The organism is Bradyrhizobium sp. USDA 3315, assembly GCF_054056795.1.
In genome coordinates this window covers 3,862,483-3,917,087 of record NZ_JBSRYP010000001.1, presented here as the reverse complement: position 1 = coordinate 3,917,087, position 54,605 = coordinate 3,862,483, and the positions used below count along the sequence as shown (strand labels likewise).

Here is a 54,605-nt window from a genome sequence, read left to right as displayed (position 1 = left end):
AGAAAGTGTATCCGGTCGATGTGAAGCTCATTTGGCCGATTACCAAAGTCCGCGGAAAACCACGAAAGCACCACGTGCCCGATATCTTATCGATTGCCGCAGAACAAATGCTCGCCAGCGCCAAATGGAAAACCGTGAGTTGGCGTAGCGGGACGAAAGGTCGGCTGAAAGCCCAATTTGCTGCTCTCCGTGTCCGGACCGCCGACGGCCCTCCGCAGCGGATATGGGATAAAGGTCAGCAGCATCTCCCAGGCGACGAAGCCTGGCTCATTGGCGAGCAACGTGCGTCCGGGGAGAAGAAATACTATCTGGCCAACCTTCCGGCGGCGACGGATCTGCGCACGCTGGCCGCCACCATCAAGGCACGGTGGATTTGTGAGCAGGCGCATCAGCAGTTGAAGGAGGAACTTGGACTTGATCACTTCGAAGGGCGATCATGGCAAGGTCTTCATCGCCACGCCTTGATGACAATGATTGCCTACGCCTTCCTGCAACATCGTCGCCTCGCATACGCGGGGCGGAAAAAAAAGAATCAACGGGCCTCCGCCTCAGCCAACCATGCCAGCCGTACGTCACGCCATCGTCGATCTCATCCTTCGGCCGCCGTCTCAGCAGTGCCCATATTGCCGAAAGCAGATCCGTGAAAAACAGCGGCGAAAACACAATCTGCCAAAGTAGTGCTAGAGGGTATGCCCATTAAAGCCGCGCCCGCCTTCCCCTCGAATATGCGACCAGGAGAATCCCCACGGGGATGAAAGATCCTGCCCTTCCGGGTCTCGGCTCGGTGGCACGGATACGCTGCGGCCGCGCGGTGGCTCTTCCACACCGACCGCGAACGCCATTTAGGATTCCTTTACCCATTTTGGCGTACCAAGAATGTGCGTTTTGTGTGTTTCGCAGGCTTTGTGCCCTAACGGAGGTTCCGATGAGTCCCAACGAACCATCTTGGAAGATGCTGACAGCTCTCTTGGCGGTAATCACCTTATCCACCGCCCTGTTCTACGCGGGTCTGCCACCTGCAATCGCCGCCATGCCCTGCTTTCTCCTCGACATGCTGATGCGGGGACGACTGCAGTGGTGAGCCTGGCTGAGCTGAACCTCCGGCACACCGCAAAAAGGGCTCGTCGACGCTTCCGGCCGGCGGAGATCATGCGCGCCCCCCGGATCCTCATCGTCGACGACAAGGAAGAGGACGCGGAGCGCGTCGCGACCGCTTTGAAGGATCCGGATTCGAGCATCGGGGAGCTCGGGTGCGAAATCATCGAGGTCAGGGACGTGGCGAGCGCCCGCGAACATCTTGAGCGGGACGACGTCGACCTCTACGTCTTAGATCTCGGCGTCGCCGAACGATACGGGGAGCTCGCGCGCAAGGAAATCGGGAAAGCGTTCGTCGAGTCGGTGGTCGACAACACGAACGCGGGCATCATCGTCTGCTCGGGACTCGCGATCGACGAGGAGGCTCCTCCGCTGATCGAATACGGCGCCGACGACTACGTCGAGAAGTCCCACGGCTTCTCGACGATCGCACCGCGCGCGATGTCGGTCTGGCGAAGAGTGCACACCGAACGACGGTCGAAGCAATCTCACTCGGGCAGGAAGTTCCTGATCGGAGATTGGATGTTCACGATCGGCGATCGCACGATCACGAATTTTTCCGGCGCGAAGAAAAGACTTTCGATCACGGAGCACATCCTCTTGCGCCATCTGTGCGTCGTGGAGGACCACGCGATCGACGGCGAAGCCTTCAACATCGAAGTTCTTCGTCGGGAAAGAGGCGACAAGCAGGTCCGAATGGACGTCTTCATTCCACGGCTGAGGGAGAAACTGGACAATAGCGTAGATCTGTCTCCGCAGGGACGAACCGGAGTCTATAGGCTTTTGGGTGTCCAGGAAGTAAGCGCTTTCTAGGCGCAGGGGCGTGATCGGCTCGGCTACGGGATATCGACATCCCTATTCCACGGTCTGCGATTTCCCGATTTGATCCGCGGATGCAAGACGACGTCGAAGACCTCCGTTCGCCCGCGCTACAGGGACTCGTTCGCGCCGAGGGCGGGAGCGAGATCGACGAGCTCCCGAAGGAGACCGTCATTGTCGTTCACGGCACCTGGGCCGCGCTCCGGCCGCGAACGACGAATTGGTGGTTTCGGACGGTCGAAGCCGGTGGAAACGCCCCTTCCTTCACCGCCAAACTCGACGAAGCACTAGAGAAGCGGGGATCCCGCGCGCGTTGCTGAGCCCACAGCGACCGGAACGATCAAGTTTTCCATTGGTTCCCGGGCGCGAACAGCTGGATCGAACGCACGCGCGCCGCGGCCGCTCTGGCGGACTACATGGCCGAGCTTCAGAACCACGACTGGATCTGCCATATCATCGGTCACAGTCCATGGAGGCAACGTCGCGATCGAGGCGGCCGTGGTGAATGCGCCGCTCGGCAATCTGGTGACGTTGGGAACTCCATTCCTCGACACCATGTCTCCGATAAGAAAGCGCTCCGAGAATCTGACGAAAGTCCTGAGCCGTCTGGTCGAGGCAGGCATGATTTCGATCGGCCTGCTATCCTTCTACCTGTCTCTCTTCGAAGGGCTGAATTGGCTCGCAACGTCAAGAGATTGCGCAAGAGCAGAGGTTGGACCCAAGTCCAGTTAGCGGACAAACTTGAGGTCGAGCAAACGGCCGTAAGCCGCATTGAGAACTGTCGGGCAAATCCAACTCTCGAAACCCTCGAGGCCATAGCGGTTTGCTTTGGCGTGAGGTTCATTGAGCTATTCTCGGGCAACGAAGTAGCTAATCGACGATCTCGGCTTACGCGGAGCGGCTCCCTAATTAGAACCGGCCCCGGCCGCGGATTGCTTTGCCGCAGGAGCCCCCGCCGGCGATGACATCTTCGGCTGGGGTCGACGCCGCGGCGACGCAACCGGTGAAGTAGGGGGTATTGGTGCAACCGCTTCATGAGGGACCGATTTCCGCAGCCGAATCTCGATGCGGCGCCGTTGCGCAACGTCACCTCTAGAGGTCCCCGACAGTGCAAGCGTTTCATCCGTATTGATCAGCTGAGCGCCCGAAAGCGGGATCATCTTGTAATCTGCTAGCTTCGGTGACTGACGTAAGACACTCACTACCGATACAGCCCGGGCCAGACCCAACCCTGCGTTATCGACGGGCGTCAGCCTCGCAATATCGCCGCCACTCCTGAGGATCGCCGCAAGATCGCGATCGAGATTTGACTGTCGAACGGGCGGCGGAGGCGCGGCTGGATCAAGCGTTACCGGAGCCTGCCGCACTCCGAATGCTTGTTCATCGGTGTGACCGACGACTTCGATTACATCTACGTCGTACTGCTGAATATACCGAAGGATCTCATCAGGTGTTGTTGTCACCAATGCTTCGCGGAACGGAGCGGACAATTCCGCGCTACCGGTCTTGAAATAATATCCCCCTGCTTCACTGAGCGTGATAATGGGCGGCCATTGATGCCTGGCTGCCCCAGAAGCTGGTCCGGCGAGCCCCCGAACAATGAGTTCGGCGACCGATTGTGGCGATGGAGGCGCTTTCTCCGCACCTGGCATAACACGCTCGATCGCAGCGACCATATCAGCATCGCGAAGCACCTTTTCTAAATCGATGCCCTTGCTCTGCAAAGCAGCCATAGCCGCCGCCCGCTCTCGCAACTCCTTCAAGGAACCGTTGCTTTTCACGAGTTCAGCAAGCGCAGCCTTGCTCTGGACCAGGTCACGCCAGAATTCGTCTGCCGCGGCTGCGCCTTGCCCCGCGGCGCTTGAGAGCTTCTCGAGAAGTGCCGGATTCTGGCGCAGAGCTGCCGCGAGCGCCCGGTCACCTTCGTTCTGTGCTTGCCTATCCTGGAGCTCCTTCTTGGCCTCCGCGAGCTTCGATTGCTCGGTTCTCAAGTAAGTAGCCATTGCGATGAGCAGACAGAAAACGAGCAGCACCATGATCTCAGCCATGGTCAATCCGAGTACGAGCCCCTGCCGATAGGAAGCCCCCTGCTGATTGATCTGCCCGTCCATTAGTCGCCAGTCCTCCCGCGGCGGTCATTTTGGCCGCGATAGCCATTTATTCCGCTACTTGGCCATCCCGCCCGGCGGGCTACCACTCCATGGTCCAGCCGTAACAGTCTCCTGCCGGCGCAAAGCTTCGGCCGCCCGGATTTCCTCTATCAATTTTGAAGCTGCCGCAGTGACGTCCTGCGTACGTTTCAGATTCGTCTCGACGGCCTTCGCATGCGTCTCCGCGCTCTTACTAAACGTATTGACGGCTCTGGAGAGGCCCTGGATCATAGGTGACAGCTTGATCTCGATGATCTGTTCAGGCGTCTGCATCGATTCGAGCTTTGAAGCTACGCCCTCGATCGCACGCACGATAGATCGCGTACTCTCCGAGAGCTTGACGGTCTCATCGGCCAAACGCTTGGACACTGCATCAAGCGTCTGAGTGATACGCACGTTGAGGCCATCTATCGTGTCGCCTGATTTCTTTGACGCTTCCTCAAGAGGCTTACTTGCATCGCTCGCAAACTGTCGAAGTTCGCTAGTTACGCTCTCACGGGTCTCGCCAAGCAAGTCCTTCACCTCGTCTAACGCATCCGTAATCGATTGTTGCGTGGCGCGCCTGAAGTAACCAAACTCTAGAACCGTATTCTCGAGCTCTCGCTTCACGCGCCGCGAAGCTTCCGCGAGTTCCACGCGCGCCGTCGCCTCTACCTCGATCGGATCACGCCGCATCTGGTTGAAAAAGATACGAAGAGCAATGCCCGCGATTGTAGATGCGATTGCAATGCCAAAGTTTTGAACGATTTCCTCTGCCGAGCCTTCTACAGAGAATTGGAAAAGCGAAACGCCAAGGCTCGTGAGCGTGAACAGGAATCCCATGTAGTAAAGATTGTCGCCCGACTGATCGTCGCGTAAGCGGAGGAACCGCGCCACGCCCAACGCAATGGCGTACCCGATCATAATCACGACCGGGACGGCCGTTACGAATAGCGGATCAAAGGCCCGGAACTTCGAGAAGACGATGTAGGCGCAGCCCACCGAGACGATCAAGAAGAAGAACAAGCCGCTCAATAGGCCGGGCGGCATACGTTGCGAGGATACGGGGGCTGTCACGACCTAAGTTCCTTGCAAGCGATGAATGGCGACGAGAGCGCCGGAATTATCTTTGACCCAGGAGCCCCAGAATTCCGCATGTCGGACCGTGTCCGGCATCACGGATGGACGCGTAACGTAATCAATGGTCACGGACGCACCGTGGAGATCCGTGCGATACTTCAGGTACGCGCCAGACTGCTTGAACCGCTGATAGGAGAGATCGCCTCCGCGCGTGTACTGGCTGTAATCTCGCGTGTGCTCGATCATATCGGAGATGATCACCAGGTTCTTCTTGATTGCTTTGCTGTGTTCGCTTGAGAACTGATCTATCGCAATGTCTTGAATCGCGGCCATGATTGGAGAACTGTTGGCCTTGGCCGATGCTAAGCTACTCTTCACCGCCTCGCTTGCCGGCTTCCGGAAGCTCTCTATCCAACGCATCCGTGCGATACGGGGATTGTTGGTCCACTCGCTCAACCCTACCCCATCACCAGGATTACATTTGGCGAATAACGATCGGCTTCGTCCCGTTGGGATATCGAGAACCCGGACGTCAAGGCGATAGTATGGGGGCAGCCCCGTAATGAGGTCGTCGAGCAAACTCAAGACCTCCCGCCCCGTCGCGGGCGGCAAATCATCGGAAGTGTCGACAAGAGCCACGGTGATGCCTTGAGGCCCGGTTGTCGGACATAAGGTCTGCGCATCGAGCGTGGGCTTACCCGGCGTAGAAAAATACAAATACCCAAGCGCCGCGGTGGCTGCCGTGGCGCCCAGCAACAGTAGAACACCTCCGATGGCAGATGCACTAAAACGACTAGAGCTCTGTTTTCTAGGACGCCGCTTTGCCACGTTCAGTCTCTGGGAAGAATTCGTCGATTGCCCTGTACGATCGCGCCGCTTCGTCGAAGGCCGCGTTGATAGCCTTTATTTGTTCCTTCAAGAGCTCCTGAGTTTCGATGATCGTTTGGCGAAGATGATCCCGGGCTGTCGTATCGGGCTCCGAGGATTGATGGATTATCCTTTCCATAACATACGTTCGATCGAAGTGAGATGGCGCTGGCGTCGTTCGCACCTTGCGATTTGCCTCGCGGTAGATCTCGAGTAGCGCACCACAGGCGCGCTCGATTTGTGCTTGATGCTCAATGAAGCGCTGCGCAAGCCGGCTCCGCGCCTGCAACAATGCGTCAAATTCCGATCGTCGAACTGAAAGATCGTGAGCGGCAGCATTCATCGTTTCTGCCGCATCGTCCCGGATCTCTCGCAACTGATCGATGAGTCCCGCCTTGGTATCCTTGAACTTCCTGCTTGCGTCAGCCCAACGACGCTCCAATCCAGCGTAGCCAATATGAGGATCGAAGAACAGAAGGCCATCCACCATCGCGATTACCGAAAAGACAAACCCCACTCCAAATAACAGCCAGGACATGAAGTCTGTCAGCGCGAATGGCGCGGTAGTGATGCGCCTCAGGACCTCCTGGCCAACGTCCATATTGATGTCGGGTGGAATTTCACGGAGCTGCGCAAGCGAGAGATTTAATGCGGTCGTGAATACCAGGTAGGCAACCAACGAGAGGAAGCCGACGGTCTTGAAAAAAGAACTCCGCTGATTGACCAGGCGTATGGGCACAAGCCCACATAGGAAGCTGACAAGGATATTGAAAGCAGCGAACACCATCGCAAGAATGGCGCCGCCGAGATACCCATATTCATTGGCCTTCGCTAGGAACGTGCCGTTGATTATGAGTTCGATCACAAACAAGACGGCAAGCACACCTACTTTGAGGAGTACCTTTCCGGCAGTTAGAAGGCGCGCGGGACGCACGAGCCCATACTGCTTACGGAACTGTTCACGTTCCAATTCGGACTCGTTAAGTCGACGTCGAAGCTCGAATAGCTCGTCACGGCCAAGAGAAGCCTCAGCGCTAAAGTCACCAACAGCCTGCGGTGCAGCCTGTTGAATGATCGCGAACCGCTCCTCAAAATTCAGACCGGCCAAACGCTCGTCGTAGGTGTGCAGGTGCTCAAGGTATAGTGCGTGGGCATCCTGCTTGTGGGACTCGACACGCTCGATGATCTGGTGCTCGACATCGTCAAGCGTCTGCGTGCTCTCGGCTGGTCGATTTTCTGCCCCACGCTCGCTTCCGCGCTGCTCCAGGTTTAGCTCCCGAGCAACCAGCTGAACATTCAGATCCAGGAAGATTTGGGTTGCAGGCCTATATGGATGCTGCGGTTGCCGGAGCAGTTCCCAAAGACGTGTGATGGGTGACAAGCGCTTCGTTGTCGTCGTCATTTTATCGACAACCGCTACAGCTTCGAACGGCGGCAACCAGCCGCCTGCGCATCAGCCTCAGAACAGAACCACCTCCGCGACGCGGTATCGTTCATGCCAAGGCGGTCATAGAAGCGGCCACCCGGCATGTGATAGATACACGTCGGGATGCTCCGGAAATTGGCCTTAATGGCACAGGTCGGCAACGGCGCTTCAGTCAGCCGCGGCCCAGTAAGGACCCGCTGCGCGTCGATGGGCACCGCTTTCGCGCCGAGAATGGTCGTGTTGGAGCTGCGATGCCTCCAGTCCCAAGGCGCAACAAAAGCTCCACTCCAAAGTCCAAGTTGCTTTCGCTTCGCAAACTCCACGTACGCAACTGGGTACCGACGGAAGGCCAGAGCCCACCCGTTGCGCACCAACCAACTGGAAATGTCCTCCCCATCGACGCTGCACGTCCCGAGCTCGCGGTGATAACGATCCGTGCCGGAAAGTCGGCAAACCCAAGTTTTGCTACCGGCATACCTTTTGAGCGTTTCCCGAGCTTCAACCCCGCAATCCCGAGTTTTGCCGCCCGCGTCCGTGCAAATCTGGTCTATTTCGGGGGCGTCAATGCCTTGCAGCTGGACCTTGATCGTGCCGAGGCGGACTGTATCGGCGTCAACTATTTGGGGAATCGCTCTCAGCTCGAAAGCATAGGACGGCAGGCTAACCGCCAGCCACAACAAGGCAAAAGCCCAACGCATTCCTACGTCTTCCCCCGAGACAACCTAAAGGCGCCTTTATCTTACACCGCCAGCTGAACCGCAAGCGACCCTGGATTGACAGTTTCCGTCGATCGGACGCTCATACCTAGGTAGGGTGCCTTGGGTATTCGTCGCCTTCATCGCTATTACTCCACTCCAAAAGCTGTCCGCTTACTGTGGAGCGCGGAACGCAATCCTCGTACAGGTCCGCCTCAAATTAGATCGCGCGTTCGTCAAAGGCCGAATCCCCATCTCGGCCCCGCTGCGATCCGCTCGATGCCAACCGAAAGAGCGCCTACACACCTCCGACAGAATAGCCGCCAGCAGGCTCTCGAAGTCACCTAGGTCGCTGATGCGGAGGAACACGCGGCCTGGCTTTTGACCACTGGATGGTAAGCCACTTAAACTGACCGTCATTTCACCGGCGAAGAACACCGCCCGCCTCAATTGCGAGACACGAGATCGCCGAGGTCGCGCAGCAACGCAAGCAACTTGTTTAATCCCTCCGGCGAACCATCCCAAACGCGCTCAACTGCTTCCGAGAGCTGATCTTTCGCCCGATCGCCTAGTCTTTTCGCGTCTGCACCAATCCTTTTTTCTGCATAATTGCATAACGCAATTAGAGTTGGCGTTAACCGTGGCGGCTTTCTGTTCAGGGCTCTGTGTACGCTCGACTGATCAACGCCGACCAGTACAGCCAAAGCAGTATCGGTCAGATCTCGCTGGCGTTGAAGCTCACGGACGCAAGCGACTGCCTCAACAGCCCCCTCGATCGGACTTGTCGGCCGCCCCTTCACCCTGCGAGCTTGATCTTTTCTGCGAGCCATGATTATGTAATAATGCATAAATTGAAGAGGCTTCACAAGAGGGCAGCGATGAAGGAAATCCGCTTCTATCGTGCAAGCGAAAAGCCATACGGCGTGTTCAGCAATCTCTATAGGCGACCGATCACATTCGAAGGGTGCGTCTATCCGACCTCGGAACATGCCTACCAGGCAGGGAAGCCTCGCAAGGACGAAGTCCGGAAGTGGCTGATGGCGGCGCCGTCACCCGCGTTGCTCGCTATGGCGGCACATGGCCTCTATCAGTGGGACATTGCACCGGACTGGTCGAGGATAAAGTTCGACCGCATGAGAGGCGTACTTCTCGCGAAGTTTACCCAACACGCAGATCTGGCCGCCATCCTGTTGAACACCAAAGACGCCGTGCTGATCGAGACTGCTACGGTAGACAACGCTGTGAATAGGCTATGGGGGGAGGTGCCCGGCAAGGGCGGCAAGAATATGCTCGGGATTATGCTGATGGAGGTGCGAGAGCATCTCTCACAGAATGGAAAGCGTCGCCGTAAGGTAGCTATGCAGGCGGCCGAATGACCTCACTGCGCGTGGTGACTTCCAAGCATCGCCACGTAAGAGGTCGACGCTTCGTCCACGCCGCGATCAAGCATCTCACGCACGTGAAGAGCGCCGGCCGCCAAGAATAGCCCGCGGGCACCTGTGAAACCGCAATTGAGCGCCGCAAGACGCTGGCCAACTTCGACGCCGTCGAAGATGTCCTCCACCTTCCAGCTTCCATCTCGAAACCACCGCTTCAGGACGAGATCGAGCAGACCCGTCGTCACCATATCACCTGATCCGCAGGTATCGACGACGCGCGGAGCGGAGCTAGACGGAAAGTGACGACGGACACTTCCTACTGAAACAGTCAACCCTTGAACGCCATGCGTTCTTATGACGATCGTTTCTGGCCCCAGATTATGTTCGTGGACGCTTTTGCCGGCCGTCTCGTCAGATAGCTTGACCACCGTCGCGCAACGGACCGCCCTACCGAAAAGATCATGGTCTGCAGAGGCCGGTTCAAAGAAGACCAGCGCGCCGGAGCGCTTGGCCTCCTCCATCGCAAGGACAATCGATTCCGAAACGCGGTCGGCGTAGAAGACTGAAACAGACTTCAGCGTTTCCGCGGCCAGGCATACGTGCTTGTAATCGATCGAGCGCCACTTCGGAAAACGTTCGGACGTCTGCGGACAAGTCGATGTGAAGTGGTGGGTTGCATTCACCGTATCGACTATTTGAACGATGACGGGAGAGCTTCCTGTCTCCGCTCTCGATACATAACGCGTTTCACATCCGGCCTTTGCGAATTCGTCGAACAGAAACCGGCCATGGTCGTCGTCGCCGAGATTAAGCACCGGAAAGACCGGATGGCCAAGCATCGCTAGCGAGAGAAGGACATTCCCACACGATCCACCGAGCGCTTCCGTCGGAATGCCGTATCCGTCGGAATAAATGCGATCGACCGCCGTCAACCCCGTCCCTGCGACGGCCGGGCGCGGCACACGTAGCTCCGGATTTCGCGAGAAAGAATGGATCATAACATGAACATTCTATCAGAGTCGGCGGAGCACGGATACATCCAATCTCGCGCGGCCTGCGCCCGTTATGCGCATGCCCCTGAATATCCTTAACAGACCATCAGGACCTGAAACGCCACCCGGAAGGAGATTCCAACAGGAAATCTCGCGCTCGCACACACGGTCGACGCTCAATCCGAAGTCCTGACCAAGCAGATCGTAGTCGTTGCCATGACGGTCTCCGCTGTCGCCAACCGCAAGCATCTGGAGATCGCGGTCGACCATCTTGGCACGTACTGCTTCGAAGACCCGCGGCTTGCCTGCCCAGGCGGGACAGATGTCGATGGAATGGCCGGAACGGACCATTCTCAAATCGGACTGGGACTCCACGATCTCACGCAGCCAGCGTATCCCGTCTGCCGGCGACGCTAACTTGTCGACCGCGATCGTGATCTGGAAGGGGCTTTCCTTGGGAAGCCAACCGTTCAGAAACATCTTTCCTTCCGAGTGAATGAGACCCAAGGCGGCCGAGATGGCAGCGTCCGAAGCGAGAGGACTTTGTTTGATGTCCTCAGACAATCGAACGATGTGCGCACCGTTGTAGTAGCCGACCAAGACCTGCTCGCAATGCGTCTGCGAAAGGCAATCGCGCAGCTCCTCCCCAACGGATCCCCCGCGGCCAGTCGCGAGCGCGATCGCAACCTGACCATCCAGAAGCCTACGGACTTCATCCAGGACGGCCTCCGATGGCGGCTTTCCTCTTTTGTCCGTGGCCACCATCGTCCCATCGTAGTCAAGAATGACGGCCCCAAACTCAGCGTCGGCGAGCCGGCTGATAAACTCGTCGCGGCGCGAACTCCAGGGAGCGGCCACTCTGCTAGGCTCATCCGACCATTGTTCGGACCGGCGCTTTCGGCGCGTTGCCGCATCCTCGTCCTTTACGGCGATGAGCAGATCTTGACTGTCGAAGATCGCCCGACCGAAATCGGCGACGTTAGCCTTCCCCGGATCGACGCCTGTTACGCCCCCCAATCCTTCGACGATGCCAAACGAACTCAATATGGCATCGAACAGAGCGTGCCTTCCAGCCGCGCCGAAGTCGAAATGCATCCGCGCTATCGCCGACGGAATGCTGGCTTCGATCGAGTTCCAGAATGCTCGACTACGATCGCACGTAAGGGAAAGCACCGTGGTCCGCGCCGCATGAAGTTTAAGCCAGACATGCCGGCCATGTGCAAAATTGCGAAAATCAGTTCGTTGGACACTGCAGAGCCCGGCCTCCCAGCAGCTCGTTTCGATCATGACGGCCGCGGCCGTCAGAGCCGGATCGTGAAGAATCAAGAGTGTATCGCGCCCCTTATCCCACGAATTCTTGATTGTCTCGATCGTGCGACTTCGGACCGAGGCCGATAAAAGACCTTCAGATCGTGATTCCACGAGGTCGCTTCTCTCAGCGACCGAGTGACCGGCAACTTGATCGCTCGCAAGAAGAAGCGATGTCGCCGTCGAAGCCAGCGAATGCGTCGCGAGAAACCCGTCCTTCTCAAGCGCCGGGACAAGGTGAAGTCTCGCTATGTCAGGGCCAACATCCTCGACAAGGCTCTTCCCGCGTGCAGTGACGACATCGATGCGCCTAGCATGCTCATTGATGGCGGTTTGGAACGCAGCCCGAATGTCCGCATTCTCGCCGCCGGCGGTGAAGAGCCAGACTCCCCACTTCGGCAAAACCGGGTCGAGCGCGAACGCCATTGGCGTTGTAACAGCTGTTGCCGAATGAAATAGCCACGTCCGACAGGACGAGAAGAATTCGGCAGCGACCACAGATCCTCCGCTGCCGACTGCCACCACGGGGTATCCGGCGGAGCGCTCAAGAGCCTCCGCCAAAGCGCCCACGTCGCTCCTGCATGCCGCCGCTATAGTCGCTTGCAACGCGTCCAGTTTCGATGTGAAGATCGCCGTCATGGGTTTGCCGCAGCTTCCTGGTCGGAAACCGTAGGCGCAGCTTCCTCAGTTTCATGGAACTGGTAGGGATCGCCCTGAAGCCAGACATGAACGAACCGACTCGGCTGGGTTTGCTCCGACTTCAGCTTATCCCAATCGACTTCATATCCTACGGATTCGACGTAGCGAACGGCAATATCATGTTCCAGAGCGGCCATCAGCGCACCAATGGCAAGCACCTTATTGCCCGACGGAGAAAGCACCAAATGAGTTCGCACGACGTCTTTGAAGACACTCTGAGTCCGCTGGTAAATAGCGGAAATGGTTCGGTATAGATCCAACGGGTCGTCATCCAGGGCGTATATCAGATCACGAGGATCTATCTTCCACTCTCGCATCAACTCCGGCTCATACTCCGCGAGCAGCCGGTCACCAGCCTTCGGCTCGGTCTGCGATAGTGGCACGACCGGACAGACCTTCACCGGCCCCTTCAAGCTATCGAGGATTCGCTGGAGAGACGGCGTGCGGTTTCGAGCCAGATGCGGCAGCCATATCTTGGGTTCCTCCACCGCATTCTCATAGTCAATCTGACCGCTGAACCCTCTCACTGGATCCACGACATCGCTCGGAATGCTCTTGATCGCATCGTCCAACCCGGAGCTCGACGCCGCGAACACGTGAAGATTTGTGTTGGACTGCGCGCACACCGCGGACAAGTAGCGTGCGAGCGGGAACGAGATACCGAGTGAAAGCGCGCTGACGTCGAGCATTACGTCGGTAATCCCATCAAGTAGATCCCGGTGCGATGCGATCGCGGAAATCACACGCTGTCCTCCGACCACCGCCCGGTCGCTCTCCGCCAGAACCACGATTTCGATGACGGTGCTACCCGGTATCATCGATTGGAGATCCATCGTGTGTTTATCGCCCAGCTGCATCAGCCGTTGTCCCGGCGTCGGTCTTTGCTCGCGAATGAAAAAGGCCTCGAGGCTGCTCGACGTCGCTGCGATCGCATCAGACAAGAGGCGCGCGACTGCCGACGTCCGCGGATCGAATCCGGCGCCCGCAACAAGCAGACACGCTCTGTCACCGCTGCGCACGTATTCGTGGACGAAGCGCTCCAAGTCAGAACCCGCGTGGGTAACGCAATGCTGCCAGCGAGGCGCGTTCACGACTGCACTCCAGCATACCTTACCAGATCAGCGACCCTCCGCTGAAGGAATCCGCCCCGATTGAGCGTTAGTGAATTCGCGAGGATGACGGGTCCGCCCAGCTCGAGTAAGCACCACAGGCGACCACCCTGCTGATAGTTCTGGCGGAGCAGGAAGACATTGTACGCTACGGCGTAGTGGAGTATTTGCGTCAACTCCGAGTCCTTCGACGCGATCGTTTCCGTAAACTCCTCCTGTGGCACGCCGATTGCGTTGGCGCCGCCACCGGGTAGCCAGGCATTCGGAGCTACACTTTCCTTTACGCACTCCGCAGCCATCGCAGACACCATCTTCCTGATCGTTGCGGCGAAGGGAAATTTCCAGTCATCGACGATCTGTTTGGCTTTTTTGGTAAGTATGTCATCCTGCGAATCCGGCGAGAGAACGGGCTGGTCGCCGTTGATGATCCTGGCCTCCATCCGATCGACCAAAGATCCTGCGAGATGCAGAAATAGTTCCGCATTTTCGGAGCTCGCGTCGCTAATGGCCGTCAGGCCGTAATGCAGAGCCCTGGAATGATTGTGACGGAGCCAAACGCGCGCGCCATTGGCCACGTCAGAGTCCACCGTCATCGAACGCTTCGGCTCGGGATTAGCCCCCTCCTCGGCTTCGAAAAGCGATTGCTGGGGCACTTGATTGACGTAACGGTGCATCATGATGCGGAGCATGACCGCGCGAACCTCCGGACCGAGGTCCTGATTTTTGGCTCCGACGGCATAACGGTCGATCTCCGCCACCAATGCATCTCGCCGCTTGGCTGCGATGCGCAGTGTGGCCCTAGATTTCTCTACCTCCTCCTGGATACGACGCACCGTCTGAGTCGGCAGCCGCGGCGCTTCCGTCGACAGTAGACTTGCGAAGGTGTTGTTCCTGCGCTCGAAGACAGGATGGCGTCGGAGATATCGGTCAGCCATGCTGCGCGCCATTCGCCTGAAAGCCGACCGCGCACCCTGAAGATTATCCGTCTTATTTAGGAAGATATCGATGTAATCCCGCCGAGGCGAGACTTCCGGCTCGAATGACACTTCTGTGTCACCGAGCGCAATCTCAGGCTTTAACCGATCAATGCGCATCATAATCCATCGCGCAATTCTGATCTCGCGCCGCGCCAAGTCGCGGAAGACTAGCTCAAATTGCTCGGGTGCCAGATTGTGCGCATCATCCAGGATAACAAGAATGCGTCGCGTTTCTGACGATCCGTCCAGCGCCTCTACACGGACCGCCTCGATGACATCGAATGGCCGGAACGGCCTCACAGCGTCTGGATGCAGCGCTTCTTCCCTTGGAGGCACGAGGCTGGCTCCGACTTCATAGACCGCACGTTCCACGGCGCGCGCGCGCTCGACGATCGCGTCCGTGTCCGGGCCGCCTATGCTCTCGAGCGAGGCGCCGGCATCGCTTCTGATCACAAAGCTCGCCTTGCCACCGAAACGGGAACGTTCAAGATTTCTGACCAGGCCAAGCACCGCTCGCGCTTGGATCAAGGCCAGCACCAGTTTGGTCTTGAGCGCGGAATCGTACGGAAGCTCCCAAAAATCCCGGTACTCGCCCTCCATTGGAAGGCGAACGCCGGCAACTGCCTGCCGGCTCTTCTCAACCACGCCACACTCAGCTAACGCCTCGATGATCTCCCGATAATCTTCCTTGTCCGGATCGGCGAGAACGGCAGCGACCATCCGCGCCTCGAAAAGGGTCGCCATAGTCGTTTTGCCGGAACCAGGCGAGCCGATCACCCGCACGAGTTTCTCGAAGAGACCTCGGTGAGCGTAGCGCTTTAGATAGGTATGCAACGGCTCTGGGCTGACGACGGACAGAAAACCCGCCTCATCATCCCGCAGATATTCGGTGGCGCGCTTGTCGAATGGGTTGGCCATAAATTTACCGGTTACGAATGTCGGTGGCGGCGCATGAAGAGTGGACGCATCGGATGCCCCTGCTCCGAGCCTTCGGTGTCGGCCCAAAGGAGCGTAATCGCGTTGTTAGGGCAGTTATGCTCAAGAACCACAGGGAGCGCCGAATTACCGTATCCAAGACGAATGTGTTCTTGCGAGGATTGATCCAAATGCGCTTTCAACTGCTCGTACAGTCCGTGGTCGTAGTAATCCTCGCAGATCTTCCACATTTCGGGATCATTCTCTTCCGTCATGCGGATCGCATCCGGCAGCAGAAATCCCTCCTCAACCTTGACGCTTGAGAACCAGTCTCTGCGCATTTCCTTCTCTACTGAGTTGATCCGTTCGAGGATGGCATCGCGTGCCTGTGCCGAGGATATATAGTGATGGATGTGGAGCGAAAAATCCTCGGTCAGCGGAAAAGCTTCGAGCAGCGTACCCCGGGCTTTTTCGAGTGCTTCCCGAAATTTGTAGAGCTTTCCCGTCCAGCCGCCCTTCTTGCTTGGGCGAAGGAAGCTGGTGCCAGATCCGGTGAAATCATCGATCAGCCAGACCCGGTCGAACTTGGGATTTGTTTCGCTGGCAAACAGCTTATCATCCTTGAGCTTTGAGCCAAGATCGATCCATTTGTCTTCATCGATGTGCGTAGCCAGTACGATTTGGTCGTTGACTAGGACAGCTGCGTTTGACCGCCGCAGCATGTCTATCCTCGCCCCGTCGCTCAAGCCGATGAAAAGCGTGCGGCGCCGCTCTCGCAGGTATTCTGTCCTGAACGACTTGTTGGTCATAATCAGATAGGGCGGGATTCCGAACTTGGCAGCAGCAGCTTCCCTCAGTTTCGGTTCGACGAACCGCGGATAGAACTGATCGACCAGGCGCAGGATCTCTTGCGGTGAGAAGTAAAGCAGCTTGGTTTTGACAAAATTGTACGCGGCGGCCCGGTCTTCGGCCGCAAATTGCATCAGCCATCCGGCGAGCGTCTCCGGAAAGCGGGCGCCGGCCAAATAGTCTCGGTAGCCGTCGTACTTGAACGATGCCATTAGGCGCACCCACCTATATTCCTCGACGGCGGTCTCCTCGTTCCAGCCCATGATCTGTCGCAAAAGCTTAAGTGCTAGAGCCTCGTTCATCCAGTTGTCCTGCTGAGAGCGACCCGCGCTCGAATCGCATCAAACTAACCACTGATTGCGGTAACTATCTACATCACTTTTAAGTCGATCACCAGGCGAGGCGGCTCGTCGGCAAGCACTTCGCTATCTGACACCTCGCGACCATAGAGACGCTGGCAAAGTTGAGAACAATTTCGTCGCCACTTCGGTGGCAGCACTTGACTTAAGAGAGAGAGCGCACGACGGTTATTTCCTCCTCATCGCAAGGCTGTGGACTTGCGATATGCTTCGATCATCGCCGGAGTGACGTCGGCGGCGTAGCAAAGCGGAGCGGCTCCTCCAGGCCGCGAATGTGCACTTCGACCGCCGCAAGCACGGCCATTGCGCATGCGGTCGTCGGGACAGGCGCAGGGTCTTCCAGATGCGTGATACTGATCGCGGCTTGCCTGAATGAGAATTGCAGCAATAGCCGCGGCTGTCAGTGCAACCTCGACCCTACGGCTTACGTCGGACTTCGGCTTTTGTTCAATTGGAGACGACTTCTTGCCTTCAAGCGACAGCTGAACCGGCGGCGAAGGCTGCTTGATATCCTGCGGATCTGAGGATTGATTAGCAGTCGGCGCAGCAACGACAGGCCACGGGTTCACTGTAGTCGTGACGACACGCGATGCGGTCGGCATCGGCGGCGGCACGATCGCCCCACGATCAGAAGGAGCATCGTGGTGTCCTAGAAAATAGGAGACCATTGCCGCCACACCGACCAGAGCAACAACCCCCCCGCTGCGCATGAAACCACCCTCGCCCGTCGGCCGCCCGCCCTATTGCTCCCTAAGCTCCCGCCGCTCCTTGAGAGATATCGATCACGTGCCGATCAGGACCAACAGTGATAACGATCGTGTACGTCTTTGGTCCGCCACCATCGGGCGTAGCCGGTGGTGCAAGATGCAGTTGTCCGCCGTACCACTCCCCCGGTAGCAGCGTGTTATCTTTGATCACCGATTGCTCCAGGACAGCCATGTTGCGTTGCCCGGCTTCGATCGTGGTGGCGATCATTGCTTCATTCTGTGCGGTTGCATTACCTCGGGCAATTGCAGCCGCGGTCGGGCTATAGAATGTTCCTGTTCGTCCGCCCGGCGTCGTGTAGTGACCGTACCCCGCCTGAGAGGCGCTGTAAGCATTTCCAGCGGCGGCTAAACCCGTAAAGATCGCGGCGGCAACCTGGCGGGTCTTCTCCTCTTGAACCAGCATTTCGTAAGTGACGACTTGCATACCGTAGTCTGAACCGCCCACGTGTTGAGTTGCCGTTACTTGTGCAACGCGAAAATCAACGGGAAGCTTGCTCAGATTATTAATGGCAACGACGAAGACCGGCCGTCCGTTGGCCCGCACCTGGCGGGAGGCAGGTCGAACGAGAACGAGCGAGCTCTTCTGCTGCGAGATAAGAGCTGCTTGTCCATCGCGCATCAGCGCCTGTTGCTGCGGATTGGATGGTCGAAACTGAACCGTCTCGGCGTTCGTTACACATCCACTCAATGCGGCGCACAGCGCCGCGGTACCCAAATTACGCACGACTCAGCCCCCAAAAGAGACGGAGATAAAGCGCAACCAGCGCGCGCAATCAATCCCTTGGGTACGCAATTGCACTAGACCTTAGTTGCGTGACGACGCGTCCTACTTATGTCCACTGTGCCACCGCGAATTCGGCCGCTTCGGCGGCCGCCAGGATCGACGAGGCGCGCTCGAAATAGTCGCGCCCGACTTCCGTTACGCTGAGGCGTCGCGTCGATCGGTTCAAAAGCTGCGCGCCCAGCTTCTCTTCCATTCGCCGCACAATGCGGCTCACCCGCGCCTTGTCGGTTTCGAGGCGTTCGGCCGCTGCGGTGAAAGACCCTTCAGTCACCACGGCGACAAAAGCCTGCATCTCCAGGAAATCTACTGTTGTCGTCATGACAACAGTCTGTGATTTTTTGGCCGGATTATCAGCCCCTGAACAACTGTCATGCTGCGCTATCGGCGCTGAGCAACCAGCGAGGCTGATGACGAGGGGACTCATCGAAGAGGGCACCCGATGGATATTCAAACCAGGCGTCACGCGCGCGCCGCTCCCTATGGCCAGTCCGCTACTGGAGGATACTTACGGCAGACACTGCGCGCGTCTCGTGAGCGAAGCGCGCGTCAGCGACGAAGTCGTCGGTCAGCTCTACGCGCTGCTGATCCGCTCGGTGCGACGTTTCCCCGCCGCGCCGGAGGCTTGCCGAATGCTTGGCCTCTCGGAGCGAACGTTTTATCAAAGGTTGGCAGCGCAGGGGCAGACATTCGGCCAATGGTGGACCAGGTCCGCGAACAGCCCGCAACCTACCTGCTCGACAAGACACGCATGTCGGTCGAGGCCGTGGCGGAGGCGCTAGGCTTCGCCGAAACAGCCAGCTTCTCGCGCGCGTTCAAGCGTTGGAAGGAGTGTCGCCTCCCCACTTCCGGGGACGAGGCTCATTCCACGCACGTAGGGTTCATCGCTTGGATGCTCGTGGCGTCAAGAAGACGATAGCGAGACTTCAATCGCAGAGGTCGAAAATGTGCAGGCGTCCCATCCCAGGCGAAATAAAGGTGTCGGATAACCGACGACGCGTTCATGACCGTGTTTCTCAAGCTGGCCGCGCAAGGACGCACATTATCGCCAAACAAGTGTTCAACCTACGCACCGGCCGTGATCGCCAAGCAGACCGACGCCAAAGGGCTACACAAGCCAAAAGCTGGCCGATGCAATGCAGCGTCTTCTCGATGCTGGCGCGCTCCGGATCGAGACGGAAGGCCCCCCTCACGGCGACGCACGTCCATTCAACCAGGACCGACCAACTGACCTTCCAATCGGCTACCGACCGGCTTCCAACCGCCTAGCCACACACTGAAATCCCTTTAGCCATGCCGGTTGGCACCGGCAGCGCTTTGGTCGGAAGCGATGCCATGCCAACCAAATTTCGCGCTAAGACTGATACGAAAAAGCGCGCTCTCAGCCACGAACTTGTCCGGCGAGCAATCCCACACCGGCGAACGCATCAGGCCATCGGCAACCATTGCCAAAGTATATTGGCACCGTTTAGCTGCGCGGGTGACATCGCTCCTAACGGCAGTTCGAATTCGCCCGCCGTGCGAAACGCTGGAATCTGGCGGACACGCGTCGCAGGCCTGTCGCCAGCAAATGCATCGCGGCCGATCAGGATCAGGACATGACGGCATAAACCGGCTGCAATCGCGGTAGCCGCGCACTGCAGCGAAGCTACCGGACTGGCGCCCCCCATAGGAACGAAGGTCGGAGATGCCGAAATTGGCAATGAGGTCTTCGGCGATGGCGCCGCGGCCAATCATCGGAATGACGCCGTCGATGTCGCGGGGAGATATTGGTAGGCGATCTTCACGGCATTATGGGCCAGGCAATGCCCGAGATCGGGACCATCGACGAGCCCCCGATGTTAGAGGGTAAAGCCGCCTAGGGCGGCCTCCGCCTGCGCGCATCTGCTGATGGTTTATAGAGCTACGTGCGGTGGCATTCTGACGAGACTTCGGCTGGAGCCGCTAGAGATCGGCATCGTCAACGGTGAATGCCTTTGATGCATTCTCGGACAAAGCCAGCGCGCAGTGGCCGACAGTACTGATAAGGTTTCAGCGATTTTCTCATCAGTCAGCGAGACTTCATTTGCTTATCAGTCGGTTGACCGGATCTGGCGAAGCCATATCTGGAAGATTAGCGCGCCACCCAAGCGAGCGGGCGTACCTCACCGAGGCACGATTTGTCGCCTGACAACAGCCGGAGCCCTTAATCAGGACTTATAGAGCATGCACTCAGTCGTAAAGATCTACCTTCTGATAGGCCTCGCATTCGCTAGTCTGACGGCACCCGCGCGGGCGGACTATTGTCACGATTGGTTGGCGACGCTCTCCCGCGCGGTCGACATGAGCTCGGACATGAACGTCGGGACCGCATCAGGCTTGCATGTGGCGATGCACACACAGGCCAAGGCCTACGAGGAAATTGCGATGAGGGCATTCTCGATTTGGACCGTTTCAAAACTCGTCTCTGTGTTCCGATTTGCACTCGGAAGCCGCCGATTGTCCCACGAGCGAGCACGATCCGCTTTCACAGTAGAAGCCTGCGCTTATACTAATAGCAGCCCGGAATGGACGAGATTATGACACTCGACGCGAGGCATTGATCACGTAAAGGAAGAGCCCGAACCTCGCTCAATGGAGCGATGACGAAGCGATTCTTGCAAAGGTCCGTATACTTCTCCAAGCTTAGTTAACTTTGCCATGCCGCGCAAAGCTTCGACTGCTCGAATTTTGAGGTCGTAACGTCACCAGAAAAATTGGCTGCCCTCAGACCATTGGAAGGCTCGCGTGGACTTGGACCATCGACAAATGCATGCCACTCGGATCTAGATGACTTGGTCTTAGCATGGCCAGAGCGCATCTCTCCCCAAGTCTGGTTTCGCGTGATATGCCTATCCGCCTGTCTGCTGCCGCATCGTTGGCTTTTCCAGACGGATCGATGACTGCTTCTGGCCTGCGACGAGAAGCACGCCGCGGCCGACTCGAAATAGAAAGAATTGCTGGCAGAGATTATACTACGCTCGAAAACATCGAGAAGATGAGGGAGCTGTGCCGCGTCAAAGTAAAGGAGCCCGTCTCTATAAGCGAAAGGCACGATATCGCGGCGGAAAGCTCGTCGCCCGAGCCGTCTGGATCATCAAAGACGGCGAGCGCCATATCGCCACAGGCTGCCTTGCGAGCCCGTCTGAAACAAAGCCGCCTCGAGAAGCAGAGCAAGCGCTAGCGGATTATATTGCGCAGAAGTATCAGCCCGATCGCAGGCGGCGGGACATCGATGATATCGATAGCGCCGATGTGCTGTCGATCTATTTGACGGATATCGGCGAGCCCGGTGATCAGTTTGAAATTGAAGCGAGGATCGCCCGCCTCAACGATTTTTGGGGTGGCAAGAAGCTGTCGGCAGTCAACGCGCGGACCTGTGCGGCTTACGCCAAGCACCGCGGCAACCGAGGCGGCGCGCGTCGCGACCTCGAGACTCTCCGCGCAGCGATCAACCATCATGCAAAGGAGGGCCTTCACCGGGGCATTGTCCGCGTGTCCCTCCCGCCGAAAGGTGAGGCGCGCGACCGATGGCTGACACGCGACGAGGCCGCAGCTCTGGTCTGGCAATGTTGGCGCTATCGCGAAAAGCAGACCGTCCACGCCGGCAGCTCAAAGGGCGACCCGGTACGGACAGACCGTCGACCATTGCGACACGTGGCCAGATTTATCCTGATCGGCCTCTACACCGGCACCAGGGCCGGGGCGATCGCGGCGGCATCGCCCTACCCCGAGCTTGGGCACTCGTACGTCGATCTCGAGCGTGGTATCTTCTACCGAAGGCCGATCGGGAAGCGAGCCACCAAGAAGCGTCAGACGCCAGCTCCGCTCCCACCCCGGCTATTGGCTCATTTGCGTCGTTGGCAAGACCGGAAGCTGATCAACACCTGCTTCGTCGAGTTCAATGGCAAGCCGGTCGCTTCCGTCAAGAAAGGCTTCAAATCTGCCGTGGATCTGGCCAGGCTACCCGGGAAAGTCACTCCGCACACGTTGCGCCACACGGCAGCGACCTGGTTGATGCAGCGCGGCGTGCCGATTTGGGAGGCAGCCGGGTTCCTCGGCATGTCGGCGGAGGTCCTGCAGGAAACCTATGGCCATCACCATCCCGATCATTTGCACGGGGCGGCGGCAGCCATTGGCCAGAAAGCGCGGTATGTTTCGGTGGTCAAATCGGTGGTTGACTCGGGAACAGCCACCGATGAGAAGAAAAAACCTAAGGAAATCTGGTCGGAGTGGCAGGATTCGAACCTGCGACCCCTGCGTCCCGAACGCAGTGCTCTACCGGGCTGAGCCACACTCCGACTGAGGGCCGGCTTATAGCGTCGGGTTTCGGGGACCGCAAGGGACCACGCGCCACCCAATTGAGGAATCTAGTCACAGTGGATACAGGTCTGAAAACGCACGTTTTGTCCGCAGGCGCCGCCGCCACGGCGACCGCCGCCGGGGTCTTGGCCGAGGGCGGCCTGGTGGCGTTTCCGACCGAGACGGTTTATGGCCTCGGCGCCGATGCCGGTAACGCCGCCGCGATCGCCCGGCTTTACGAGGCCAAGGGCCGGCCGGCCTTCAATCCCCTGATTGCCCATGTCGCCGATCTGGGCGCCGCCCGCCGGATTGCCCTGTTCAATGGGCAGGCCCTGCGATTGGCGGACGCGTTCTGGCCGGGTCCCCTGACCCTGGTGCTGCCGAAGGCGCTGTCCTGCCCAGTTGCGGAACTCGCGACCGCCGGGCTCGACACGGTCGCCATACGCATCCCGGCCCACAAGGTGGCGCGCGACATCATCAAGGCTTTCGGCGGTGCCGTGGTAGCGCCGTCGGCCAATCTCTCCGGCCACGTCTCGCCGACCACCGCCGAGCATGTGAACGGCGATCTGGCGGGCCGCATCGACCTGATCGTCGACGGCGGGCCGGTCGAGGTCGGCGTCGAATCCACCATCGTCGGCTGCTTCTCCGATCCGGTGCTGCTGCGACCGGGCGGGCTGACGCGCGCAGAGATCGAGCGCGTGCTCGGCCAGCCCTTGCAGTCGCCGCCGCAAGACGCGGAAAGCGACGCCCAGCCGGTTGCCCCCGGCATGCTCGCCTCGCACTACGCACCGCGGACACCGGTCCGGCTCAATGCCAGCGACGTCCATGTCGGCGAAGCCTTGCTGTCGTTCGGGCCGGCGAAGGTCGCGCGGCGCGAATGCGCCTCCGTGGAGATGAACCTGTCCGAGCGCGGCGATCTTGCCGAGGCCGCCACCAATCTGTTCGGCTACCTTCGTACCCTCGACAAGAGAAACGCGGATGCGATCGCGGTGACGCCGATTCCCGAGGAGGGATTGGGCGAAGCCATCAATGACCGGCTGCGCCGCGCAGCCGTTGGGCGGTAACAAGCATGACCCGGACCGGAACGGCCGCGTTGGCGCCAAGCGGGAACCGGTTTTCCCTCGCGACAAACGCGAAGCGTTTGCGTGAAGGGCATGCCTAGGCAAAGATCCCCGACTGAGTGAAAGACCAAGAAAAAATGAACATCGTCCAATCAGCGGTGCCGCCGCTTCCGCCCGAATTGCTCGAGAAATTCCGCGCCATCGTCGGCGCGAAATATGCGGTGACCGACGCCGCCGACATCAAGCCCTACGTCACCGAGGAGCGTGACCTGTTCCACGGCCGCTCGCCGCTGGTGCTGCGCCCGGGCTCGACCGCCGAGGTCGCTGCGATCTGCAAGCTTGCGACCGAGCACAGGATCGCGCTGGTGCCGCAGGGCGGCAATACCGGCCTGGTCGGCGGCCAGACGCCGCACAATGGCGAGGTCGTGGTCTCGCTCCGGCGTCTCGACAAGATCCGCGATATCGATGTCGAATCCAACACCATGACCTGCGAGGCCGGCGTGGTGCTGCAGATCGCGCAGCAAAAGGCAGCCGAGGTCGACCGGCTGTTTCCGCTGTCGCTCGGCGCAGAAGGCAGCTGCACGATCGGCGGCAACCTCTCGACCAATGCCGGCGGCACCGGAGCCCTTGCCTATGGCGTGGCGCGCGAAATGGCGCTCGGGGTTGAAGTCGTGCTGGCTGACGGCCGGGTGCTGAACGCGCTGTCGAAGCTGAAAAAGGACAACACCGGCTACGATTTGCGCAATCTCTTCATCGGCGCCGAAGGCACGCTCGGCATCATCACCGCGGCGACGCTCAAGCTGTTTCCGCGGCCGCGTGCGGTCGAGACCGCCTATGTCGGCTTGGCTTCGCCGGCGGCCGCACTCAAGCTGCTGTCGATCTCGCGCGATCAAGCGGCCGGAGCGCTGACGAGCTTCGAGCTGCTCGCCGACGTCGCGGTCGACTTCTCGATCCGCCACGGCATCGATATCCGCGATCCGCTTGAGAGCAAGCACCCCTGGTACGTGCTGATGGAATTGTCGTCGTCGCGCGACGATGCACGCGACACGCTGGAGGCGATCCTGGCCCAGGGCATGGAGGACGGCATCGTCGATGACGCTGTCATCGCCGCCAATCTGAGCCAGCGCCAGGCGTTCTGGAAGCTGCGCGACGAGATGTCGGCGGCGCAGAAGCCGGAAGGCGGCTCGATCAAGCACGACATCTCGGTGCCCGTGGCAGCCGTGCCCGCCTTCATCGAGGAAGCCAATGCTGCCGTGGTGAAGCTGATCCCCGGTTCGCGGCCGGTGCCGTTCGGCCATCTCGGCGACGGCAACATCCACTACAATGTCAGCCAGCCGGTCGGCGCCAATGCGGCCGACTTCCTGGCGCGCTGGCACGACGTGAATGCCGTCGTGTTCGAGATCGTGCTGCGGATGGGCGGCTCGATCTCGGCCGAGCACGGCATCGGCGTGCTCAAGCGCGACGAATTGCCTGACGTCAAGGATAAGGTCGCGATCGAGCTGATGCGGCAGGTCAAGGCGATGCTCGATCCGCTCGGCATCATGAACCCGGGCAAGGTGCTGTGACCGCGCAGGCGACGATGCCCTCCTCCTCTGCCTCCCTCGCCATTGCAGAGATCACCGATAACGACATCGCCGATGTCGTCGCGCTGTGGCAGGCCTGCGGCCTGACGCGGCCATGGAACGATCCTGCTGCCGACATCGCGCTGGCGCGGCGCGGACCGAATTCAGCCGTGCTGGTCGGCCACGACGCCAATGCGATCGTCGCGACCGCGATGGTCGGCCACGACGGTCATCGCGGCTGGGTCTATTACGTCGCGGTCGATCCCAACCGCCAGGGCAAGGGGCTTGGCCGCACCATCATGGCGGCGGCCGAGGACTGGCTGCGCGCCGCCGGCGTGCCGAAGCTGCAACTGCTGGTGCGGCGGGAGAACGCCAAGGCCGGCGCGTTCTACCAATCGCTCGGCTATGACGAGTCGACCTCGGTGATGCTGGCCAAATGGCTCGACGGGCGCGAAGCGACGCCGTGAGAGGGCTGAGGACCGACGCATGAGCATCGCCGACCGCGTTCGCGTCAAGCACGTCGAGCTGCTTTCGAAGCGCCGCTACGAGCTGAAGAGCGCGACGTTCGACTACCGGCGCGCCAACGGCGAATGGCAGACCCAGGTGCGCGAGGTCTACGATCGCGGCAACGGCGCGGCGCTGTTGCCCTACAATCTGACGACCCGCTGCGTCGTGCTGGTGCGCCAGTTACGCTTCCCCGCTTTCGCCAACGGTTATGACGATCTGCTGATCGAGGTTGCCGCCGGCATGCTCGACGATGCCGAGCCGGAAGCACGCATCCGCGCCGAAGCGGAGGAAGAGATCGGCTACCGGCTCGTGCATGTGCGCAAGGTGTTCGAGGCTTTCACGTCTCCGGGCGCCGTGACCGAGAAGCTGCATTGCTTCGTCGCCGAATACGATGCCGCGATGCGCATCGGTGACGGCGGCGGGCTCGCCGACGAGGGCGAGGACATCGAGGTGCTCGAGCTTGCGATCGACGACGCGCTCGCCATGATCAGCGACGGCCGCATCGTCGACGCCAAGACCATCATGCTGCTGCAATACGCCGCGCTGCATCTGTTCAGGTGAACGCGGCTTCGCCCCGGCCGGTGCCGGCACGGCCTTGCGGCTTCGCGCACTCAACGCTTTAGACTAGCTGTCCCCGTCATCCCTGCGCAATGGCTATGCCATTGTCGCTGGAGGTGCGAGCCACTTCGGCGAGCCTCGAAGGATGAATCGGCCACCAGCCGGGCCGTGCATCCTTCGAGACGCGCGAAGACGCGCTCCTCAGGATGACGGGGATAAACCGAACGAAATGCTCTACCGCATCGTGATCGCAAGCCCGCTCAGATCGGCGTTGGCCATCAGGCCGACCTGGTGGCCGGTCAACTCCAACACCGCGCCCTTCTGATTGGTCAGCACGATCGCACGCGCGCCGCGTCCGACGGCAAGCCCCGCGCCGGCCGCACCGTAGACGCCGGCAACGTCGGACGGACGGTTGATGTTGCTGACCCGGCCGCGTAGCACGGTCTTGGAGCCGCCGAACACCAGTCCGTAGTCGAGGCCGCCGGTGGAGAGCCGGTAGGAGCGGCCGCGGAAGGTCAACACGCCGCTGCCGCCGGAGCCACCGATGATCCATCCGGCCTTGTAGATCGTGAGCGTCACGAAGCCGCTGTCGGCGCGGGCCGCGGAAGAGAACGCAAGGCCAATGAACGCCAGCAGCGCGACAAGCGCAGCACGCAGGGTGGATGAAGGTTTCATGTGCGGTCTCCCCAGGATTTACTCACGTCGATTTGCTCTCGTCGATTTGCTCGCGTCGTGACACGGCTGCGAATCGCGATGCTCCGACTGTAGCAAGCGCGTAAACAGGCGCAATTTGGCACAGCGATGGCCGATTTGTTGACGGGTGCTTTCGCACGACCGGTGTTGAACCTGTTCCCGGGGTTGCAATACTCACTGCATGTCCGGGGCGATCGGCCCCTGAGCTCCAGGATTGCCCCGCGGAGCATTCATTTTTCAAACCGGAGATTTCCCATGCGTCGTCTTGCGATTGCCTGTGCCGCCATTGCCGCCACCGTGTCCTTGCTTGCCGCGGCAAGCCCGGCCAGCGCCACGCCCTATCATCTGATCCGCTGGCAGGACACCGGCTTCTGCCAGATCTGGGACCAGAGCATCCCGACCACGCCGTGGCCGGCGAACTTCTCCATCGTCAGCGAGGAGCTGCCGACCTTCGACGCCGCGTTCAGCTACAAGACCGGCCTCCTGAACAACGGCACCTGCGCGTTCTGAGCGAACGCCATTCGATCACGCACAGGGCGGACACGCGGCAACAGCGCGGCGTCCGTCCTTGTGCTGTCAGATATGACGCCATCCAGCGTCAGTGATGCTTGATCAGGGCGTCGCGCGCGGCGGCGAGTTCGAGGAATGCCGCGCCGTTGCCGCCGCCGTCGGGATGCACCGTCTTGGCGGCGCGCTTGAAGCCTGCTGGACTTCGGTCGCTGCGAGCCGGCGGCCGAACGGCAGGCCGAGCAATTGCCGGTACTGCTCCTCCTGCGTCAGCGCCTTCGGCGCCAGGCCGCGCCGGCCGAACCGCGGCGCCGACAGCATGTGCAGTGCGTCGTTGACGATGCCGAGACGGCGCAGCGCCATCGCTTTGGTGCGGCGGTCGGCCGATTTCATCGCCGCCTGGCGCAGGATCGGCAGCACCTGTGCGGCCGCATGCCGCAGCGTCTCGTCGATGTCGGTCGCGGCGATCTCCGCGACCATTTTGGCCATCTCGCGGTAGTCGGGATCCGGCGCCGCGCAAAAGCGCTCGATCGCAACTTTCCAGTGTCTGATATGCGGGTCCATGTCCGCGGTCCGTAACTGTCATCCGAATCCGGATAACAGCAACGCGCAAACGCGGCTTGGCGTTTCGGTTGGCGCAGTTTTGAATAGTGTTGTCGACAACGCTCACAAATCAGAACAAGGAAACGCCATGGCCCTTCTCGACAATCACATCGCCGTCATCACCGGTGCGGGCTCGGGCATCGGGCGCGCCATCGCACTGGGCTACGGCCGCGAGGGCGCGCGCGTGGTGCTGCTCGACATGAACGGCGATGCGGCGGCGGAAGCGGCCAGGGAGATCCGCAATGCCGGCGGCAAGGCGGAGAGCTTTGCGCTCGACGTGACCAATCGCGACGCCTGCGTCGCGATGGCAAAGCAAGTGGCCGACAAGGTCGGGCCGGTCTCGATCCTGGTCAACAATGCCGGCATCGCGCGCCGCAACGGCATGCTCGGCACCGACGAGGAAGTGATCAAGGATTGGGAAGACATCATCTCGATCAATCTCACCGGCGTGTTCAACGTGACGCATTCGTTCCTCGCGCCACTGCGCAAGAACAAGGGACGCATCGTCAACATCGGCTCGATCCAGTCCTTCGTGCATCTGCGCACGCCGAGTTCGCCGGCCTATACCGCCTCCAAGCACGGCGTGCTCGGCTTCACCAAGGCGCTGGCCGCCGAACTCGGCAAGGATGGTGTGCGCGTCAATGCAATCGGGCCGGGCTTCATCGAGACGCCGTTGAACGAGAAGGTGCGCGCCACCAATCCCGACCTCGTCAAGGTCTTCATGGACCACACCCCGCTCGGCCGCGCCGGCAAGCCGGAGGACATCGTCGGCCCCGCCATCTTCCTCGCCTCCGACCTGTCGGCCTATGTCTCGGGATCGATCGTGATGGTCGATGGCGGCTACCGCACATTGTGACGGATGGAACCGCAATCGTGGCGATTTCTGGGTATTTTGCTTACAGAGCAGGGAGTTAGGGGCGCGTTAAGGGCTTGTTAACCAAACCGGCACACCGTGGATCTACGGGGTAGTTGGTTCTCGATGTCTTCGCTTCACCGACGAAGCGGGCGTTGATCGGGAGGAGTTCATGTCTTACGCGTCCACCGTACCGTCGCCGGAAGCTCTGCTGCCGTCGCTGGCTCCAAATGAAATCGTCCCACTGCTGATCGGCGCGACCGTCGATGAAGTCGAGCGCGAACTCGTGCTGCAAACGCTTGCGCGCTGCGACGGCAACCGCACCCGCGCCGCGCGCGTGCTCGGGCTGTCGGTTCGGACATTGCGGAACAAGATCCGCGAATATTCGGCCGACGGCATCGACGTGCCGCTGAGCGAGCACGCCGCAGCCTAGAGCAAGATCCGGAAACGCGCGAAGCGGCTTTCCGGGAAGATCGTGCTTGGACAACGAGCTAAGCGTGATGACGATTCAACCGGATCGCATCACGCATGAGCGGCACGTCGACGCTAGATCGGCAGGTCGATCGAAAGCCGCCGCCAGCGCGACAACAGCTCGCTGCCGCCGGCATCAAGGCAGCGAGCGAGACGCACCTCGGTCGTCGCGGCCTGTTGCAGCGTCTGCGCGACCAGCGCCGTCGCATAGTCCCAATAGTCGCGCCGCCCCTTCGGATCGTCGTCGACCAGCGATTTTGCGAGGATCTCGACATAGATCGCAGCGACGGCTCTTTGCCAGAGCTCACCCGCGCGCTCGCCCTCCGCCGAGGACGCGCCGGTCCGCGACTGCCAGGCCAACCAATAATTTTCCTCCGCGCCGCCCCAAGCGGATGGCAATAGCGATGGATCGAGGCATGGCGAGCGACACTCAAGCGGCTGCATGCCGCGCGCGTCGCAGAAGAAGCAATAGCCAAGCTTGTCGTACCAGCCGACGCGCAGCAATCTGCGAATCTCGGTCTGTTGATCCGCTGCGAGCCGCCTCACGCCGGTCCGTTCGAGATCGCCGATGATCGCCGCCAAGCGATCGCGATCATACGGCTCGACCTCGAGCACCACGCCGATATTGCGCGGAAACAAGGCGTCGAGCATCTCGATCATCTCGCGATAGAACCGGCCCGCCAGGCCGCCGCCGCGCCACGCCTTCGCGACGCCGACATAGTTGCAGTAGATCAGCTCGCTTGCGTGATCGTAGGTGAAGAAGCCGAGGCCGATCGCGCGCCCTTCCGCGCGCAGGATGAAGCAGCGCGAGTCGAGGCAATATGACAGCTGCTGATCACCGACGCTGAACTCTCGTCGCTCGCCGACATCATCTGACAACACCCAGCGCACAATGTCGTCGGGGGCGTCGCGCTCGTTCGGAGGAAACAGCTCGGCATACAGATCGAGGACGCCGGTGTTGCGAAACGCCGCTTCATCGCGCAGATCGTGCCGCGTCACCACGATGTCGAACGTCAGCGGCCCTGTTGCGTCACCGGCAACTGCCCCGCGTCTGTCGTTCAGAATCCGCAACGCGTCCTCCCGTCACAATCTTCGCATCGAATTATGACTGTTGATCGCTTGCATCAGCCGCGCCCGGCAGAATTGAAGCCGTCATCCAACCTCTGTTACAAGCGGCTTGAAATCGCGACGGAGCATATCAGTGGCTGACGAGACAATCTCCCGCCAGGGGTCACGAGGGGCGCAGGGGCCGCAGGGCCGTCAGGGCGAGCCGGGTCGGCCCGGTCCGCAAGGACATCCGGGGCGGCCGGGGCCGGAAGGTGCGCGCGGCAAGCCGGGCCCGCAAGGCAAGCCCGGACTGGTTGGGAAGGCGGGTCCCCAGGGCAAGCCGGGAGCGCAAGGCAAGGCGGGCGTGCAGGGTCCGCGCGGCGAAGCTGGTCCACAGGGACCGCAGGGACCGGCCGGCCCGCGCGGTGAAGCCGGCCCGCCCGGACAATTGCCGTCGATCGAACAGGTGATGCCGTGGCTGCACATGATCTTCGACGCCTGGGAAGACTACAAGCGCACCAAGGAGCGTGAAGCCGCCGAGTTCGCCGAGCGCGATGCCGCCGAGCGCGCGGCAGCGGAGGCGATCGCGCTTGACGTCGACGCCATCGACTTCGCGGAAGATGACGACGAGGACGACGATCACAAGAAAAAGAAGAAGCACCGCAAGAAGGACAAGAAGTAATCCTTCCTGTCCTCGCGCGGCGACACGGCCAGCTCTGTCCGTGCCGCGCCCGATGCCTACGGCTCCGCGCCGGGATTGGCCGGAGGATCGGAGGGTCGAGCAAGGTGCATGAGCTGGAAGACCCAGCGCATCGCGTAGTACCAGGCAACGCCCGCGAGCGCCCCGCAGGCCGACAGGATGATGACGTTGGCAAGGTCGATCGTCCCGCTCGACCACAGCATGCCGCAGGTCCAGAGCACGGCGAACGCAATCGAACAGGACGTGAGCAGGGCAGGCTTCATGGCGTCGCTCCGGGATCGGGTGAACGACACCGATGCCCGGACGCGCGGCGCCGCACCGTGACCTGCGTCACGGTACGCCCCGCCCTCAGCCAAACCGCAGGCGCGAACGCTCCCTCGCCTTCTCCGCCTCCACCTCGCGATCGCGCGCCGGTGCCGTGGTCTGCAACGAGATCAGGAGCCTGCGCGCGGCATTCGAGACCTCGGTCACGGCGAGGTTGAAGGCGGCCTCATTGGACTGCGACGGCTTGTTGAAGCCGGACAGTTTGCGCACGAACTGCAGCGCCGAGGCGTGAATCTCGTCCTCGGTGGCGGGCGGCTCGAAGTTGAACAGCGTCTTGATATTACGGCACATGTCGGTCTCCCTCGCCCGCGGCAACGGGGCGGCTCTCTCAAGGACGATCGGCTGCTGCAAAATACGACATCGTGGTCTATTCTGGCAGTGTCATCGTCCACGGTGGAGCGAGGTTCCGGATGAGCCACGTGATCTACAAGGTCGTCCAGCACGACGGCGGCTGGGCCTATACCGTCAACGGGGTGTTCTCGGAACCATTTCCTACCCACGCCGCGGCACTCGCCGCTGCCCGACGCGCCGCCAACGAGCAGCGCGTCCCCGGCCGTACCGAGGCGATCCAGTACGAGACGTCGGACGGCAAATGGTTGACCGAAACCGCCTCCGGCAATGACCGCCCGGAGACCGAGGTCGAGGACGGCCGCTAGTTCACCTCGTCGCTTTCAGAACGGAACCTGGACGCCAAGCCGGTCGAAGAACGCCCGCCCCCGATCGGTGATCCGCAATGCGCGCGGAATCCGATGCGGCGCAACGCCGCGCATCTCGACCAGCCGCGCCAGCACGGCATTGGCAAACGGACCGGCGAGATGCGGCACGCGCTCGGTCCAGTCGTTGCAGAGCCGCAGATGCGGCTGCCGCGCCGAATCGAAATCGATTGCCTCGGCCCGGCACCAGGCCAACCCCTGCTCGGTCACGCGACCATCGCGGCCGTCGATCACGACGAGGCGGCGGCGGATCAGCGCATTCGACAACAGCACGCCGAGCTGACCCGCAAGGTGGTGGTAGCAGGTCCGCGATCGCCTGAGCTGCTCGGCCGGCATCGCACGCCGCCGCCCGACGGTGGCCTTGGCCGCAAGATCGACGAGGTTCTCGATCAGCGCCGCGACGTCGTCGTCCCTGATCCGGTAATATCTGAACCTGCCCTGTGCCCACACCGACAGCACGCGGGCGTCGACCAGCTTCTGCAAATGCGCGCTGGCGCCTTGCGGCGAAATGCCGGCGACCGCAGCAAGCTCGCCCGCCGGCAGCGCCTTGCCGTCGGCCAGCGCACTGACCATGGCCTCGCGGACCGGATCGCCCAAGGCCTCGGCGATCCGCGAAAATCCTGTCTGCAAAGCCTGGGATGATCCCACCGCATCGTCCTCCAGATCGCGCCGAAACGTCCTACCCGCATGCGCCGTGCCGCGCAGTTCATTTCAGATTTTCCTGAAACGTCGCGGCGGCCTGTTCCGTTCAAATGGGCGGCAGTCGATCAAACACAAGGGAACGATCATGACAGCCGGCAGCAACGACGCGGAACGCATCTACAGGCTCTGGGATGAGGCGCTCGGTAACAAGGACCTCGAGGCGGCGCTCGCGCTCTACGCAGCCGACGCCTCGATCGAGAGCCCGCTTGTGCAGCATTTGATGCAGACCAAAGACGGGATCGTCCACGGCCGCGACGCGCTGCGCGAGTTCATCACGCGCGTGTTCCGCACCAACCCGCCGCAACGGCGGCGCTTCAAGCAGGGTTTCTTCAGCGACGGCCGCGTCCTCACGTGGGAGTATCCGCGGCAGTCTCCGGACGGCGATCAGATGGATCTGGTCGAGGTCATGGAGATCGATGACGGCCTGATCCAGCGTCACCGCGTCTATTGGGGATGGTATGCGCTGAACGTACTCAAGGAGAGCTAGCCGAACACATCTTTGCCAGCCGCGCCGAGCAGCTCTCGGACAACGCTTTCGGTCATGCTAGGCTTGCACCGAAGCGGCTGGACAAACGCGCCGCGCGTGGGAAGAAGCATGATGATCCGTTGGTGCGCGGCGCTCGTGGCCGCTCTCGTCTCGATGTCGGTACCGGCCATGGCTGCAGATTACCCCACGCCGCAGGACGGTGAGTGGACCGCGAAGGACTTCAAGTTTCACAGCGGCGAGGTGATGCCGGAACTGCGGCTGCACTACACCACGGTCGGCGCGCCGACCGGACAGCCGGTGCTGGTGCTGCACGGCTCCGGCGGCTCGGCCGCCAGCATGCTGACGCCGAGCTTTGCCGGCCAGTTGTTCGGCCCCGGCCAGCCGCTCGACGCGGCGAAATACTACATCATCATCCCTGACGGCATCGGGCACGGCAAATCGTCGAAGCCGTCGGACGCGATGCGGACGAGCTTTCCGAAATACGACTACAACGACATGGTCGACGCGCAGTATAGGCTGGTCACCGAAGGGCTCGGCATTAGGCATCTGCGGCTCGTGATCGGTAACTCGATGGGCGGCATGCACACCTGGATCTGGGGCGTGCGCTATCCGCGGATGATGGACGTGCTGGTGCCGATGGCCTCGCAGCCGACCGCTATGGCGGCACGCAACTGGATGCTGCGTCGGACGATGCTGGAAACGATCCGCAACGATCCCGACTACAATGGCGGCAACTACACCAGCCAGCCGCGGATGATGAAATACGCCGTCGCCGCCTATCGCTTCGCCAGTGCCGGCGGCACGCTCGGCTACCAGACGCTGGCGCCGACCGCGGCGCAGGCCGACAAGCTGGTCGACGACCAGCTGGCGCTGCCGGTCACATCAGATGCAAACGACTACATCTATCAATGGGAGGCCTCGCACGACTACGATCCCTCCGCCGGAATGGAGAAGATCGAGGCCACCCTGTGTGCCATCAATGCCGCCGACGATGAACGCAACCCGCCGGAGACCGGCGTCACTGAAGCTGCAGTGAAGCGGATCAAGAACGGCAGGATTGACTTGATCCCGGCAAGCAGCGAGACACGCGGCCATCTCACCACCGGCGATGCGAAGTTCTATGCCAGGCAATTGCAGGAACTGTTGCAGACGGCGCCGACGATGTAGCGATCGAGGCCCGGGCAATGTCCGCTGATCGCTTCCGCCGCATTGCGCTGAGCCTGCCCGAGGTCATTGAAGGCGCGCATCACGGCACAACCGATTTCCGCGTCGGCAAGCGCATCTTCGCAACCCTCGGCTATCCCGACCAGGATTGGGGCATGGTGAAGCTGACACCTGAGCAGCAGGCGATGCTGGTCGAGGCCGAGCCGGAGATCTTCCGGCCGGTGCCGGGCGGCTGGGGCAAGAGCGGCAGCACCAATGTCCGCCTCGCGAAAGCGGATCAGATCACGCTGCGCAGCGTGCTCGAAATGGCGCGGGACAATATCGCGGTGAAAGCCGCGAAGAAGGCGCGCACGAAGCAACCAACCTGAGCGCAACCATCCCGCACTGCATCAAGCAAGACACGCGGATTCGCTCATTCTTTGAGCATGCATCTCGCGCGCGTTTCGTGCCTAATCGCGCAAACACCGGATTCGCGTGACGCTACGCGCGGGTCACGTAGAAGTTTTCGCCGGAGGAAGGCAATGCGAAAGCTCACGCATGTCGCGGTGCTTGCGTGGCTCGCCATGATGGCGGGCGCTGCACTGGCGTTCGACAACGGCCAATATGACAACGTGCCGCCCGATATCCGCGCCTGGTTCAAGAGCGTGATCGCGCCGAATGGCGTGCCGTGCTGCGACATCTCCGACGGCCATCGCACCAGCTACGACGTTCGGGGCGGCGCCTATTGGGTGCCGATCGAGGGCGAGTGGATGATGGTGCCGGAGCGCGCCGTGATCCGCGATCGCGGAAACCCGGTCGGCGAGGCCGTGGTGTGGTACGTGCACCACCGCGGCAGCATCATCATCAGCTGCTTCGTTCCGGCGGATGCGGTCTGAACGGCGCCCGCCGCCTGCGCGGGAAGCCTGCGCGCGAGGTCGCGTCAATTTGAAACAGTTACTCCCTGTTAACCTTACTTTTTAACCAATAATTAAGGATGAGTTTGCGGGCGCCGTGAGGCGCGGCCTAGCGTCTGCAGAAATGCTCCGTAACCGCGAGTTGGTGCGTGCCATGGCTCTTCGAAGAATGGCGTATCGAACAACTGGGGCGCTGATGGCGTCCCTTGGCGTTGCAGCGCTGCTGCTTGCTTCCCCGACCGAGACATATGCGAGATCCGGATCCGCAGCGCGCGGCACGTTCTCCTCGCACCATCCAGCCTTCCGCCATCATGTGCGGGTCCCCGGCATCGTGTTGCCGGACGCGGGCGGTTATTATGATGGCGCGGCGAGCGTTCCCTTCGCTGCCGACGTCCCGGCGCCAGTCTCGAGCGACGTCCGTTACACCTACACCCAGGACGTGCCGTGGGATTGGGCGCATCGCTATCCGCCGGCCGTGGTGCCGTCGGATCGGCCCTATGTGTCGAGCTGCCCCACCGAGAGCGTCACGGTGCCCGGCCGGGGCGGCGACCGCACGGTCAACATCACGCGGTGCTACTGACGAATAGCTCGATCCCGTTCGCAAAAACAAAAGAGGCCGCCCGCAAGGACGGCCTCTCGTATTTTGGCAGACGCTCGGCGCGCCGGCAGACAGCCGGTCAGGAATCCTCGCCCTTCAGATGGCCGACGTGCTTCTGGGTGTAGAGCTCAAGGCCGATGCGCTTGATCAGGTCGAGCTGGGTCTCGAGGAAGTCGATGTGGTCTTCCTCGTCCTTCATCAGCTGCTCGAACAGGTCGCGGCTGACATAGTCCTTGACGCCATGGCAGTAGGTCGCCGCCTCCTGGTAGAGCGTGCGCGCGCCGATCTCGGCGGCGAGGTCACACTCGATGATCTCCTTGACGTCCTGGCCGATCTTCAGGGGATCGAGCACCTGCAGGTTCGGGAAGCCGTCCAGGAACAGGATGCGATCGACGAATTTGTCGGCGTGCTCCATCTCCTCGATGGACTCCTTGCGCCAGACCTTGGCCATCTCCAGGAGGCCCCAATTGTTGAGCATCCGGTAGTGCAGCCAGTACTGATTGATGGCGGTCAGTTCGCTGCGCAGCCCCTTGTTCAGATAATCGATGACCTTCGGGTCGCCTTGCATGATCCACTCCACCTGTCGCGGCCAACCTTGGCCGACGCTAAACTTAGAACGTTTCTAAATCAGATTGCCGGCAAGAGCAACCTGTCGCAGAAGCAGCGCGTGGATAACCGGATTCGAAGGATTTGGCGCTGCGACTTCCAGCGAAGCGGAAGCCGGTTCGCGTCAGGAAACGCGTCGAAGCAGAAAGTCTAGCAGGCCGCGAGCGCGAATTCGGCCGGCTCGGCGTCCTCGTTGGCGGCGTGCGGATGGCCGCTGTGGGGGCAGCCGGAGCAGCAGGCCTTGGCGCAGGGACCGAGCGCCTCGTCGATGATCGCCTTGATGGTGCGCGCGCAGCGGCCGCATTCGGCACTGCAGCCGAGGCAGCCGTACACCTGCTTGGCATTTCGTGTCACGGACCCACCGCCATTGACGGCATTGCGGACATCGTGGTCGCTGAGGACGTTACAGGAACAGACAATCATCGGAGAAAGGCGGGGTCCAACGGTGATGCTTTCCAATATGGATATTGTCGGTTCCCGCGGGATGCAAAAGGAAAAAGCGGTTTTTGTAGCAATTCCAAACTGATGAGGGATTCATATTGGAATGAGTCTAAATCGGTCGGAGGTCAGGAATCCGACACCCGCCGGGTGGCTGACGGGCCAATAACCGCTTCCTTCGCCGCCGGCCCCCATGAGCACACGCCTCGCCGCGGCGCTATCGGGCTTGTGCGTTGCAAGATATTGCAAAAGCTGCAAGCATTTGGTCGCGAATGCGGCAGCGTCGTTCATTGATCATTCAAGCTGAATATGGAACCCTCCGGCGAGACAGATCGCCAATGCACGCTGTCCCTGCTGCCGCGAGAAAGGTGAGGCCATGAAGAAGACATTGCTGGCGCTTTGCGCCGTTGCCGCTGTGGCGGCTTCGACTGTGGCGGTGCCCGCCCCCGCCCAGGCACAACGCGGTGTCGCCGCCGGCGTCGCTGCGGGATTGATCGGTGGCGCCATTGTCGGTGGCGCGATCGCATCGCAGAACCGCTATTACGGTCCCGGATACGGCTACTATGCGCCCGGTCCGGCCTATGTCGCCGAACCCGGCTACGGCCCCGACTGCTTCTGGCAGCGCCAGCGGTTCTGGGACGGCTACACCTGGCGTGTTCGCAGCGTCCGCGTTTGCGATTGATCGCCGTTCATCTCGATTAAATCGAACCAGATGTCCCGGAAAACCGACTGTTTCTCCGGGACATCTGCTGCAGATGGCCAGAAAAAACCGCTTTTCTGCGCGATCAGCCTGCGGACGTTTACTTTCGGTTGACTGTTCTGCGCTGTTTAGCAAGACAGCAGTTCGAGATCAGCGTGTGAGTCACCTCAACCCGGCGCCGAACCACGACGCCACCACCTTCCAGGAGAGCCAAAGACATGAAGAAGACTTTAGCTGCCCTTGTCGCCGTCACCACGATTGCCGGTTCGCTGGCCGTTGCTCCGGCTGCCAAGGCTGGTGACGGCGGCGCCGTCGCGGCCGGCGTTGCCGGCGGCCTGATCGGCGGCGCCCTGCTGGGCGGCGCTATCGCAGGCGCTCGCCCCGCCCCGGTCTATGTCGCACCGGCGCCGGTTTACGTCGAAGAGGCCCCGTGCCGTATGGTTCGTGAGCGCTTCTGGGACGGCTACGGCTGGCGCTTCCGTCGCATCCAGGTTTGCGACTGATCGACCGACACGTTTTCAGCATCACATTCGAAAACCCGGCCTCGCGGCCGGGTTTTTGCTTTTCGCCACAGGCGGCCATGCGAGCCGGCCCGATCAGCGCCGCCCGTTCATCGCGCGCAGCACCGCCTCGCTCGGCCAGCAATCGACCTTCAGCCCGGCCTGCTTCTGATAGGCGCCGAGCGCCGCGCGGGTCTGCATCCCGGCCTTGCCGTCGAGCTTGTCCTTGTAGAGACCGATCTTCGTCAGCTGCTGCTGCATCGCCTCGACATCGGCGGAGCGCAGCTGCTTCGACGCCGACCATGGCGTCGCGAATGGCTGCGGGCTCGTCATGCGGTCGGCGAGGTGGCCGACGAACAGCACGTAGAGATCGGAGAAATTGTATTCCTTGATCACGAAGTAGTTCGGCGTGGTCAGGAAGGCGGGACCGTAGCTGCCTTCCGGCTGCAGCAGCGACGCCGATTGCGCCTGCTCGGCGGCGCTGAGCTTCTGCCCGCGCACCGGCACGAAGCCTGCGCGCAGCCACTGGCTGATCGGCTTCGTCACTTCAGGCACGCCCATCGTGCAGTCGGCATTGGCCGGCGCCTGCACCTCATAGGCCCAGCGCACGCCGGGCTGCCAGCCCTTGTTGACCAGCTGCTGCGCGGCGGAGGCGAGCGCGTCCGGCACCGAATGCCAGATGTCGACGCGGCCGTCGCCGTCGAGATCGACGCCGTGCTTGTAATATTCCGACGGCAGAAACTGGGTGTAGCCGGTCGCACCGGCCCAGGAGGAGCGCATCTCCTTGCGCGTCACCGCACCCTCGCCGAGGATCTTCAGCGCCAGGATGAACTCGGTACGGTACTGATCCTTGCGACGGCCGACATAGGCCTGCGTCGCCACCACGCGCAGCGTGTCGTAGGGCAGCGAATAGCGCCCGTAGTCGGTCTCGCGGCCCCAGATCGCCAGCACGACGGTGGCCGGGACGCCGAACCGCTTCTCGATCGCATCGAGCGAGGAGCGATACTTCTGCAACAGCCGCTGCCCCTCGGCGGCGAGCCGCGCGATCGAGGCTTCCCTGATGTAATCGGCCGGCACCTGCACGAACTCGGCCTGCGCCGGTGCGCCGGTCTTCGGACGTCCGGGCAGGATCAGGTCGGGCAGCTTGTAGTCGGGCTCGAGCGAGCGCGTCTCGCGATCGAAGGTCTCGCGCGACACGCCGGCGGCCTTGGCCTCCGGCCACAGCGAGGCGATGAACTGCGTGAACGCAGCATCGGCGGCGCATGCGGGCCGCTGCAGCGGCGCACAAAGCAGCAGCGCGAATGCGACAATGGTGGCTGGCCATTTCATGATCGATCTCACCCTGCGGAAACGGGCATTGCAACGCGGATTCGGCAATTGTCAGAATTCAATTCTGGGCGGTAAGTTTTGCCATGCGTATATTTCTGTCATTTCCCTCCGAACTGGAATCGCAGGCTGACAGCATCGCCCAGTCCCTGCGCAATTGCGACCATGACGTTTTCTTTTCGCACGACGATCTTCCGCCGGGCGACAGCTTCGATGCGCGCGTCGAAAAGCCATCGAAAGCAGCGATTTTATGGTGTTCCTGATCAGTCCGGAATCGGTGACCAGGGGACGCTACACGCTGAGCGAGCTCGCCTTTGCCCGGAACAAATGGCCGAACCCCAGCAACCGCGTGCTGCCGGTGATGATGGCGCCGACCCCGCTCGACCAGGTTCCGACCTATCTCAAGGCGGTCACGATCCTCGAACCTCAGGGCAGCGCGGCCGCCGAGACACGGGCCGCCGTCGATCGCATGCTGGAAGCCAAAAGCGAGCAGTCGCGCGACCGACCGATCTTGCCCTTCGCCGTGCTGTCGCTTGCGTCGGCCGTCCTGTGCAGCATGGTCGCGACCTATGCGCTCAACGTCCTGCAATATTCGTTCGTCGTCTCCGACGCCGGCGGCATCACGATCCTGCCCGGCGTGATATTCGGCGCGGCGATCGCGACCTGCAATGTGATGTTTGGCGCCAGGGACCGGTTTCAGCTGGCGCTGGTGGTCGCGATCACGACGGCGGCGTGGATCGCGGCCATCGCAGCCGGAACGGTTTACGGCGCGATCGTCAGGCTGCCGACCTTGCTGGGCTGGCTGGTGCTGTTCGGCGTCTGGCAGACCGCGTTTGTCCTCGCGATGGCCCGCGGATTTCCGCGGGGCGCGGCGCAAATCCCCGAATGGCTCGGCAGATCCGCGCCGGCACTGTTCGGCTCGCGCGCGGCGCGGTGACGCCGCGCCGCCGTTCATCCCTAATGCCCAACCTGCTGCTTGGCGCCTTCAATCGAGTCGTTCGACAGCTTGTCGACGATGGCGATGCCGATCGCCGACAGGATGAAGACGCAGTGGATGATGGTCTGCCACATCACGCCGGTCTCGGTGTAGTTGCCCTTGCCTGACGACAGCGCGCCGGCCTCGATGAAGGTGCGCAGCAGATGGATCGAGGAGATGCCGATGATGGCCATCGCCAGCTTGATCTTTAGCACGCTGGCATTGACGTGGCTGAGCCATTCCGGCTCGTCCGGGTGTCCCTGCAGATTGAGGCGCGACACGAAGGTCTCGTAGCCGCCAACGATCACCATCACCAACAGGTTCGAGATCATGACGACGTCGATCAGGCCGAGAACGGCCAGCATGATCTGCTGCTCGCTGAAATCGAAGGCATGGGCGAACAGGTGCCATAGTTCCTTGAGGAACAGCACGACATAGACGCCCTGGGCGATGATCAGGCCGACATAGAGTGGCAATTGCAGCCAGCGCGATCCGAAGATCAGCATGGGAACGGGACGCAGCGACCGGCCCTTCGCGGGGGCGCGCGCCTCAGAAAGTGCGGACATGGTGGAGTGCTCGCAGGATTGAAAATTGCGGAGCGCTCTATCTACGCAATCCCGCGCGCTTGAAAAGCGACAACTGGCCGCAGATTGCGCCGCGATGCCGTCACGATCCTGCCAACGAAGAACGGTCGAGCGCGGCGAGATGCCGCGTTCGACCGTTCATACTGGTCAGCGCGTCAGCTTCTTGTACTTCACGCGATGAGGAATGATGCTGTCCTGGCCGAGCCGGCGCATCTTGTCCTTTTCGTAATCCTGGAAGTTGCCCTCGAACCATTCGACATGGCTGTCGCCCTCGAAGGCCAGGATGTGGGTCGCGATGCGGTCGAGGAACCAGCGGTCATGGCTGATGATGACGGCGCAACCGGCGAAATCCTCGAGCGCCTCTTCCAGCGCGCGCAGCGTGTCGACGTCGAGGTCGTTGGTCGGTTCGTCGAGCAGCAGCACGTTGGCGCCCGACTTCAGCATCTTGGCGAGATGCACGCGATTGCGCTCACCGCCTGACAACGCGCCGACCTTCTTCTGTTGGTCAGCGCCCTTGAAGTTGAACGCCGAGCAGTAGCCGCGCGAATTGACTTCCTTCTTTCCGAGCAGGATCAGCTCGTTGCCCCCGGAGATCTCCTCCCACACCGTCTTGTTGCCCTCGAGCGCGTCGCGCGACTGATCGACATAGCCGAGATGCACGGTCTCGCCGACCGTGATGGTGCCCTTGTCCGGCGTCTCCTGCTCGGTGATCATCTTGAACAGCGTGGTCTTGCCGGCGCCGTTGGCACCGATCACGCCGACGATGCCGCCGGGCGGCAGCTTGAAGGTGAGATCGTCGATCAGCAGGCGATCGCCAAATCCCTTGCTGAGACCTTCGAAGTCGACGACGTTGGCGCCGAGCCGCTCGGCGACCGGAATGATGATCTGCGCGGTCTGGGTCTGCTTCTCGCTCGCCTTCTTGAGCAGATCCTCATAGCGCTGGTAGCGGGCCTTCGACTTGGCCTGGCGCGCCTTCGGCGAGGACGCCACCCATTCCTGCTCGCGGGCCAGCGTCTTCTGATGCGCGGCATCCTCGCGGCCTTCCTGCTCGAGTCGCTTCTGCTTCTGCACCAGCCAGGACGAGTAATTGCCCTCGTACGGGATGCCGCGGCCGCGGTCGAGCTCGAGGATCCAGCCCGTGACGTTGTCGAGGAAGTAGCGGTCGTGGGTCACGATCAGGATCGCGCCGGGATAGTTGCGCAGATGGCCTTCCAGCCACGACACCGATTCGGCGTCGAGATGGTTGGTCGGCTCGTCCAGCAGCAGCAATTCCGGCTGGTCGAGCAGCAGGCGGCACAGCGCCACGCGGCGGCGTTCACCGCCGGACAGTTTTGTGACATCGGCATCGTCGGGCGGGCAGCGCAGCGCGTCCATCGCCTGGTCGACCTTGCTGTCGAGATCCCACAGGCCCTGGGCCTCGATCTCGTCCTGAAGCTTGGTCATCTCGTCGGCGGTCTCGTCCGAATAGTTGACCGCAAGCTCGTTGTAGCGGTCGAGGATCGCCTTCTGCTTGGCGACGCCCTGCATGACGTTCTCACGAACGTTGAGTGCCGGATCGAGGTGCGGCTCCTGCTCGAGATAGCCGACGCGGGCGCCCTCGGCGACCCAGGCCTCGCCGTTATACTCCTTGTCGAGGCCGGCCATGATCTTGAGCAGCGTCGACTTGCCCGAGCCGTTGACGCCGAGCACGCCGATCTTGGCGTCCGGGTAGAAGCTCAGATGGATGTTATCGAGCACCTTGCGGGTCGGGTACGCCTTGGTCAGACCCTGCATGAAATAGATGAACTGGCGAGCCATCCGCTGTCCCTGGAATTGATCCGATTTGTGGAAATTTTGCTGCCGCCGATGTAACGGCCGGCCCCCGAAAGCGCAACCGCGGGACCTCTGTTTTCCGTCCGTTCACCACGTTTCGCGGCTTCACCACGGGTGATTACGGGTTCGATGTCATGTGTGCGCCGAATCACGACAATTGAAACCATCTTTTAATAAATCAGGCCAAAACTCGTTCTCAACGTCGAAAAACGGCGATTTTCGCGGCAGAACCGCGGCCAAAACAGTTGAGGCCACGTCATGGCTACCATCATTTCAGCACCCCTTCCGCGCCCGACGACCAAAGGCGACGCGACGCTGTTCGCCGAATTCCGCGCCTTTTGGCGCGCCTTCGTCGCCAAGGCTTTCAATCCCTACCGGCCGGAACTGCACTATATGCGCGGCCCGGGTCCGGCCTGCCGTGCCAAGCAGATGGCGCTGTCGCCGGCGGTCCGCTCGATGCTCGCCGATATCCGCGCCACGAAGAAGCCGTCGCCGCGCGTGTGACAATCGCCGCTTTTTGAAACCGCGGCCGCTTGCGCGCCTGCCGATTGCGCGCGACCATGACGGGTATCCCGACGGTTGATCTCCCGCCGTCGTCCTCACCCTGAATGGACCTCCCCGATGACGCGGCTCCGCTGTGCAATCCTCGACGACTATTTTGACATCGCGCTTTCGGTGGCCGACTGGCCGAAGGTCAAGGACTGGGTCGACGTCACCGTGTTCGACAAGCCGTTCGCGAGCGAGGCGGAAGCGGCGACGAAGCTGAAGGATTTCGAGATCATCTGCGCGATGCGCGAGCGCACCCCGTTCCCGAAGAGCCTGCTCGACGCACTTCCCAGGCTGCAGCTCCTGATCACGTCAGGCATGCGCAACGCGGCGATCGACATCGAGGCCGCCAAGGACCGCAAGGTGGTGTTGTGCGGCACCCAATATAGCCGCGATCCCACCGCGCCGCTGACCATGGGCCTGATCCTGGAACTGACCCGCGGCATCGGCCGCGAGAATGCGCGCATGCACGCCGGCGAGGCCTGGCAGACCTTTGCCGGTACCGAGATCGAGGGCAAGACGCTCGGCATCATCGGCCTCGGCAAGCTCGGCAGCAAGGTCGCCGGCATGGCCAAGGTGTTCGGCATGAACGTCATCGCCTGGAGTCCCAATCTGACGCCGGAGAAGTGCAAGGAGGCCGGCGTCGGCTATGCCAGCAAGGACGAGCTGTTCGCGACATCAGACATCATCACCATCCATGTCGTGCTGAGCCCGCGCTCGCGCGGACTGGTCGGCGCCGCCGATCTCGCCCGCATGAAGCCGTCGGCCTATCTCGTCAACACCGCGCGCGGGCCGATCGTCGATGAGGACGCCCTGTTCGCGGCGCTGCGCGACAAGACGATCGCCGGCGCCGGCATCGACGTGTTCTCGGTCGAGCCGCTGCCGTCGGATCATCCGCTGCGCAAGCTCGACAATGTCGTGATCACGCCGCATCTCGGCTACGCGACGCGCGAGAGCCTGCAGGCGCATTATCAGCAGATGGTCCAATGCATCGACGCCTTCACCAAGGGCAGCGAGCCGCCGCGGCGCCTGGCCTGACAGTAGCATTCACCGCGACTAGCCGAGCCAGCGGAACGCGCGTTCGAGCTCGGCGCGGCCGTTCCGGTCGTACCAGCGCCCGTGGGCGAGGATGATCCGCTCCGGATCCCATTCGATCATGCGGGCGACGGCGGCCTTCATCGCGTCCCTGTCCTGCAGGAAGGTCGAGCGCAGATCGGTTGGCGTGCTGCCGTCGGGATCGCGCACGCCGCCGAGCCAGATCAGGAACCGCATCAACGGCGAGCGGACTCGTCCGGCCTCAAAATTCTCGATCAGGTCCGTCAGCAGCAATGTCCGCGACGGCAGATGGAAGAACACGACCTCCGTCATATAGCTGCCTGCCACCGGCAGCGTCGCGATCCACTCATCCCAGGGATAGCCGGATGATCGTTCCAGTGGCTCGCCTTCGAAGGTCAGCCGATTGTCCGCCTGTTGCTTGATCCCGGGCGCAAGGAAGATGCGCGCATCCGGATAGGCAGCATGCCATTCCGGAATCCACCAATAGTGCAGACGATTCGGACCGATGATCCAGCGCGGTACGCCCAGCTCAACGATTGCGGCCTTGAGCTCGGCCAGCAATGGTGTCGGCGAGTGAATGAACAGCCGCCCACCCGGCAGACGAACGATCGTCGCGCGCGTTGGAAACAGCATCTTGAACCAGCGCGGACCGAACCGGATGATCGGACCATCGATCATCCATACGTCATCGGCGACAGGCTTTGGCGCATTCAGCGGCGGATAGGTCTCGCAGACGTCCTGCATCGCATTGCTTCCCAAGCTGCAACGTCGAAATGCGCGGCTTGTTGCAACAAAAAAAGGCGCGCTGTTCGCGCGCCTTTTTCAATGATGAACTTGCCGATTGGCCTAGCGCACCGTCACCGGTGCGGGCAGCGGCTGCACCGTGGTCGGCTGTGTGCCGGGCAGCGGCGCGGCCGCCTGAGCCTGGGCCGCAGAGGGAGCCATCGGGTTCGCGGGCGCGGCAGAAGCCGTCGCCGTTCCCGGCGGCGGACCACCGGGCAGCACAACCACGCGGGTGCCGACCTTGGCACGCTCGAACAGGTCGGAGACGTCCTCGTTCAGCATGCCGATGCAGCCCGACGAGACGAACTTGCCGATGGTCGACGGCTGGTTGGTGCCGTGAATACGGTACACGGTCGAGCCGAGATACATCGCGCGGGCGCCGAGCGGGTTGCCGGGTCCGCCGGCCATGAAGCGCGGCAGATAGGGCTGACGCTCGATCATCTCGGTCGGCGGATGCCAATCCGGCCACTCGGCCTTACGGGTGATCTTCTGCACGCCGGTCCAGGTGAAGCCGTCGCGGCCGACACGGACGCCGTAACGGATCGCCCGGCCGTTGCCCAGGATGTAATAGAGGTAGGTGTTCGACGTATCGACAACGATCGTGCCTGCCGGCTCCTTGGTCGCGAACGACACTTCCTGGCGACGCAGATTCGGCGGCAGTTGCGCCGGGGCGTCTTCTGGCTGCTCGTCCGGCGGCAGCGCCGCGATCTGCACCGGCTTGCCGTTGGCATCGACCGGCGCCTGCTGCTGCGGCACGGCTCCGGTAACGCCCTCGGGCGGACGCATGCCGCCGCGGTCGTCGCCGTAGGAAACACCGGCGGCCGGAACGCCATTGTCGCGATTGGCTTGTTGCGCACCCGCACGATCGCCGTAGATCACCGGCGGCGGCCCCATCGGACGGCCATAGCGGGGATCATCGGGCGACATCACCGGCCCAGTCGGCGCGCCACGGTCGGAATAGACCGGAGGAGCATTCATCGGGCGGCCATAGCGCGGATCGTCCGGCGACATCACCGGACCGGTCGGCGCGCCACGATCGGAATAGGCGGGCGCATTCGCCGGACGGCCATAGCGCGGGTCGTTCGGCGACAGCACCGGGCCGGGCGGCGGCAATGCAGCCGAATCCTGCCCGTCATCGTCATTGAGTGCGTCGAAATCCGGCATGCTGCCCTGGGGGTAGGGCTGGGGCGCCGTCGAATAGGCGGTGCCTTGGGGCGCCGGATAACCCTGCTGCGCATGCGCAAGCGAGGTTCCTGCCACGCCGAGAGCCGCGGCAGCGCAAATCGTCAGAATGCGGTTGATCATCATTGCTCTGTTATAGTCCCCAAGCCACACCGGACTGTTAACGGCCCAATGCAGGAAGATAGCGGCGCATTCAAGACAAATCCGCGAAACCCGGGCTATTCCGGGCCTTTTGTGATTTCGCGTCAACGCTGCGGCAAAGATGTCTCACGGGTCGGGAATGTTTGTCCACGTGGCCAAAGTCATCAATCACCCGCATTTTGTAACAAACAGTCCCGGGACGTTGCGATATCTTCGAATCGGCCTGATTCGCGCTCGCGACGCCGGCTTTCTTGTGTGGTCACCGCGTTCCCTCGACATCGAAGACCCTCCCGCAGAAGGGGGAACCCGCGCCCATGCTCCCCGGCCTTCGTTTTCTGTTCGCCGCGATCGTGCTGGCGACTTCGCTTCTGGTGTTCGGGTTAGGGGCAGCCGCGCTGTTTCGCGCGGCGCATGAAGAGTTCGCCAGCATTCCGGCCCGCCGGGCGCCGCCGCCCGAGCCGCAATTCGCGCAGCAGCCCGAGACGCCGCCAGTGCTTGCCATGGTGCGGGTCGACCCGCCCGCCGCCGACAAGGTGACGACCGATACGCCAGCAGCCCCGTCCGAGCCGGCCGCGTCCGAACAACCGGCCGCTCCCGCTGAGATCGCCGCCCCTGCAGCCGAGCCGGAGAAGGTCGCCGCCGTGACGGCGGATGATCCGGTCCCACCCGCTCCGCCGAAGCCGGAGGCCCAAGCCACGGAGACCCCGGCGCCGGCCCAATCCGCCGACACTGCGGCTCAGACTCCGACCGCAGATCCCTCGGCGGCATCGGAGCCGACGCCCGCTGCCGCCGAAGCCGCACCGGCGGCTACGGAGGCCAAGGTCGCCGCCGTCGCCGATCCGCCCGGCCCCAGCGAGCCCGCGCTTCCGCCGCCGGCACCCGCAATGGCAGCGCCGGAGCCCGCCCCGCCGCCATCACCCGAGGCGATCGCGGCCGCGACCAAGATCGCGACGCTGGGTGGGCCTGAAGTTGTTGTCGAAGCGCCGGTGGCGCCGAAGGCCGCTGAGGCGAAGAAGCCGGAGCGCAGCGCGGTCAGCAAGCCGGCACATCGCAAGGAGCGGCGGCGGATTGTCCGCGCGCCGCCGGTTCGGCAGATCGTTCAGCAGCAGCAGCTCGATCCGTTCGGCCAGCCGACCCTGGTGCCGCTCACCCGCCGCTAGCAAGCAGGAATGACCTGTCAGGCCGGTCCCGTCGCGATCGGCGGGCCGCTCGCCTGCCCCCATTCCGACCACGAGCCGTCATAGAGCGCGCTCTCGGTGACGCCGAGCCGGTAAAGCGCCAGCGTCAGCACGCCGGCCGAGACGCCGGAGCCGCAGCTCGTGACGATGGGCGCATCGAGCTTTACGCCGGCGCCCGCGAACGACTTGCGCAGGTCATCGAGCGGCTTCATCTCGCCGGTCGCGGCATCGAACAATTGGTTGTAGGGCACGTTGCGGGCGCCTGGGATGTGGCCGGCGCGGATGCCCGGACGCGGCTCCGGCGCGCGGCCTTCGAAGCGGTCGGCGGCGCGCGCATCGATCACCTGCTCGGCACGGCTTTCGACATTGACGATCATCTGCTCGATGCTGCGCACGCGCTGCGGATCGTAGCTCGCCTTGAAGGTCGCAGGCTTCGGCTTCACCTCGCCGCTCTCGACCGCCCTGCCCTCGGCGCGCCACTTCTTCAAACCGCCGTTGAGAATGCGCACGTTGCGATGGCCATAGGACAGGAACATCCACCAGGCGCGCGGTGCCGCGACCCAGCCGCCGGAATCGTAGATCACCACGGTGTCGGCATTGCCGATGCCAAGCGCACCGATGTCGCGGCCGAACTGCTCGGCGCTCGGAAACATGTGCGGCAGCGGATTGGCATGGTCGGACACCGCGTCGACATCGAAGAACACAGCACCCGGCAGATGCGCGGCGAGATAATCGTCCTTCGGCAGCGGCAGCACGCCGGGCAGCTTGAAGGTCGCGTCGAGCACCTTGACGTTGGCATCGCCGAGATGCGCAGCCAGCCATTCGGTCGAAACGAGCGGATCGTCGGTCGTCGTCATCTTGCGTGTCTCTCCATCGTCATTGCCGGACTTGATCCGGCAATCCATATTGCTTTGAAGCGATGGACACGCGGGTCAAGCCCGCGTGTGACATCCTGCCTAGCCCTTCTTCTTCGGCTCCCATGCCTCGATCGGCCCGCCGGCCTCGCGCCAGGCGGCAAAGCCGCCGCCCATATGCGCGACCGGCTTCAGGCCCATGTCCTTCGCGGTCTTGGCGGCGAGTGCCGAGCGCAGGCCGCCGGCGCAGTGGAAGATGAACTTCTTGTCTTCCTGGAAGATCGGCTTGGCATAGGGGCTGTTCGGATCGATCCAGAACTCGAGCATGCCGCGAGTGCAGGAGAACGCGCCGGGGATCTTGCCGTCGCGCTCGATCTCGCGGGGATCGCGGATGTCGACGATGACGACGTCGTTCTTGCCGATCAGCGTGATCGCGTCGGCCGCGCTGATGGTCTCGATCTCGGCATTGGCCTCGTCGATCATCACCTTGATGCCGCGGTGGATGTTCTGGGGCATGGGGCTCTCCCTGGCTTTTCTTGATCGTCATTCCGGGGCGATGCGGCAGCATCGAACCCGGAATCTCGATCGAATTTCATCAGCTCGAGATTCCGGATCGGTCCTGCGGACCGTCCGGAATGACGGGATTGGTTACCGCACCAGCTCCCGCATCGCGTTCTCCAGACCTTCGATCGTGATCGGATACATGCGCTCGGAGAACAGGCGGCGGATGATGGTGGTCGATTCCGAATAGTCCCAGTGCTTCTGCGCCACCGGATTGAGCCACACCGCGTGCGGATAGGTGCGGATGATGCGATCGAGCCAGACCGAGCCGGCCTCTTCATTGACATGCTCGACCGAGCCGCCGGGAACCATGATCTCGTAAGGCGACATCGAGGCGTCGCCCACGAACACCACCTTGTAGTCGTGCGGGTATTTGTGCAGCACGTCCCAGGTCGGCGTGCGATCGGTGAAGCGCCGCTTGTTCTGCTTCCACACGCCCTCATAGAGGCAGTTGTGGAAGTAGAAATATTCCATGTGCTTGAATTCGCTCTTGGCGGCCGAGAACAGTTCCTCGACCTGCTCGATATGCGAATCCATCGAGCCGCCGATATCGAAGAACACCAGCACCTTGACCGCGTTGCGCCGCTCGGGGCGCATGTGCACGTCGAGATAGCCGTGGTTGGCGGTCTCCTTGATCGTGGTGTCGAGGTCGAGCTCGTCTGGCGCGCCGGTGCGCGCGAACTTGCGCAGCCGCCGCAGCGCGACCTTGATGTTGCGGATGCCGAGCTCGACATTGCCGTCGAGATCCTTGAACTCGCGCTTGTCCCACACCTTCACGGCGCGGTTGTTGCGGTTCTTCTCCTGCCCGATCCGCACGCCCTCGGGATTATAGCCATGGGCGCCGAACGGCGAGGTGCCGGCGGTGCCGATCCACTTGCTGCCGCCCTGGTGGCGGCCCTTCTGTTCCTCGAGCCGCTTCTTCAGGGTCTCCATGAGCTTGTCCCAGCCCATGGCCTCGATCTGCTTCTTCTCTTCCTCGGTGAGATATTTCTCCGCGAGCTTCTTCAGCCACTCCTCGGGGATCTCCGCCTTGCCCATAGCGTCGAGCAGGCTCTCGAGCCCCTTGAACACGGTGCCGAACACGCGGTCGAACTTGTCGAGATTGCGCTCGTCCTTCACCAGCGCGGCGCGCGACAAATAGTAGAAGTTCTCGACCGTCTGCTCGGCGAGATCGGCGTCAAGCGCTTCCATCAAGGTCAGATATTCCCGTAGCGTCACGGGGACCTGGGCGTCGCGCAGCGATGTGAAAAACTGCAGGAACATACCCACCTAGATCGCCCGCTGGGCCGGTGGCGTCAAGGGCCCCCGGCCGTGCTTCATCCCGAGATCAGCCATCCACTTTCACCGGGTTACCTCCGCCGCCGTCGGTCCGTGGCGGCGCCCGCGCCATCGCGGCAAGGTCGCGCCACGCCGGCGATCATTCCGCAGAGCGGAAAGATGATGCATGACATTCCATGCGGAAGCCCACATCGGTACCGCTGCGCTGCGGAATCCGCGCTAGACCGCCCGGCTTTTTCAATTAGAATTGTACCGGACAAGATATCGGAGAGGACATGCGACCGCTGCGAGAGCGGTCGTTTCGTGTGGGGGCCCGGGCCGCCGACGAACGAAGCAAGGCAAACAGATAGATGAAATTCACGGGTACCAAGGACTACGTCGCCACCGATGACCTCAAGGTCGCCGTCAATGCCGCCATCGTGCTCGAGCGCCCGCTGCTGGTGAAGGGCGAGCCCGGCACCGGCAAGACCGTACTGGCCGAGGAAGTCGCCAAGGCGATCGACGCGCCGCTTTTGACCTGGCACATCAAGTCGACCACCAAGGCGCAGCAGGGCCTCTACGAATACGATGCCGTCTCGCGACTGCGCGACAGCCAGCTCGGCGACGCCCGCGTGTCCGACATCAAGAACTACATCAAGCGCGGCAAGCTGTGGGAGGCCTTCACCAACGAGAAGCGCCCGGTGCTGCTGATCGACGAGATCGACAAGGCCGACATCGAATTCCCAAACGATCTGCTGCTCGAACTCGACCGCATGGAATTCCACGTCTACGAGACCGGCGAGACCATCAAGGCGAAGCTGCGCCCGATCGTGATGATCACGTCGAACAACGAGAAGGAACTGCCGGACGCCTTCCTGCGCCGCTGCTTCTTCCACTACATCAAGTTCCCCGACAACGAGACGATGGGCAAGATCGTCGACGTGCATTTCCCCGGTATCAAGAAGCGCCTGGTGGAAGAGGCGCTGCGGATCTTCTTCGAAGTCCGCGAGGTGCCGGGCCTGAAGAAGAAGCCCTCGACCTCGGAACTGCTCGACTGGCTCAAGCTGCTGTTGAACGAGGACATCACCCCCGAGATGCTGCGCGAGCGCGATCCGCGCAAGCTGATCCCGCCGCTGCATGGCGCGCTGCTCAAGAACGAGCAGGATGTGCATCTGTTCGAGCGGCTGGCTTTCCTCAGCCGCCGCGAAGTCTAGTTCCGATATCGGCAAACGCCGGGGCGATGGCTCCGGCGTTTTGCTTCTGCAGCTCAACAAACAAGCCAACAAGCAAGAAGACCAGGGAAGATGAACGTCCAAACCCAGATCCGGGCCGCCGAGCCCGTCACGACAGAGCACTTCGACGTCCTGATCGCAGGCGCCGGCATCTCCGGCGTCGGCGCCGCCTACCACCTCACCACGCAATGCCCCGGCACCAGCTTCGTGGTGCTGGAGACGCAGAAGACTTTTGGCGGTACCTGGTCCACCCACCGCTATCCCGGCATCCGCTCCGACAGCGACCTGCACACCTTCGGCTATCGCTTCAAGCCGTGGACCAGCGCGCCGATCGCGACCGCGGCCGAGATCCTGAAGTACATGGGCGAGGTGATCGAGGAGAACGACATCGCCCGTCACATCCGCTATCGCCACACCATCACCGCGGCGAAGTGGTCGAACGAAACCAATCTCTGGACCATCGATGCGACGCGCATCGACACCGGCGAGCGGCTGCGCTTCACCACCAACTTCTTCTGGATGTGCCAGGGCTATTATCGCCACGACGCGGGCTATACGCCCGAATGGACCGACATGGCGAAGTTCAAGGGCACCGTCGTGCATCCGCAGACCTGGCCCGACGACCTCGACTACAAGGGCAAGCGCGTGGTCGTGATCGGCTCCGGCGCCACCGCCGCGACCCTGATCCCGGCGATGGCCAAGGACGCCGGCCATGTCACCATGCTGCAGCGCTCACCGACCTATTTCCGCACCGGCCGCAACGCCATCGAGATCGCCGAGGAGCTGCGCAGGCTGCAGGTCGACGAGCACTGGATCCACGAGATCACCCGCCGCAAGATCCTGTTCGAGCAGGACGCCTTCACCAGGCGGACCTTCGCCGAGCCCGAGGGCGCCAAGAAGGACCTGCTGGCAGCGGTCGAAGCCGTCCTCGGCAAGGACTACGACATCGCCACGCATTTCACGCCGAGCTACCGGCCGTGGCGGCAGCGCATCGCCTTCGTGCCGGATGCCGACCTGTTCCACGCCATCAAGGGCGGCAAGGCGTCGGTCGTCACCGACGAGATCGACCGCTTCACCGAGACGGGCATCCTGCTCAAGTCCGGCAAGCAGCTCGAGGCCGACATCATTATCACCGCGACCGGCTTCCACCTCTCCGCCAACGGCGGCATCGACTTCGAGATCGACGGCAAGCCGCTCGACTTCGCCGATACCGTGACCTATCGCGGCATGATGTTCACCGGCGTGCCGAACCTCGTCTGGGTGTTCGGCTATTTCCGCGCCAGCTGGACCTTGCGCGTCGATCTGGTCGGCGACTTCGTCTGCCGCCTGCTGCAGCACATGAAGGCGACCGGCGCGAACAAGGTGACGCCGGAACTGCGCCCCGAAGACCACAACATGCCGCTGCTGCCGTGGATCGATCCGGAGAACTTCAACCCCGGCTACATGATGCGCGGCATGCACCTCTTGCCGAAGCGCGGCGACAAGCCGGAGTGGCAGCACAACCAGGATTACTGGGCCGAGAAGGACGAATTCCCGGCGATCGACCTCAAGGACAAGGCGTTCGTCTACGGCTGAGCTCCTGATATTAGTCCCGTCATCCTGAGAGCCTGACTGAAAAATGGGTGAGTGATCTCAGTGGGGTGTGATTCCATCGGATTTGCAAAGATTCGAGGGAGAGCACGATGCCCTGGACCAAGATCACTCGGGAGCAATATCGGCGGGACGATCTGCGTTATGCAAGCGATATGACCGATGCGGAGTGGGCGCTGATCAGACGCCTGTTGCCGCGAGCGAACCGGCGCGGCCGGCCGCGTAAGACGGAGCTGCGTCGTGTGATCGAAGCGATCCTCTATATCGTTTCGACCGGCTGCCAGTGGCGGGCGTTGCCGCAGGAGTTCCCGCCCTATTCGACGGTGCAGGGCTATTTTTATAGATGGCGGGATACAGGCCGGTGGCAGAGGATTGTCAGCGTGCTTGTCCGACGGGCGCGAAAAAAGCTTGGACGGACACCGAAGCCGACGGCAGCCGTGATCGACAGTCAAAGTGCGCCGACCACGCAAGCTGGCGGACCGCGCGGCTACGATGCAGGCAAGCGCATCTACGGCCGCAAGCGGCATATCGTGACGGATACCAATGGCCTCCTCCTCGGGGTTCATGTTCATCCGGCCAACGTTCAGGACTGCCATGGCGCCGTACCGCTGCTGAAGAACGTGCGGATGAACTTCCCCCGGCTGCGCCACGTCTTTGCCGACCGGGTCTACCGCGGAAATCAACTCCTCGACGCGCTCTCAGACTGCGGTCCATGGACTGTCGAGATCGTCGAGCGGCCTCAAGGCGTCAAAGGCTTCCAGCTTCTGCCGAAGCGGTGGGTGGTTGAACGCACATTCGCTTGGTTCGGCAGATGCCGCCGCCTCGCCAAGGACTTCGAGGCGACGGTGGCAACCGAAGCTGCCTGGCTGCTGATTGCACACATCAGGCTCCTGACCCGCAGACTCGCGGCTGCAGCTAAGGTTGGGTGATTTATGAGTCAGACTCTGAGGAGCGCGTAGCGCGTCTCGAAGGATGCACGGCCCCACTCGGGCCGTCGTGCTTCGAGACGGCCGCTTCGCGGCCTCCTCAGCATGACGGTGTTAGACACAGCGCGCTGATCAAGAAGCAACATCGCGTACGCCTCTATTCCGTCACGCATACTCCGGCAGCTTCGCAGCCGCCTCGGGTGCCTTGCCGCGGATCATGTCGGAGGCCTTGTCGGCGATCATCAAGGTCGAGGCGTTGAGATTGGCTGAGATCATCCGCGGCATGATCGAGGCGTCGATCACGCGCAGGCCCTCCATGCCATGGACCCGAAGCTGATCGTCGACCAC

General features: G+C 61.8%; 61 protein-coding genes, 1 tRNA gene and 1 pseudogene (2 of these 63 only partly in view). 31 read left to right on the top strand and 32 right to left on the bottom strand.

The genetic code is table 11. The features are described 5' to 3' along the window. The 4 genes from ACVIYL_RS18050 to ACVIYL_RS18035 form a co-directional block, all read left to right on the top strand. On the top strand, positions 1-644 hold the 3' portion of the coding sequence (locus ACVIYL_RS18050; RefSeq protein WP_456779335.1) for an IS701 family transposase. Its footprint begins 706 nt before the window's first position; only the last 644 of its 1,350 coding nucleotides appear in the window; its start codon lies beyond the left edge, outside the window; its stop codon occupies positions 642-644. 281 nt (positions 645-925) lie between these two features. After that, on the top strand, positions 926-1,081 hold the full coding sequence (locus tag ACVIYL_RS18045) for a hypothetical protein (RefSeq protein WP_456779334.1): 156 nt from the start codon (positions 926-928) through the stop codon (positions 1,079-1,081). Then, positions 1,075-1,908, top strand: a complete 834-nt coding sequence (locus tag ACVIYL_RS18040) for a response regulator transcription factor (RefSeq protein ID WP_456779333.1) — start codon at positions 1,075-1,077, stop codon at positions 1,906-1,908. The genes ACVIYL_RS18045 and ACVIYL_RS18040 overlap by 7 nt, the downstream gene beginning before the upstream one ends. A 422-nt stretch (positions 1,909-2,330) precedes the next feature. Further along, on the top strand, positions 2,331-2,879 hold the full coding sequence (locus ACVIYL_RS18035) for a helix-turn-helix transcriptional regulator (protein WP_456779332.1): 549 nt from the start codon (positions 2,331-2,333) through the stop codon (positions 2,877-2,879). Here the strand turns inward: ACVIYL_RS18035 and ACVIYL_RS18030 are convergent. From ACVIYL_RS18030 to ACVIYL_RS18010, 5 genes are read right to left on the bottom strand one after another with little or no spacing between them, the layout of a single operon-like run. Next, positions 2,820-4,025, bottom strand: a complete 1,206-nt coding sequence (locus ACVIYL_RS18030; RefSeq protein ID WP_456779331.1) for a hypothetical protein — start codon at positions 4,023-4,025, stop codon at positions 2,820-2,822. The two genes, ACVIYL_RS18035 and ACVIYL_RS18030, sit on opposite strands and share 60 nt — an antisense overlap. Positions 4,026-4,079: 54 nt before the next feature. Beyond that, entirely contained in the window at positions 4,080-5,120 is a 1,041-nt protein-coding gene (locus tag ACVIYL_RS18025; RefSeq protein ID WP_456779330.1) for a hypothetical protein, read from the bottom strand. 3 nt (positions 5,121-5,123) lie between these two features. Further along, the gene (locus tag ACVIYL_RS18020) at positions 5,124-5,879 is read right to left on the bottom strand and encodes a hypothetical protein (RefSeq protein WP_456779329.1); all 756 of its coding nucleotides are present in this window, start codon (positions 5,877-5,879) and stop codon (positions 5,124-5,126) included. A gap of 52 nt (positions 5,880-5,931) precedes the next feature. Continuing rightward, a complete protein-coding gene (locus tag ACVIYL_RS18015) occupies positions 5,932-7,428 on the bottom strand; it encodes a hypothetical protein (protein WP_456779328.1) in 1,497 nt (498 codons plus the stop codon). Then, entirely contained in the window at positions 7,407-8,114 is a 708-nt protein-coding gene (locus tag ACVIYL_RS18010; RefSeq protein WP_456779327.1) for a thermonuclease family protein, read from the bottom strand. The genes ACVIYL_RS18015 and ACVIYL_RS18010 overlap by 22 nt, the downstream gene beginning before the upstream one ends. Before the next feature lie 875 nt (positions 8,115-8,989). Between ACVIYL_RS18010 and ACVIYL_RS18005 the strand changes: the two genes are divergently transcribed. Beyond that, positions 8,990-9,487, top strand: coding sequence for an NADAR family protein (locus tag ACVIYL_RS18005; protein WP_456779326.1), 498 nt, complete (start codon positions 8,990-8,992; stop codon positions 9,485-9,487). A 2-nt stretch (positions 9,488-9,489) separates the two neighbouring features. Here the strand turns inward: ACVIYL_RS18005 and ACVIYL_RS18000 are convergent, their stop codons facing one another. From ACVIYL_RS18000 to ACVIYL_RS17965, 8 genes are all read right to left on the bottom strand, one after another. After that, complete coding sequence (locus ACVIYL_RS18000) at positions 9,490-10,452, bottom strand: PfkB family carbohydrate kinase (protein ID WP_456779325.1); 963 nt, start codon at positions 10,450-10,452, stop codon at positions 9,490-9,492. Positions 10,453-10,503: 51 nt separating this feature from the next. Continuing rightward, positions 10,504-12,429, bottom strand: a complete 1,926-nt coding sequence (locus ACVIYL_RS17995) for a hypothetical protein (RefSeq protein ID WP_456779324.1) — start codon at positions 12,427-12,429, stop codon at positions 10,504-10,506. Next, on the bottom strand, positions 12,426-13,580 hold the full coding sequence (locus ACVIYL_RS17990) for a hypothetical protein (RefSeq protein WP_456779323.1): 1,155 nt from the start codon (positions 13,578-13,580) through the stop codon (positions 12,426-12,428). Before ACVIYL_RS17990 ends, ACVIYL_RS17995 begins: the two co-directional genes overlap by 4 nt. Beyond that, positions 13,577-15,493 carry a hypothetical protein gene (locus ACVIYL_RS17985; protein ID WP_456779322.1) on the bottom strand — a complete coding sequence of 639 codons (1,917 nt, stop codon included), beginning with the start codon at positions 15,491-15,493 and terminating at the stop codon, positions 13,577-13,579. Before ACVIYL_RS17985 ends, ACVIYL_RS17990 begins: the two co-directional genes overlap by 4 nt. An 11-nt stretch (positions 15,494-15,504) precedes the next feature. Next, entirely contained in the window at positions 15,505-16,641 is a 1,137-nt protein-coding gene (locus tag ACVIYL_RS17980) for a phosphoribosyltransferase-like protein (protein WP_456779321.1), read from the bottom strand. Between the two features lie 236 nt (positions 16,642-16,877). Next, on the bottom strand, positions 16,878-17,408 hold the full coding sequence (locus tag ACVIYL_RS17975; protein WP_456779320.1) for a hypothetical protein: 531 nt from the start codon (positions 17,406-17,408) through the stop codon (positions 16,878-16,880). A gap of 40 nt (positions 17,409-17,448) precedes the next feature. Then, complete coding sequence (locus tag ACVIYL_RS17970) at positions 17,449-18,189, bottom strand: hypothetical protein (RefSeq protein ID WP_456779319.1); 741 nt, start codon at positions 18,187-18,189, stop codon at positions 17,449-17,451. A gap of 106 nt (positions 18,190-18,295) precedes the next feature. Beyond that, complete coding sequence (locus tag ACVIYL_RS17965) at positions 18,296-18,673, bottom strand: LysR family transcriptional regulator (protein ID WP_456779318.1); 378 nt, start codon at positions 18,671-18,673, stop codon at positions 18,296-18,298. A 15-nt stretch (positions 18,674-18,688) separates the two neighbouring features. Here ACVIYL_RS17965 and ACVIYL_RS17960 point away from each other — a divergent pair, with 15 nt between their 5' ends. Then, complete coding sequence (locus ACVIYL_RS17960) at positions 18,689-19,165, top strand: helix-turn-helix domain-containing protein (protein WP_456779317.1); 477 nt, start codon at positions 18,689-18,691, stop codon at positions 19,163-19,165. A gap of 2,279 nt (positions 19,166-21,444) precedes the next feature. Here the strand turns inward: ACVIYL_RS17960 and ACVIYL_RS17955 are convergent. After that, positions 21,445-21,867: a hypothetical protein gene (locus ACVIYL_RS17955; RefSeq protein WP_456779316.1), complete on the bottom strand. Its 423-nt coding sequence runs from the start codon at positions 21,865-21,867 to the stop codon at positions 21,445-21,447. Between ACVIYL_RS17955 and ACVIYL_RS17950 the strand changes: the two are divergent. Continuing rightward, positions 21,760-22,353, top strand: a pseudogene (locus ACVIYL_RS17950) (site-specific integrase); the annotation flags it as partial. The gene ACVIYL_RS17955 and the pseudogene ACVIYL_RS17950 sit on opposite strands and share 108 nt — an antisense overlap. Positions 22,354-22,488: 135 nt before the next feature. On the opposite strand, the gene ACVIYL_RS17945 reads toward ACVIYL_RS17950, so the two are convergent. Beyond that, a tRNA-Pro gene (locus ACVIYL_RS17945) sits at positions 22,489-22,565 on the bottom strand. Between the two features lie 78 nt (positions 22,566-22,643). On the opposite strand from ACVIYL_RS17945, the gene ACVIYL_RS17940 reads away from it, so the two are divergent. From ACVIYL_RS17940 to ACVIYL_RS17925, 4 genes are all read left to right on the top strand, one after another. After that, positions 22,644-23,630, top strand: coding sequence for an L-threonylcarbamoyladenylate synthase (locus tag ACVIYL_RS17940; RefSeq protein WP_456779315.1), 987 nt, complete (start codon positions 22,644-22,646; stop codon positions 23,628-23,630). Between the two features lie 134 nt (positions 23,631-23,764). Further along, a complete protein-coding gene (locus tag ACVIYL_RS17935; RefSeq protein WP_456779314.1) occupies positions 23,765-25,192 on the top strand; it encodes an FAD-binding oxidoreductase in 1,428 nt (475 codons plus the stop codon). Between the two features lie 14 nt (positions 25,193-25,206). Further along, positions 25,207-25,656 carry a GNAT family acetyltransferase gene (locus tag ACVIYL_RS17930; protein ID WP_456779313.1) on the top strand — a complete coding sequence of 150 codons (450 nt, stop codon included), beginning with the start codon at positions 25,207-25,209 and terminating at the stop codon, positions 25,654-25,656. Positions 25,657-25,675: 19 nt separating this feature from the next. Beyond that, on the top strand, positions 25,676-26,257 hold the full coding sequence (locus ACVIYL_RS17925; protein WP_310880298.1) for an NUDIX hydrolase: 582 nt from the start codon (positions 25,676-25,678) through the stop codon (positions 26,255-26,257). A 231-nt stretch (positions 26,258-26,488) separates the two neighbouring features. On the opposite strand, the gene ACVIYL_RS17920 is transcribed toward ACVIYL_RS17925, so the two are convergent. Beyond that, positions 26,489-26,929, bottom strand: coding sequence for a hypothetical protein (locus ACVIYL_RS17920; RefSeq protein ID WP_253607168.1), 441 nt, complete (start codon positions 26,927-26,929; stop codon positions 26,489-26,491). A 273-nt stretch (positions 26,930-27,202) separates the two neighbouring features. Between ACVIYL_RS17920 and ACVIYL_RS17915 the strand changes: the two genes are divergently transcribed. After that, positions 27,203-27,457, top strand: a complete 255-nt coding sequence (locus tag ACVIYL_RS17915) for a hypothetical protein (protein WP_057019143.1) — start codon at positions 27,203-27,205, stop codon at positions 27,455-27,457. Positions 27,458-27,559: 102 nt separating this feature from the next. Here the strand turns inward: ACVIYL_RS17915 and ACVIYL_RS17910 are convergent, their stop codons facing one another. Then, positions 27,560-28,018 carry a hypothetical protein gene (locus ACVIYL_RS17910; RefSeq protein WP_456779312.1) on the bottom strand — a complete coding sequence of 153 codons (459 nt, stop codon included), beginning with the start codon at positions 28,016-28,018 and terminating at the stop codon, positions 27,560-27,562. Between the two features lie 127 nt (positions 28,019-28,145). Between ACVIYL_RS17910 and ACVIYL_RS17905 the strand changes: the two genes are divergently transcribed. Next, on the top strand, positions 28,146-28,913 hold the full coding sequence (locus tag ACVIYL_RS17905) for an SDR family NAD(P)-dependent oxidoreductase (protein ID WP_253607166.1): 768 nt from the start codon (positions 28,146-28,148) through the stop codon (positions 28,911-28,913). 169 nt (positions 28,914-29,082) lie between these two features. Then, on the top strand, positions 29,083-29,343 hold the full coding sequence (locus ACVIYL_RS17900) for a helix-turn-helix domain-containing protein (protein ID WP_016840962.1): 261 nt from the start codon (positions 29,083-29,085) through the stop codon (positions 29,341-29,343). A 113-nt stretch (positions 29,344-29,456) separates the two neighbouring features. Here the strand turns inward: ACVIYL_RS17900 and ACVIYL_RS17895 are convergent, their stop codons facing one another. Beyond that, the gene (locus tag ACVIYL_RS17895; protein WP_456779311.1) at positions 29,457-30,452 is read right to left on the bottom strand and encodes a hypothetical protein; all 996 of its coding nucleotides are present in this window, start codon (positions 30,450-30,452) and stop codon (positions 29,457-29,459) included. Positions 30,453-30,582: 130 nt separating this feature from the next. Here ACVIYL_RS17895 and ACVIYL_RS17890 point away from each other — a divergent pair, with 130 nt between their 5' ends. Further along, positions 30,583-31,110 carry a collagen-like domain-containing protein gene (locus ACVIYL_RS17890; protein WP_057019139.1) on the top strand — a complete coding sequence of 176 codons (528 nt, stop codon included), beginning with the start codon at positions 30,583-30,585 and terminating at the stop codon, positions 31,108-31,110. 56 nt (positions 31,111-31,166) lie between these two features. On the opposite strand, the gene ACVIYL_RS17885 is transcribed toward ACVIYL_RS17890, so the two are convergent. Then, the gene (locus ACVIYL_RS17885) at positions 31,167-31,391 is read right to left on the bottom strand and encodes a hypothetical protein (protein WP_092087309.1); all 225 of its coding nucleotides are present in this window, start codon (positions 31,389-31,391) and stop codon (positions 31,167-31,169) included. 85 nt (positions 31,392-31,476) lie between these two features. Further along, positions 31,477-31,743: a DUF2277 domain-containing protein gene (locus ACVIYL_RS17880; RefSeq protein WP_057019313.1), complete on the bottom strand. Its 267-nt coding sequence runs from the start codon at positions 31,741-31,743 to the stop codon at positions 31,477-31,479. 119 nt (positions 31,744-31,862) lie between these two features. Here ACVIYL_RS17880 and ACVIYL_RS17875 point away from each other — a divergent pair, with 119 nt between their 5' ends. Next, entirely contained in the window at positions 31,863-32,108 is a 246-nt protein-coding gene (locus ACVIYL_RS17875) for a DUF2188 domain-containing protein (RefSeq protein ID WP_016840968.1), read from the top strand. 15 nt (positions 32,109-32,123) lie between these two features. Here ACVIYL_RS17875 and ACVIYL_RS17870 read toward each other — a convergent pair whose 3' ends face one another. Continuing rightward, positions 32,124-32,813 carry an ArsR/SmtB family transcription factor gene (locus ACVIYL_RS17870; protein WP_310880300.1) on the bottom strand — a complete coding sequence of 230 codons (690 nt, stop codon included), beginning with the start codon at positions 32,811-32,813 and terminating at the stop codon, positions 32,124-32,126. A 139-nt stretch (positions 32,814-32,952) separates the two neighbouring features. Between ACVIYL_RS17870 and ACVIYL_RS17865 the strand changes: the two genes are divergently transcribed. The 5 genes from ACVIYL_RS17865 to ACVIYL_RS17845 all read left to right on the top strand — a co-directional run bounded on the left by ACVIYL_RS17865 (position 32,953) and on the right by ACVIYL_RS17845 (position 35,991). Further along, positions 32,953-33,354, top strand: a complete 402-nt coding sequence (locus ACVIYL_RS17865) for a nuclear transport factor 2 family protein (protein ID WP_456779310.1) — start codon at positions 32,953-32,955, stop codon at positions 33,352-33,354. A 111-nt stretch (positions 33,355-33,465) separates the two neighbouring features. Continuing rightward, entirely contained in the window at positions 33,466-34,521 is a 1,056-nt protein-coding gene (locus tag ACVIYL_RS17860) for an alpha/beta fold hydrolase (protein WP_456781849.1), read from the top strand. A gap of 17 nt (positions 34,522-34,538) precedes the next feature. After that, positions 34,539-34,886, top strand: coding sequence for an MmcQ/YjbR family DNA-binding protein (locus ACVIYL_RS17855; RefSeq protein ID WP_456779309.1), 348 nt, complete (start codon positions 34,539-34,541; stop codon positions 34,884-34,886). A 153-nt stretch (positions 34,887-35,039) separates the two neighbouring features. After that, the gene (locus tag ACVIYL_RS17850) at positions 35,040-35,393 is read left to right on the top strand and encodes a hypothetical protein (RefSeq protein WP_076830365.1); all 354 of its coding nucleotides are present in this window, start codon (positions 35,040-35,042) and stop codon (positions 35,391-35,393) included. Between the two features lie 187 nt (positions 35,394-35,580). Beyond that, complete coding sequence (locus ACVIYL_RS17845) at positions 35,581-35,991, top strand: hypothetical protein (RefSeq protein WP_253607160.1); 411 nt, start codon at positions 35,581-35,583, stop codon at positions 35,989-35,991. 97 nt (positions 35,992-36,088) lie between these two features. Here ACVIYL_RS17845 and bfr read toward each other — a convergent pair whose 3' ends face one another. After that, positions 36,089-36,577, bottom strand: a complete 489-nt coding sequence (gene bfr, locus ACVIYL_RS17840) for a bacterioferritin (RefSeq protein ID WP_026193251.1) — start codon at positions 36,575-36,577, stop codon at positions 36,089-36,091. A gap of 188 nt (positions 36,578-36,765) precedes the next feature. Further along, positions 36,766-37,038 (bottom strand): (2Fe-2S)-binding protein, encoded by a 273-nt coding sequence (locus tag ACVIYL_RS17835; protein ID WP_016843730.1) that lies wholly within the window; start codon positions 37,036-37,038, stop codon positions 36,766-36,768. Positions 37,039-37,429: 391 nt separating this feature from the next. Here ACVIYL_RS17835 and ACVIYL_RS17830 point away from each other — a divergent pair, with 391 nt between their 5' ends. Together ACVIYL_RS17830 and ACVIYL_RS17825 are read left to right on the top strand one after the other, a co-directional pair. Continuing rightward, positions 37,430-37,735, top strand: coding sequence for a hypothetical protein (locus ACVIYL_RS17830; protein ID WP_016843729.1), 306 nt, complete (start codon positions 37,430-37,432; stop codon positions 37,733-37,735). 236 nt (positions 37,736-37,971) lie between these two features. Beyond that, complete coding sequence (locus ACVIYL_RS17825) at positions 37,972-38,256, top strand: hypothetical protein (protein ID WP_016843728.1); 285 nt, start codon at positions 37,972-37,974, stop codon at positions 38,254-38,256. A 93-nt stretch (positions 38,257-38,349) separates the two neighbouring features. Here the strand turns inward: ACVIYL_RS17825 and ACVIYL_RS17820 are convergent, their stop codons facing one another. Next, positions 38,350-39,582 (bottom strand): lytic murein transglycosylase, encoded by a 1,233-nt coding sequence (locus ACVIYL_RS17820; RefSeq protein WP_456779308.1) that lies wholly within the window; start codon positions 39,580-39,582, stop codon positions 38,350-38,352. 83 nt (positions 39,583-39,665) lie between these two features. On the opposite strand from ACVIYL_RS17820, the gene ACVIYL_RS17815 reads away from it, so the two are divergent. Next, positions 39,666-39,842, top strand: a complete 177-nt coding sequence (locus tag ACVIYL_RS17815) for a hypothetical protein (protein ID WP_456779307.1) — start codon at positions 39,666-39,668, stop codon at positions 39,840-39,842. Further along, the gene (locus tag ACVIYL_RS17810) at positions 39,830-40,516 is read left to right on the top strand and encodes a hypothetical protein (RefSeq protein ID WP_456779306.1); all 687 of its coding nucleotides are present in this window, start codon (positions 39,830-39,832) and stop codon (positions 40,514-40,516) included. Before ACVIYL_RS17815 ends, ACVIYL_RS17810 begins: the two co-directional genes overlap by 13 nt. 20 nt (positions 40,517-40,536) lie before the next feature. On the opposite strand, the gene ACVIYL_RS17805 is transcribed toward ACVIYL_RS17810, so the two are convergent. Continuing rightward, on the bottom strand, positions 40,537-41,121 hold the full coding sequence (locus tag ACVIYL_RS17805) for a TIGR00645 family protein (RefSeq protein WP_016843725.1): 585 nt from the start codon (positions 41,119-41,121) through the stop codon (positions 40,537-40,539). A gap of 165 nt (positions 41,122-41,286) precedes the next feature. After that, entirely contained in the window at positions 41,287-42,936 is a 1,650-nt protein-coding gene (gene ettA / locus ACVIYL_RS17800) for an energy-dependent translational throttle protein EttA (RefSeq protein WP_057019129.1), read from the bottom strand. Positions 42,937-43,209: 273 nt separating this feature from the next. Between ettA and ACVIYL_RS17795 the strand changes: the two genes are divergently transcribed. Both ACVIYL_RS17795 and ACVIYL_RS17790 read left to right on the top strand, forming a co-directional pair. Further along, positions 43,210-43,455: a hypothetical protein gene (locus ACVIYL_RS17795; RefSeq protein WP_456779305.1), complete on the top strand. Its 246-nt coding sequence runs from the start codon at positions 43,210-43,212 to the stop codon at positions 43,453-43,455. A gap of 117 nt (positions 43,456-43,572) precedes the next feature. Then, positions 43,573-44,535 (top strand): D-2-hydroxyacid dehydrogenase family protein, encoded by a 963-nt coding sequence (locus tag ACVIYL_RS17790; RefSeq protein WP_456779304.1) that lies wholly within the window; start codon positions 43,573-43,575, stop codon positions 44,533-44,535. 18 nt (positions 44,536-44,553) lie between these two features. Here the strand turns inward: ACVIYL_RS17790 and ACVIYL_RS17785 are convergent, their stop codons facing one another. After that, positions 44,554-45,297 (bottom strand): DUF4336 domain-containing protein, encoded by a 744-nt coding sequence (locus ACVIYL_RS17785; RefSeq protein WP_456779303.1) that lies wholly within the window; start codon positions 45,295-45,297, stop codon positions 44,554-44,556. A gap of 102 nt (positions 45,298-45,399) precedes the next feature. After that, a complete protein-coding gene (locus ACVIYL_RS17780) occupies positions 45,400-46,644 on the bottom strand; it encodes a L,D-transpeptidase family protein (RefSeq protein ID WP_456779302.1) in 1,245 nt (414 codons plus the stop codon). 329 nt (positions 46,645-46,973) lie between these two features. On the opposite strand from ACVIYL_RS17780, the gene ACVIYL_RS17775 reads away from it, so the two are divergent. After that, on the top strand, positions 46,974-47,819 hold the full coding sequence (locus ACVIYL_RS17775; protein ID WP_253607153.1) for a hypothetical protein: 846 nt from the start codon (positions 46,974-46,976) through the stop codon (positions 47,817-47,819). 17 nt (positions 47,820-47,836) lie between these two features. Here the strand turns inward: ACVIYL_RS17775 and sseA are convergent, their stop codons facing one another. From sseA to ACVIYL_RS17760, 3 genes are all read right to left on the bottom strand, one after another. Further along, the gene (gene sseA, locus ACVIYL_RS17770) at positions 47,837-48,694 is read right to left on the bottom strand and encodes a 3-mercaptopyruvate sulfurtransferase (RefSeq protein WP_456779301.1); all 858 of its coding nucleotides are present in this window, start codon (positions 48,692-48,694) and stop codon (positions 47,837-47,839) included. Positions 48,695-48,793: 99 nt separating this feature from the next. Continuing rightward, positions 48,794-49,207 (bottom strand): rhodanese-like domain-containing protein, encoded by a 414-nt coding sequence (locus ACVIYL_RS17765; protein ID WP_016847778.1) that lies wholly within the window; start codon positions 49,205-49,207, stop codon positions 48,794-48,796. A 132-nt stretch (positions 49,208-49,339) separates the two neighbouring features. Beyond that, a complete protein-coding gene (locus ACVIYL_RS17760) occupies positions 49,340-50,515 on the bottom strand; it encodes a vWA domain-containing protein (protein ID WP_016847779.1) in 1,176 nt (391 codons plus the stop codon). A gap of 365 nt (positions 50,516-50,880) precedes the next feature. Here ACVIYL_RS17760 and ACVIYL_RS17755 point away from each other — a divergent pair, with 365 nt between their 5' ends. From ACVIYL_RS17755 to ACVIYL_RS17745, 3 genes are all read left to right on the top strand, one after another. Next, entirely contained in the window at positions 50,881-51,723 is an 843-nt protein-coding gene (locus ACVIYL_RS17755) for an AAA family ATPase (RefSeq protein ID WP_016847781.1), read from the top strand. A 90-nt stretch (positions 51,724-51,813) separates the two neighbouring features. Then, positions 51,814-53,316: a flavin-containing monooxygenase gene (locus tag ACVIYL_RS17750; protein ID WP_057019124.1), complete on the top strand. Its 1,503-nt coding sequence runs from the start codon at positions 51,814-51,816 to the stop codon at positions 53,314-53,316. Positions 53,317-53,423: 107 nt separating this feature from the next. Further along, positions 53,424-54,260, top strand: a complete 837-nt coding sequence (locus tag ACVIYL_RS17745) for an IS5 family transposase (RefSeq protein WP_456779300.1) — start codon at positions 53,424-53,426, stop codon at positions 54,258-54,260. A gap of 162 nt (positions 54,261-54,422) precedes the next feature. On the opposite strand, the gene ACVIYL_RS17740 is transcribed toward ACVIYL_RS17745, so the two are convergent. After that, positions 54,423-54,605, bottom strand: partial view of a GMC family oxidoreductase gene (locus tag ACVIYL_RS17740; protein ID WP_253607150.1) — the 3' portion only. The gene runs 1,461 nt beyond the window's last position; 183 of the gene's 1,644 nt are visible here — the last part of the coding sequence; the start codon falls outside the window, past its right edge; its stop codon occupies positions 54,423-54,425.

What these genes read in the sequence shown, in the direction of transcription:
- ACVIYL_RS18045 (WP_456779334.1), top strand. Translation starts at nt 926, where the DNA reads ATGAGTCCCAACGAACCATCTTGGAAGATGCTGACAGCTCTCTTGGCG.
- ACVIYL_RS18035 (WP_456779332.1), top strand. Translation starts at nt 2,331, where the DNA reads ATGGCCGAGCTTCAGAACCACGACTGGATCTGCCATATCATCGGTCAC.
- ACVIYL_RS18030 (WP_456779331.1), bottom strand. Translation starts at nt 4,025, where the DNA reads ATGGACGGGCAGATCAATCAGCAGGGGGCTTCCTATCGGCAGGGGCTC.
- ACVIYL_RS18010 (WP_456779327.1), bottom strand. Translation starts at nt 8,114, where the DNA reads ATGCGTTGGGCTTTTGCCTTGTTGTGGCTGGCGGTTAGCCTGCCGTCC.
- ACVIYL_RS18005 (WP_456779326.1), top strand. Translation starts at nt 8,990, where the DNA reads ATGAAGGAAATCCGCTTCTATCGTGCAAGCGAAAAGCCATACGGCGTG.
- ACVIYL_RS17995 (WP_456779324.1), bottom strand. Translation starts at nt 12,429, where the DNA reads ATGACGGCGATCTTCACATCGAAACTGGACGCGTTGCAAGCGACTATA.
- ACVIYL_RS17985 (WP_456779322.1), bottom strand. Translation starts at nt 15,493, where the DNA reads ATGGCCAACCCATTCGACAAGCGCGCCACCGAATATCTGCGGGATGAT.
- ACVIYL_RS17980 (WP_456779321.1), bottom strand. Translation starts at nt 16,641, where the DNA reads ATGAACGAGGCTCTAGCACTTAAGCTTTTGCGACAGATCATGGGCTGG.
- ACVIYL_RS17975 (WP_456779320.1), bottom strand. Translation starts at nt 17,408, where the DNA reads ATGCGCAGCGGGGGGGTTGTTGCTCTGGTCGGTGTGGCGGCAATGGTC.
- ACVIYL_RS17965 (WP_456779318.1), bottom strand. Translation starts at nt 18,673, where the DNA reads ATGAGTCCCCTCGTCATCAGCCTCGCTGGTTGCTCAGCGCCGATAGCG.
- ACVIYL_RS17960 (WP_456779317.1), top strand. Translation starts at nt 18,689, where the DNA reads ATGGATATTCAAACCAGGCGTCACGCGCGCGCCGCTCCCTATGGCCAG.
- ACVIYL_RS17935 (WP_456779314.1), top strand. Translation starts at nt 23,765, where the DNA reads ATGAACATCGTCCAATCAGCGGTGCCGCCGCTTCCGCCCGAATTGCTC.
- ACVIYL_RS17930 (WP_456779313.1), top strand. Translation starts at nt 25,207, where the DNA reads ATGCCCTCCTCCTCTGCCTCCCTCGCCATTGCAGAGATCACCGATAAC.
- ACVIYL_RS17925 (WP_310880298.1), top strand. Translation starts at nt 25,676, where the DNA reads ATGAGCATCGCCGACCGCGTTCGCGTCAAGCACGTCGAGCTGCTTTCG.
- ACVIYL_RS17920 (WP_253607168.1), bottom strand. Translation starts at nt 26,929, where the DNA reads ATGAAACCTTCATCCACCCTGCGTGCTGCGCTTGTCGCGCTGCTGGCG.
- ACVIYL_RS17915 (WP_057019143.1), top strand. Translation starts at nt 27,203, where the DNA reads ATGCGTCGTCTTGCGATTGCCTGTGCCGCCATTGCCGCCACCGTGTCC.
- ACVIYL_RS17910 (WP_456779312.1), bottom strand. Translation starts at nt 28,018, where the DNA reads ATGGACCCGCATATCAGACACTGGAAAGTTGCGATCGAGCGCTTTTGC.
- ACVIYL_RS17905 (WP_253607166.1), top strand. Translation starts at nt 28,146, where the DNA reads ATGGCCCTTCTCGACAATCACATCGCCGTCATCACCGGTGCGGGCTCG.
- ACVIYL_RS17900 (WP_016840962.1), top strand. Translation starts at nt 29,083, where the DNA reads ATGTCTTACGCGTCCACCGTACCGTCGCCGGAAGCTCTGCTGCCGTCG.
- ACVIYL_RS17885 (WP_092087309.1), bottom strand. Translation starts at nt 31,391, where the DNA reads ATGAAGCCTGCCCTGCTCACGTCCTGTTCGATTGCGTTCGCCGTGCTC.
- ACVIYL_RS17880 (WP_057019313.1), bottom strand. Translation starts at nt 31,743, where the DNA reads ATGTGCCGTAATATCAAGACGCTGTTCAACTTCGAGCCGCCCGCCACC.
- ACVIYL_RS17875 (WP_016840968.1), top strand. Translation starts at nt 31,863, where the DNA reads ATGAGCCACGTGATCTACAAGGTCGTCCAGCACGACGGCGGCTGGGCC.
- ACVIYL_RS17865 (WP_456779310.1), top strand. Translation starts at nt 32,953, where the DNA reads ATGACAGCCGGCAGCAACGACGCGGAACGCATCTACAGGCTCTGGGAT.
- ACVIYL_RS17860 (WP_456781849.1), top strand. Translation starts at nt 33,466, where the DNA reads ATGATCCGTTGGTGCGCGGCGCTCGTGGCCGCTCTCGTCTCGATGTCG.
- ACVIYL_RS17855 (WP_456779309.1), top strand. Translation starts at nt 34,539, where the DNA reads ATGTCCGCTGATCGCTTCCGCCGCATTGCGCTGAGCCTGCCCGAGGTC.
- ACVIYL_RS17850 (WP_076830365.1), top strand. Translation starts at nt 35,040, where the DNA reads ATGCGAAAGCTCACGCATGTCGCGGTGCTTGCGTGGCTCGCCATGATG.
- ACVIYL_RS17845 (WP_253607160.1), top strand. Translation starts at nt 35,581, where the DNA reads ATGGCGTATCGAACAACTGGGGCGCTGATGGCGTCCCTTGGCGTTGCA.
- bfr (WP_026193251.1), bottom strand. Translation starts at nt 36,577, where the DNA reads ATGCAAGGCGACCCGAAGGTCATCGATTATCTGAACAAGGGGCTGCGC.
- ACVIYL_RS17835 (WP_016843730.1), bottom strand. Translation starts at nt 37,038, where the DNA reads ATGATTGTCTGTTCCTGTAACGTCCTCAGCGACCACGATGTCCGCAAT.
- ACVIYL_RS17830 (WP_016843729.1), top strand. Translation starts at nt 37,430, where the DNA reads ATGAAGAAGACATTGCTGGCGCTTTGCGCCGTTGCCGCTGTGGCGGCT.
- ACVIYL_RS17825 (WP_016843728.1), top strand. Translation starts at nt 37,972, where the DNA reads ATGAAGAAGACTTTAGCTGCCCTTGTCGCCGTCACCACGATTGCCGGT.
- ACVIYL_RS17820 (WP_456779308.1), bottom strand. Translation starts at nt 39,582, where the DNA reads ATGAAATGGCCAGCCACCATTGTCGCATTCGCGCTGCTGCTTTGTGCG.
- ACVIYL_RS17815 (WP_456779307.1), top strand. Translation starts at nt 39,666, where the DNA reads ATGCGTATATTTCTGTCATTTCCCTCCGAACTGGAATCGCAGGCTGAC.
- ACVIYL_RS17810 (WP_456779306.1), top strand. Translation starts at nt 39,830, where the DNA reads ATGGTGTTCCTGATCAGTCCGGAATCGGTGACCAGGGGACGCTACACG.
- ACVIYL_RS17805 (WP_016843725.1), bottom strand. Translation starts at nt 41,121, where the DNA reads ATGTCCGCACTTTCTGAGGCGCGCGCCCCCGCGAAGGGCCGGTCGCTG.
- ettA (WP_057019129.1), bottom strand. Translation starts at nt 42,936, where the DNA reads ATGGCTCGCCAGTTCATCTATTTCATGCAGGGTCTGACCAAGGCGTAC.
- ACVIYL_RS17795 (WP_456779305.1), top strand. Translation starts at nt 43,210, where the DNA reads ATGGCTACCATCATTTCAGCACCCCTTCCGCGCCCGACGACCAAAGGC.
- ACVIYL_RS17790 (WP_456779304.1), top strand. Translation starts at nt 43,573, where the DNA reads ATGACGCGGCTCCGCTGTGCAATCCTCGACGACTATTTTGACATCGCG.
- ACVIYL_RS17785 (WP_456779303.1), bottom strand. Translation starts at nt 45,297, where the DNA reads ATGCAGGACGTCTGCGAGACCTATCCGCCGCTGAATGCGCCAAAGCCT.
- ACVIYL_RS17780 (WP_456779302.1), bottom strand. Translation starts at nt 46,644, where the DNA reads ATGATGATCAACCGCATTCTGACGATTTGCGCTGCCGCGGCTCTCGGC.
- ACVIYL_RS17775 (WP_253607153.1), top strand. Translation starts at nt 46,974, where the DNA reads ATGCTCCCCGGCCTTCGTTTTCTGTTCGCCGCGATCGTGCTGGCGACT.
- sseA (WP_456779301.1), bottom strand. Translation starts at nt 48,694, where the DNA reads ATGACGACGACCGACGATCCGCTCGTTTCGACCGAATGGCTGGCTGCG.
- ACVIYL_RS17765 (WP_016847778.1), bottom strand. Translation starts at nt 49,207, where the DNA reads ATGCCCCAGAACATCCACCGCGGCATCAAGGTGATGATCGACGAGGCC.
- ACVIYL_RS17760 (WP_016847779.1), bottom strand. Translation starts at nt 50,515, where the DNA reads ATGTTCCTGCAGTTTTTCACATCGCTGCGCGACGCCCAGGTCCCCGTG.
- ACVIYL_RS17755 (WP_016847781.1), top strand. Translation starts at nt 50,881, where the DNA reads ATGAAATTCACGGGTACCAAGGACTACGTCGCCACCGATGACCTCAAG.
- ACVIYL_RS17750 (WP_057019124.1), top strand. Translation starts at nt 51,814, where the DNA reads ATGAACGTCCAAACCCAGATCCGGGCCGCCGAGCCCGTCACGACAGAG.
- ACVIYL_RS17745 (WP_456779300.1), top strand. Translation starts at nt 53,424, where the DNA reads ATGCCCTGGACCAAGATCACTCGGGAGCAATATCGGCGGGACGATCTG.